This window comes from Pseudomonas sp. ok266, assembly GCF_900110195.1.
Classification (GTDB): Bacteria; Pseudomonadota; Gammaproteobacteria; order Pseudomonadales; family Pseudomonadaceae; genus Aquipseudomonas; species Aquipseudomonas neuropathica.
In genome coordinates, this window is sequence record NZ_FOCU01000001.1 from 1 (window position 1) to 55,100 (window position 55,100).

Here is a 55,100-nt window from a genome sequence, read left to right on the forward strand (position 1 = left end):
CATAACTCATTGAATCTCAAGGAGTTTTCCGTTTCGACTGCGCCGGAAGTGGGGCGAATTATAGACATCCTGAATCTGCCGTCAACCGTTAATTTCACTTTTCTTTCAATCACTTGCAGATTGGTTGAAAAACAGTCAACCGCTTCTCTATATAGGAAGCAAACGCCGCGCTTCTATATAGAAGGAATGTCTACAGCACTCCAGCGGCTTTCAAATCAGCCACCGCACCCGACCCCATCCCAAGCACCCGCTGCAAAACATCCAGCGTATGCTCACCCAACAAGGGAGGCGCCCGACGATACTCAACCGGCGTCTGCGACAAACGAATGGGGCTGGCTACCTGAGGCACCATACCCGCCAACGCATGCGGCATCTCTATCGCCAAACCACGCGCCTTGACCTGAGGGTCCTCAAACACTTGCGACAAATCATTGATTGGCCCGCACGGCACGCCCGCCTGCTCCAGCTGAGCAACCCACTCGGCAGTCGTCTTGAACACGGTTGCCTGACGAATCAAAGGAATCAGCTCCACGCGATTCGCCACCCGCAACTTATTGGTCGCGAAACGCGGATCATCCGCCCACTGCGGCTGCCCCGCCACTTCGGCAAACTTGCGGAACTGCCCGTCATTACCCACGGTGAGGATGAAATCACCATCGGCCGTAGGAAAATCCTGATAAGGCACGATGTTCGGATGCGCATTGCCCAAGCGCTTCGGTGCGTTGCCCGTTGTCAGGTAGTTCATCGCCTGGTTAGCCAGACACGCCACCTGGACATCCAGCAATGCCATGTCGATGTGCTGCCCGCCACCGTCGTGATCGCGATGAGCCAGCGCAGCCAGAATGGCTACCGTCGAATACAGACCGGTGAGAATATCCGTCAGCGCCACACCAACTTTCACCGGACCGGCACCCTCATCCCCCTCAGGACGTCCGGTCAGGCTCATCAGCCCACCCAGCCCCTGAATCATGAAGTCATAGCCGGCGCGCTTGGCATACGGCCCGGTCTGGCCGAATCCGGTAATCGAGCAATAGATCAGGTCCGGATTGATCGCTTTCAGCGATTCGTAGTCCAGCCCATACGCCGCCAGACCACCGACCTTGAAATTCTCAATGAGGATGTCCGACTTCGCCGCTAGCTCGCGCACCAGCTTCTGACCCTCGGGCCGCGTGAAATCGATGGTTACCGATTGCTTGTTGCGGTTGGCCGACAGGTAATAAGCCGCCTCCGACGTATTCTCGCCATAAGCGTCTTTAAGGAAGGGTGGCCCCCAGGCGCGCGTATCATCACCATTGCCCGGGCGCTCGACCTTGATCACTTCAGCGCCAAGGTCGGCGAGGATCTGCCCGGCCCACGGTCCGGCCAATACTCGCGATAAATCCAGTACCCGCAGATGCGACAGCGCGCCCATGGTCGCTCTCCTGTTAATAGAACGCCTGCAGACCGGTTTGCGCACGCCCGAGGATCAGCGCGTGAACGTCGTGAGTCCCTTCATAGGTATTCACCACTTCTAGGTTGACCAGATGACGGGCCACGCCGAATTCGTCGGAGATGCCGTTACCACCCAACATGTCGCGCGCCATACGGGCAATGTCCAGCGACTTGCCGCAGGAGTTGCGCTTCATGATCGAAGTGATTTCGACCGCAGCAGTGCCTTCATCTTTCATACGCCCCAACCGCAGGCAGCCTTGCAGGGCCAAGGTGATTTCGGTCTGCATGTCTGCCAGTTTTTTCTGGATCAACTGAGTGGCAGCCAATGGGCGACCAAACTGCTGGCGATCGAGGGTGTACTGACGAGCGGTGTGCCAGCAGAACTCGGCAGCGCCCAGTGCGCCCCAAGAAATGCCGTAACGCGCCGAGTTGAGGCAGGTGAACGGACCTTTCAGGCCACGCACGTCCGGGAAGATGTTCTCTTCCGGCACAAACACGTTATCCATAACGATTTCACCAGTGATCGACGCACGCAGGCCGACCTTGCCGTGAATCGCCGGAGCACTAAGGCCTTTCCAGCCTTTTTCCAGGACGAAGCCACGAATGTCACCGGCATCGTCTTTGGCCCAGACCACGAACACATCGGCGATCGGGCTGTTGGTGATCCACATTTTCGCGCCGGTCAGGCTGTAGCCGCCGTCGACCTTACGTGCACGAGTGATCATCGCGCCAGGGTCGGAACCGTGGTTGGGTTCGGTCAGACCGAAGCAGCCGATCCATTCGCCGGAAGCCAGCTTCGGCAGGTACTTCTGCTTTTGCGCTTCAGTACCGAATTCGTTGATCGGCACCATCACCAGCGACGACTGCACGCTCATCATCGAGCGGTAGCCTGAGTCGACACGCTCGACTTCACGAGCAATCAGACCGTAGCTGACATAGTTCAGACCGCTGCCGCCGTACTGTTCAGGGATGGTCGCGCCCAACAGACCGACTTCGCCCATCTCGCGGAAGATCGCCGGGTCGGTTTTCTCATGACGGAAGGCTTCAAGAACACGCGGCGCGAGGCTCTGTTGAGCAAACTGCTCGGCGGTGTCGCGGATCATGCGCTCTTCTTCAGTGAGCTGTTGATCCAGCAGCAGGGGATCAATCCAGTTGAAGCTAGCTTTACCGCCCATGAGTCTGTCCTCGCAAATCGGTGAATTAACGTGGCATTGATCCTAGGCGCGGTTCGCCGTCGCGGCAAACGAGGATTTCGCATTCTGTTGTGCTAATTTCTCACTCCGAAACGTCGCGGAATGCCTTTTATGCGGCGCATTAGTGAGGTTGACGTACATGCGCAGGAAGATCCCCAGCACCACCGCCCTGATCAGTTTCGAAGCTGCCGCGCGCCACGAGAGCTTTACCCGCGCTGCCGAAGAACTTTCCCTGACTCAAGGCGCCATTTGCCGACAAATAGCCAGCCTTGAGGAGTTCCTCAGTGTGGAACTATTCCGACGCTCGCGGCGCGGGGTGAAGCTGACCGAGGCGGGGCTTTCCTACAGCCGCCGAGTCGCGACGCAACTAGATGCAGTCGAACGCGACACGCTGTCCGTGATGGGCCAGCAAGGCACCAACGTAATCGAACTGGCGGTGGTGCCGACCTTCGGCACGCAATGGCTGCTGCCACGTCTGAAAGATTTCCAGCTCAAGCATCCGGAAGTCACGGTCAACCTGACCAACCGCACCCGGCCCTTTCTGTTTGCCGATACCGAATTCGATGCGGCGATCTACTTCGGTGATGCCGATTGGTCCGGTACCGAATCCCACAGGCTGATGGGCGAGAATCCGATGCCGGTGTGCAGCCCGGCCCTACTCGGCAACAAGACGCTTCTGACAGCCGCAGCCATCGCCGAACTGCCGCTGCTGCAGCAGACTACCCGACCTTACGCCTGGCGCCAGTGGTTCAACTCGCAACAGCTGAATATCCCCCGCGACATGACAGGCCCGCGCTACGAGCTATTCTCCATGCTCGCCCAAGCGGCCATGCACGACATGGGCATCGCGCTGATTCCACCGTTCTTGATTCAGCGTGAGCTGGCCGAGAAACGCCTGGTAATTGCAAACCCGCAGGCGCTTTCCAGTATCAAGGCCTACTACCTGATGATTCCTGAGCGAAAGGTCGAATCAGCGTCATTAAAGGCATTTCGTGACTGGCTGGTAACTCAGGCACAGAGCTACAGCCTAGAAGGGTAAAGGCTTACAACGTTACCTAACCCCGTAGTCAGGAAAACAAAAGCCCTACAGATATAAGTATTTGTCGCAATTCAACAGACTGTATCCGAAAGTCGTACAGACGTCCCACAAGCGGCTGAAGACGTGGCTTTGAGCCTTCATCAGCGACGCATTAGTGCCTATTCACGTCACCGATGAGAAATTTTTCCATATTCGGCCAGAATCCTTACAAGGCACGGCCTGCAAGGGATTCGGCTGGCCATCTGCGACATTCGGTCACGGGATGACTTGTAGTTAATTTTCCGTCACCCGTCATAATCCCTTGAAGGGCATAAAGTTCGCCTGCAAAATGCCGCGCCCCGCCCTGATTTGGCGGGATCGTGCTGATCGGCCGCCCCAGTCGCACCATCCGTAGTGCATGGGTTTACTCAATAAGATCACGCAGGAGATTTGACGTGCACATTGGTGTTCCTCTCGAAACCCAGACCGGTGAAACACGGGTTGCTGCAACCCCGGAAACCATTAAAAAGCTGATCAGCCAAGGTCATAAGGTCACTGTGCAAACCGGCGCCGGCGTTAAAGCCAGCGTTGTCGACAGTGCCTATGAAGCGGCAGGCGCAACCATTGGCAGTGCCAATGACGCGTTTGGCGCCGAGCTGATTCTCAAAGTGGTCGCGCCAAGCGATGCCGAACTGACGCTGATCAAGCGCGGTACGGTGTTGGTCGGCATGCTCAATCCGTTCAACAACGAAACCATCGCAAAGATGGCCGAGTGCGGCATTACCGCGTTCGCCCTCGAAGCGGCGCCGCGCACCTCGCGCGCGCAGAGTCTCGATGTGTTGTCGTCGCAGGCGAACATTGCCGGCTATAAGGCTGTGTTGCTGGCCGCTCATTACTATCCGCGCTTCATGCCGATGCTGATGACCGCTGCGGGCACCGTGAAAGCGGCGCGCGTGCTGATTCTCGGCGCCGGTGTGGCCGGGTTGCAGGCGATTGCTACGGCGAAGCGTCTGGGTGCGGTGATCGAAGCGTCCGACGTGCGTCCGGCGGTAAAAGAGCAGATCGAATCCCTCGGCGCGAAGTTCGTCGACGTACCTTACGAGACCGATGAAGAGCGTGAATGCGCCGTCGGTGTCGGCGGTTACGCGCGACCAATGCCGGCGAGCTGGATGCAGCGTCAGGCCCAGGCTGTGCACGAACGCGCCAAGCAGGCTGACATCGTCATTACCACCGCGCTGATTCCGGGCCGCAAGGCACCGACGCTATTGAGCGCGGAAACCGTAGCGCAGATGAAACCGGGTTCGGTGGTCATCGATCTCGCGGCAGCTCAGGGCGGCAACTGCCCATTGACCGTGGCCGATCAGGTCGTGGTCGAAAATGGCGTGACCATTTGCGGCCCGACCAATCTGGCCGGTGAAGTCGCTGCAGACGCCTCGGCACTGTATGCGCGCAACCTGCTGGACTTCCTCAAGCTGGTCTTCACCAAAGAAGGCCAGTTCGACGTCAACCTCGAAGACGACATCGTCGCCGCGTGCCTGATGTGCCGCGACGGCCAAGTTATCCGCAAAAACGCCTAAGCAGGGATTCAGACGATGGAAGAGCTTATCTCCCCCGGTATCTACAACCTGATCATCTTCGTGCTGGCGATTTATGTCGGTTACCACGTGGTCTGGAACGTTACACCTGCGCTGCACACACCTTTGATGGCGGTAACCAACGCCATCTCGGCGATCGTGATCGTCGGCGCCATGCTTGCCGCTGCGCTGACCGTCACGCCGCTGGGCAAAACCATGGGTACCCTTGCTGTGGCGCTGGCTGCGGTCAACGTGTTCGGTGGCTTCCTGGTGACCCGCCGCATGCTTGAGATGTTCAAGAAGAAAGCCCCGAAAGTAAAAGAAGAGGCGCCGAAGTAATGAGCATGAATCTCGTCACGACGCTCTACCTGATCGCGTCGATCTGCTTTATCCAGGCCCTCAAAGGCCTGTCGCACCCGACTACCTCGCGGCGCGGCAACCTGTTCGGCATGCTCGGCATGGCGTTGGCCATCCTGACCACCGTCGGCCTTATCTATAAGTTGGGTGCTGAGCTGGCCACGGCTGGCATCGGTTACGTGATCGTCGGCCTGCTGGTCGGCGGCACCGCCGGTTCGATCATGGCCAAGCGCGTTGAAATGACCAAGATGCCGGAACTGGTCGCCTTCATGCACAGCATGATCGGCCTCGCGGCAGTGTTCATTGCCATCGCCGCTGTGGTGGAGCCGCAATCGCTGGGCATCGTCAAGCAACTGGGCGACTCGATTCCGGCGGGCAACCGTCTGGAGCTGTTCCTCGGCGCTGCGATCGGTGCGATCACCTTCTCCGGTTCGGTGATTGCGTTCGGCAAGCTGTCGGGCAAATACAAGTTCCGTCTGTTCCAGGGCGCCCCGGTACAGTTCGTTGGTCAGCACAAGCTGAACGCCGTGCTGGGCCTGGCGACGCTGGCACTGGGCCTGACCTTCATGTTCACCGGCAACCTCACTGCGTTCGCGCTGATGCTAGCGCTGGCGTTTGTGATGGGCGTGCTGATCATCATCCCGATTGGCGGCGCCGACATGCCGGTCGTGGTGTCGATGCTCAACAGCTACTCGGGCTGGGCGGCGGCGGGTATCGGCTTCTCGCTGAACAACTCGATGCTGATCATTGCCGGTTCCCTGGTGGGTTCGAGCGGTGCGATCCTGTCGTACATCATGTGCAAGGCGATGAACCGTTCCTTCTTTAATGTACTGCTCGGCGGTTTCGGCAACACGGCAGACGCAGGTCCTGCCGGTGCGAAAGAAGCACGTCCGGTGAAATCCGGTTCGGCTGACGACGCGACCTTCCTGCTGACCAACGCCGACACCGTGATCATCGTCCCGGGCTACGGTCTGGCAGTGGCACGTGCGCAACATGCGCTGAAAGAGCTGACCGAGAAGCTGACCCACCGTGGCGTGACTGTGAAGTACGCGATCCACCCCGTGGCGGGCCGTATGCCGGGGCACATGAACGTTCTGCTCGCCGAGGCCGAAGTGCCTTACGACCAGGTGTTCGAGATGGAGGACATCAACTCCGAGTTCGGTCAGGCCGACGTGGTGCTGGTGCTCGGCGCGAACGACGTGGTTAACCCGGCCGCAAAGAACGATCCGAAATCGCCGATTGCCGGCATGCCGATTCTCGAAGCGTTCAAAGCCAAGACCATCATCGTCAACAAGCGCTCGATGGCCAGCGGCTATGCCGGTCTGGACAACGAGCTGTTCTATCTGGACAAAACCATGATGGTCTTCGGCGACGCGAAGAAAGTCATCGAAGACATGGTCAAAGCGGTCGAGTAATTCCCCGCTGCAATACCGAACGCCCCGACTTGTCGGGGCGTTTTTGTTTGCGCAAACAGTCGGACAATTTGCCGCGTTGTTGCAGATCCAGTAACGGTGTTTTACTTCAAACCCGCTAAATAGACGCCTCGTTTGCGACCTTGGTAGCGGGACAGGCGCTCGTCAAATTCACTAGACTGCGCATCCTGCTACTCGCTTCCCGAGATAATAATCCATGTACCGTGACCGTATTCGCCTGCCTTCGTTGTTGGATAAAGTGATGAGCGCCGCCGACGCAGCCGCTCTGATTGAGGACGGCATGACCGTCGGCATGAGCGGTTTCACCCGCGCCGGCGAAGCCAAAGCCGTCCCTCACGCACTGGCCGAGCGCGCCAAGGTCACGCCGCTGAAGATCAGCCTGATGACTGGCGCCAGCCTGGGCAACGACCTCGACAAGCAATTGACCGAAGCCGGCGTACTGTCGCGACGCATGCCGTTCCAGGTCGACAGCACCTTGCGCAAGGCAATCAATGCCGGCCAGGTGATGTTCATCGACCAGCATCTGTCGGAAACCGTCGAGCAACTGCGCAACCAGCAATTGAAGCTGCCGGACATCGCGGTCATCGAAGCCGTCGCCATCACCGAGCAAGGCCATATCGTGCCGACCACGTCGGTGGGCAACTCGGCGAGCTTCGCGATTTTCGCTAAACAGGTGATCGTCGAGATCAACCTGGCGCACAACGCCAACCTCGAAGGCCTGCACGACATCTATATCCCGACCTACCGCCCGACGCGCACGCCGATCCCGCTGGTAAAAGTCGACGACCGCATTGGCAGCACAGCAATTCCGATTCCGCCGGAGAAAATTGTCGCCATCGTCATCACCCAACAGTCGGATTCGCCGTCCACCGTGTCAACGCCGGACGTGGATACCAACGCCATCGCCGAGCACCTGATCACCTTCTTCAAGCAGGAGGTCGATGCCGGGCGCATGACCAACAAGCTCGGCCCTTTGCAGGCCGGGATCGGCAACATTGCCAACGCAGTGATGTGCGGCCTGATCGACTCGCCGTTCGAAGACCTGACCATGTACTCCGAAGTGCTGCAGGATTCGACCTTCGACCTGATCGATGCCGGCAAGCTGAGCTTCGCTTCGGGCAGCTCGATCACCCTGTCGGAGCGGCGCAACAGCGACGTGTTCGGTAACCTGGAGAAGTACAAGGACAAACTGGTACTGCGTCCGCAGGAGATCTCCAACCACCCTGAAGTGGTGCGCCGCCTAGGCATCATCGGGATCAACACGGCGCTGGAGTTCGACATCTACGGCAACGTCAACTCCACCCACGTTTGCGGCACGCGGATGATGAACGGCATCGGCGGTTCCGGCGACTTCGCGCGTAACGCGCATCTGGCGGTGTTCGTGACCAAGTCGATCGCCAAGGGCGGGGCGATTTCCAGCGTGGTGCCGATGGTCAGCCACGTTGACCACACCGAGCACGATGTCGACATTCTGGTGACCGAAGTGGGTCTGGCCGATTTACGCGGCTTGGCGCCGCGGGAACGTGCACGTGTGATCATCGATAACTGTGTGCACCCGGACTTCCGTCAAGCGCTGGATGATTACTTCACGAAGGCCTGTGCAATCGGTGGCCATACCCCACACATTCTGCGTGAAGCGTTGAGCTGGCATATCAACCTGGAAGAAACCGGGCGCATGCTTGCGGTGTAATTCACTCAGATAACCGTTGGCGCAAACACAGTTTGCGTCAGCGGATTGTTGCAATCTTCAAAGCTGACAAAAACTGTACTGCTGTACCGGTCCTTTCCTACAGCTTTTGCCTACCTTTTTCCTCGAATCGAGCAAAAACGCACCACTTAAGTGCGGACAGGTACAGTTTGCTCGTTTTTGACCCGTACACCCCCTATAAACAGTTAACTGGTCACTCACAATACAGTTGAACTGTATCTAGAGAGACTTGGCAAACGAGAGGATCATGGGCACCAGTCAAACCACTACCTGATCCCGCCACAAGCGGAAGGATGTCAACCATGGAACGTACACTCAGTTCCGAACTGTTCTTCGAAGACAAAGCTGTAAACACCCAGGCTTCCCTGCCTCTGCGCGTTATCGCCAACCTGATGTTGTGGCAGCGCCGCATCTCCAGCCGCCATCAACTGGCTCGCCTGGATTCGCGTTTGCTGGCTGACGCCGGTATCAGCGAAGCACAACGCTACGAAGAGCTGAGCAAGCCGTTCTGGCGCTAAGTAGCGTCGCTGGCTCTGGTCATTAGACCCACCGCCAGCAACCCGAATTGAACTAACGAAACCCGTCGTGGGAAACCACGACGGGTTTCGTCGTTTTGGGAGTTTTAAATCCCTATACAGCTAGCTTTATCGCCGGCAGGTACAGTTTATTGGAATCACCACCTGAACCAGTACAATTTACTTCTGCTGTATCTGCCTCTTCCTCTGTCACAGGCTCAACATGACCTTCCGCCTTCACCGGTAATAAGGAATACGTCATGAATGACTTACAGGATGTTTCAAGAAACTTCAGCCATTCCTACCCTCGCCCAAATGCTCTGCGTCGCCTGATTCGCGGGCTTCTGGACAGCCTGGAGCGCGCCAGAACAAGGCGCCTGCTCTCTCAACTCGACGGTCGGGATCTCGCCGATCTTGGCCTCAGCCATGCCGATCGACTGAGTGAACTGGATAAACCGTTCTGGCGCTAGCATTTTGCCCACTGTGCGAACCTCGCAAAGCAGGCCTAATATCCACGCAGAACGTGGCGAATGCTGTGTCACTGGCGTCTGACTCCTCAGATTCCGAGCCACCTCTCAATACGGTTTATCCACAGGAGTTACCCATGTCCCGTCTTCGTTTGCTCAGTGCTGCCGCCCTGCTGGCCGTGGCTGCCAACGCCAGCGCCACCAGCTTCATCGTGACCACCGACGCTGTTGTCGGTGCACTGAAATCCTCGTCCGACGCCACCTCCGACGTTTCCTCGTCGTTCCGTGATGACAAAATCGTCCTCGCCGCCCGTGACGACGCTGCCAGCTTCGTGGCCAGCGAAGGCGAAATCCGTGGGGTGAAACTGGAAAGCGCGCTGGATCACATCCGTCATCAGGCCCCACAGCTACAAGCTACCGACGCGCAGTTGGCTCAAGCCATCCTGACGATCTAAGCGCCTTACACCGTTCGGGACACGCCGGTCGTGTCCCGATGTTTCGGCACTGGCTCTGGCCCGGGCATTGCGCTAGCCTTTGGGCTCACCAAAAATTACCGAGTCCGATGCGCTTTCTTCCAAATCTACTGATTCCCTCCGTATTGTTCACCGCCTGCTGGGCGACGTCGGTCGATGCCTTTGATGCTTTCAATGCGTCGACGCAAGGCACCGTCGTCAGTGGTTACGCCACCAGCATGGTGTCTTCCGCCCCGTTCGACCGTAAACTGCTGCTCGCGGCCCACGATGATGCCGCAGCTTTTGTTGCCAGTGACGGTGAATGGCGTGGTGCTCGACTGGAATCCGCGCTGCATTACCTGCGCAAAACCCGGCCGAAACTTCATGTCAGCGACCTTGAACTGGCAGAGGCAATTCTCGTCCAATAGTTATCCTGTACCCCTGTTATCCTTGCCCTTCCGGAGTCGTTCCATGCGTAGCCCGCTGATTGCTGCCGCCCTTGGCCTGTTTTTGTTGGCCGACGTGGCCCAGGCGCACACCCTGGTAGCCACCAGTAACATCATCGTTCGTGCCTCCCAGCGCACTATCGATTTCACTTCCGACACCACCACGTCGATCCGCGATTCGAAAATCATCCGCGAAGCACACGATGATGCCGCCAGTTTCGTCGCCACTAACGGTGATATCCGTGGCGCGCATCTGGAAGCCGCGCTCAACACCCTGCGCACCCGTGTGCCGGAAGCGCGCGACGCCAGCGATCAGGTTCTCGCCGAAGCCATCCTCGCACTGTGAAGTCACTCGGCACCTGGCTGCTGGCCGGGGCGTTGTTGCTGCTTGGCAACAGCGCCCACGCCGGCCTGCAATTGCGGCTCAAGACCGACGGTCTGAGCCCCGCCCAACAACAGGCCAGCCAGGCGCTGATCGATGAGGCGATGCAGAAGCTGCCGCCGAGCTTTATCGAGCGGCTGGATCGGCGCATCGATGTCGGCTGGACCGACGACATGCCCGCCAACGCTTACGGCCAGGCCACGCTCGTTGCCGAACTCGATCTGAATCGCAAACTGCTGGCCAGCCTCACTGACGGCAGTGCAGCCAAAGAAAAAACCAATCGCCCCCACGGCACTGTGCGCCAGGAATTGCTCGCCACGGTGTTGCACGAAATTACCCACATTTACGATCGCGCGCGCTTGTGGCCGGACGCCGAGCGCACGCTAATCCAGCGCTGCACCCGCCGCTTCAACAGCGCCGGGCTGATCGGCATTCCCGATGAGTGTCGCGGGCAGAACGGGCGGCGTTTCACCCTCAGTGATGACCCACGCCTGCTCGATCTCGCCGGTTGGCAGCAATACGTCGGCCGTCGGGGTGAGCGCGAACAACACAACCGCCAGATCGCGCGCAGCCCAGACCTGTACGAAATCTCCAGCCCGAAGGAGTTTGTCGCGGTCAACATGGAGTATTTCCTCCTCGACCCGAGCTATGCCTGCCGTCGCCCGGCGTTGTATCGCTATTACCAGCAGCACTTCGGCTGGACACCGTCGGCCAAGGACACCTGCAGCAAGACCTTCTCCTTCCTCAATGCCGGCAACGACTTCGCCAAGCAACCCTTGGGGCAGGTCGATCCCGAGCGGGTCTACGCCGTCGACTATCTACTGGCCGAGGCCAATCAGAACTGGGTCAGCCGCTGGGGCCACAGCATGTTGCGTCTGGTGATCTGTGCACCGGGTCGCCCGCGCGGGCCGGATTGCCGGCTCGACCTCGATCAGCATCTGGTGTTGTCCTACCGCGCCTTTGTCGGCGATGTACAGCTGTCGAGCTGGGACGGACTGGTCGGCAAGTACCCGTCGCGCCTGTTCGTGCTGCCGCTCGCGCAGGTCATCGACGAATACACCAAGACCGAACTGCGTAGCCTCGCTTCCGTGCCGCTGAACCTGTCACGGGGCGAGATCGAAGGCGTGGTCGAACACGCCGCCGAAATGCACTGGAGCTACGACGGCAACTACTTCTTCCTCTCCAACAACTGTGCGGTGGAAGGTCTGAAACTGTTGCGCAGCGGCAGTGACAACAGCCAGTTCGTGGGTCTGGACAGCATCATGCCCAACGGCTTGCTGGAAGTGATGAAGGGCCGTGGTCTGGCGGACACCAGTGTGCTGGATGATCCGAAAGAAGCGTTGCGTCTTGGCTACCGCTTCGACTCGTTCCGCGATCGCTATCAGGCCATGTTCGATGTGCTTAAGAAGCAATTGCCGATCAAACAGAACACCGTCGAGGAATGGCTTTCGCTGACAGCCGAAGAACGCCGTGAGTGGTTCGAACGCGCCGACTTGCGTACCAGCGCCGCCCTGCTGCTGTTGGAGCAGGCGAGTTATCGACGCCAGTTGTTGCTGGCTCAGGATGAGGTCAAGCAACGCTACCTCGGCGCGCGGGAGCTGGAAAACGGCGGCATGGACAAGGCCAACGCGACCTTGCAGGAAATCCTCGCCAACAGCGGGTTCCTCAGTCGTCCGGCGGAATTGCTCGATTCCAAGGGTTACGGATTGCCGCAGCCGACCGAGTTCAGTCGACTCGAAGCGGAGAGCAGTCAGCGGCAGAAGAAGCTGTTGGCACTGTCCGGAGATCTGGATGCAGAAGTGCGTAAGTTGCTGGAGCCGAAGCGGGCCGCCGAAATTGCGGCCAGTGAGGAGAACGTGAAGCAGATCGGCGCGCATCTGCGCAAACTGCACAAGGCCTCCGGCGGACTGGAGCTGCCCTGAAAAAAAGACCGCAGCCAATGGCTGCGGTCTTTTTTATTGCCTGCAGATCAATACAAAACGCCATCGAGAATTTCGTAGACGATCCCGGTGCCCACCGCGATCAGCACGATATCACCCCCCGCCCGGCGCCATTCGTAACCCGGGTACACCGGCAGACGACCTAACGCCCGATTATCCAGACGCTCGCCGTAATAGCCGTGCGGCAACGGCCGGCCACGCTCCAGATGAATCCCCGGAGGCGGCGGCGCACCGCGTACAAAGTAGCCATGGTTATCGCGAATGGTCTGGCGCACCGGGCCGAAGTCGTGCGGCGGCGGGCCGCCACGGTGATCGTTCTGCGGGCCACGGTGATCATTACCATGGTTGTTGTATTGGCCCTGCTGTGGGCCGCCGTGGTCATGATCATCGCGCGGATCGGCGCTGGCCAGCAGCGGTGTCACGCTGATCATCAGCACGCCCAGTCCGGCCATCAGACGTTTCGGCATTTTCATCGGATCTTTCCTCACGGCACAAACAGCAAAAAGGGATTCAGAACGTGGTTCTGAATCCCTCGGTCTTGCTGGATTAGTCTGTGCCGCGAGGCGCTAATTCCTCTGTATCAGGAACTTTACCTTCAGCTGACGCGGGCCTTACGCACGCCTTCGGAGAGAGCCGAGCACAGGCTCAGCACGCCGTCGATGGCCTGGTCGGGTGTGGTCGCGTTGGCGATGTGATCGATCAACGCCGAACCCACCACCACACCGTCGGCCAGACGCGCGATGGACGCCGCTTGCTCCGGCGTGCGGATGCCGAAACCGATGCTGATCGGCAGATCGGTATGGCGACGCAGACGGGTCACCGCCTCTTCAACGTGCTCCAGCGTCGCCGCGCCGGCACCGGTCACACCGGCGACCGACACGTAGTAAACGAAACCGGAACTGCCATTAAGCACCTTCGGCAGACGCGCATCGTCGGTGGTCGGCGTGGTCAGGCGGATGAAGTCCAGACCCGCAGCCTGCGCCGGGTCGCACAGCTCGGCGTTGTGCTCAGGTGGCATGTCGACCACGATCAGGCCATCGACGCCAGCCTCTTTCGCATCGACGATGAAGCGCTCAACGCCATACATGTGGATCGGGTTGAAGTAGCCCATCAGCACCAGCGGCGTATCACTGTTGCCTTCACGGAACTCGCGAACCATTTGCAGGGTTTTCATCAGGTTCTGCTTGGCGCCCAAGGCACGGATGTTCGCCAGTTGAATCGCCGGGCCGTCGGCCATCGGGTCGGTGAACGGCATGCCCAGCTCGATCACGTCGGCGCCAGCACCCGGCAAGCCTTTGAGGATCGCCAGCGAGGTGTCGTAGTCCGGATCACCGGCGGTGACGAAGGTCACCAGCGCGGCGCGGTTCTGTTCTTTGAGGTCGGCAAAACGGGTTTGCAGGCGGCTCATCAGTGTTTCTCCTGCTGGGACTGTTCCATGTGATGCATGACGGTCTGCATGTCTTTGTCGCCACGGCCGGACAGGTTGACCACCATCAGGTGATCCTTCGGCAAGTTCGGTGCGCGCTTGAACACTTCAGCCAAGGCGTGGGCGCTTTCCAGGGCAGGAATGATCCCTTCCAGGCGGCAGCATTTGTGGAATGCATCCAGCGCTTCGTCGTCGGTCACCGAGGTGTACTGAACGCGGCCGATGTCATGCAACCACGCGTGTTCAGGACCAATGCCTGGGTAATCGAGGCCGGCGGAAATCGAGTGAGCGTCGATGATCTGGCCGTCGTCGTCCTGCAGCAGGAAGGTACGGTTGCCGTGCAACACACCCGGAACGCCGCCATTCAGGCTCGCCGCATGCTTGCCGGTTTCAATGCCGTAACCGGCGGCTTCAACACCGATGATTTCAACGCTCTTGTCGTCGAGGAACGGGTGGAACAGGCCCATGGCGTTTGAACCGCCGCCGATGCACGCCACCAGGCTGTCCGGCAGACGACCTTCCTGAGCCTGCAACTGATCGCGGGTTTCCTTGCCGATGACGGCCTGGAAGTCGCGAACCATTGCTGGGTATGGATGTGGGCCGGCCACGGTGCCGATCAGGTAGAACGTGTTGTCGACGTTGGTCACCCAGTCACGCAGGGCTTCGTTCATCGCGTCTTTAAGGGTGCCGGTGCCGGCCACCACCGGAATTACTTCAGCGCCCAACAGCTTCATGCGGAAGACGTTGGCCTGCTGACGTTCGATGTCAGTGGTGCCCATGTAGATCACGCAGTCCAGACCGAAACGTGCGGCGACGGTGGCAGTGGCCACGCCGTGCATGCCGGCGCCGGTCTCGGCGATGATGCGTTTCTTGCCCATGCGCCGTGCCAGCAGGATCTGGCCGATGCAGTTGTTGATCTTGTGCGCGCCGGTGTGGTTCAGCTCTTCGCGCTTGAGATAAATCTTCGCGCCGCCGCAGAACTCGGTCAGGCGTTCGGCGAAATACAGCGGGCTAGGACGTCCGACGTAGTCGCGCTGGAAGTAGGCCAATTCTTCTTTGAACGCCGGATCTTCCTTGGCCGCTTCGTATTCGCGGGCCAGGTCGAGGATCAACGGCATCAGGGTTTCCGCCACGTAGCGGCCACCGAACGAACCGAACAGGCCGTTGGCGTCAGGGCCGTTACGCAGATCAGAGGTGTTCGAAGTCTGGGTCATGAGTCGCTCCAGGTGAATTCGGGTGAGAAGACAATGACGACCACTCTACCCCTGACCTTCTATGCTGAAAACCGATAAGATCGCCACAACCTGTCAGGAAAACTCACAGATACCATGAGCCACGACCTTCCCCCGCTGAACGCCTTGCGTGCGTTCGAAGCCACCGCCCGGCTGAACAGCGTCAGTCAGGCTGCCGAACAGCTGCACGTCACCCATGGCGCGGTCAGTCGTCAGCTCAAGGTGCTGGAAGAGCACCTTGGCGTCAGTCTGTTCGTCAAAGATGGGCGCGGCTTGAAACTCACAGATGCCGGTATACGTTTACGCGATGCCAGTGGCGAGGCGTTTGACCGCTTGCGCAGTGTTTGCGCTGAATTGACGCAAAGCACGGCGGATGCGCCGTTTGTACTCGGCTGCTCTGGAAGCCTGCTGGCGCGCTGGTTTATTCCGCGCCTGGGGCGATTGAATGCCGATCTGCCGGATTTGCGGCTGCACCTGTCGGCGGGCGAAGGCGATCTCGATCCACGACGCCCGGGGCTGGATGCTTTGCTGCTGTTCGCCGAACCACCGTGGCCGGCGGACATGCAGGTCTATGAACTGGCCGCAGAACGCATCGGCCCGGTCATGAGTCCGCTGTTCAGTGGTTATCAACGTCTGCAAACCGCGCCAGCCTCGGCACTGCTAAACGAACCGTTGCTGCACACAACTTCACGCCCACAAGCTTGGCCAAGCTGGGCACAGCAAAGCGACCTCGACGCAAAAGCGTTGAAGCTCGGGCAAGGTTTTGAGCATTTGTATTATTTGCTGGAAGCAGCGGTCGCTGGTCTCGGCGTAGCCATCGCGCCAGAGCCGCTGGTGACGGAAGATTTGAAGGCCGGTCGCCTGGTTGCGCCATGGGGTTTCTGTGAAACCCCGGCGCAACTGGCGTTGTGGCTACCCAAGCGCGCCGCAGACGGGCGCGCCCGGCAACTGGCGCAATGGCTCAAGAACGAGCTGCGCCAGACGGATCACTCGCCGCGCTTGAACAGCAAGTAAGCCGCCAGCAGACCGATCGCACCGACGGCCACACCGGCCGTCGTCCATGGATGTTCCTGAGCGTAATCACGGGTGGCGATCCCGGTTTCGCGGGTTTTCACTTTGACTTCTTCGTAGGCATCGCTAAGCAAGTGGCGCGAGTGCTTCAGCGCACTTTCGGCATTGCTTTTCAGCGCCTTGAGGGTCTTGCGCGACTCGTCCGAAGCGTCGTCCTTCAAGCTTTCCAACGATTTGAGCAGACTCTCGATCTCGGCTTCCATGCTTTGCAACGAGGCTTTACGTAAAGAGGTGTTGGCCATGGTGGCTCTCCTGCATTGGTGATGAGTGGCGTGTGTTGGTTGGGACTTCAGCGGTTTGAGAAAGTGCAGAAAATCTGAACTTCGCCTGCGCAGTGCCGCCGAAATCAACAGTGCAGATTCACTGCTAGTCTCAATTCCACACGCCAAGGAGATCGCCATGAGTGACCATCACACGTACAAGAAAGTCGAGTTGGTCGGTTCGTCCGCCAGCAGCATCGAAGACGCCATCAACAACGCGCTGGCCGAAGCCAACAAAAGCATCAAGCATCTTGAGTGGTTTGAAGTGGTCGATACCCGTGGCCACATCAAGGACGGCAAGGCAGCGCACTTTCAGGTGACGCTGAAAGTCGGCTTCCGCATTGCCAGCAGCTGAGTTTGGTCTAGTCTTCTGAACTTGCGCGCTGGCCGAGTGCCATAGGAATGGCAAAGCGCTACAGGGTGGCTGCATCGGGTGAACGCTCGATGCCCGCCTCTTTTAATCCGACCAGGGAGTGCGACCGATGAAGAAGTTCATGTTGGCAGTAGGTTTGTTGAGCCTTGCGGGTGGTGCGTTTGCTGCCGGCAAGCCATGTGAAGAGCTGAAAAGCGAGATTGCGGCGAAGCTGGATGCCAAGGGCGTTTCCGGGTATTCGCTGGAGATTGTCGATAAGGGCGCGGCGGCTGGTGGCGACGTCGTGGGCACCTGCGAAGGTGGCACCAAGGAAATCGTCTACAAGCGCGGTTGATCGTGACTGAAATGCAAAAAGCCGACGTGAAGGCGTCGGCTTTTTTGTGTCTGAAAGATTTGTGGTGTGTTTGAGATTGATCCCCCTCACCCCAGCCCTCTCCCCCAGGGGGGCGAGGGGGAAAGGGAGCCAATCGGGGGTTGTTCAGATCCTGAGTTCGACTCGATTTTTCAGGTCGATGTATCTCGAACATTCAACCCGGTCAGTCCCCTCTCCCTCCGGGAGAGGGTTAGGGTGAGGGTGGTTTTTGGCCTTTTAGCCCTTCATGACCTGCGCCAACAACTCGTAGGAATGCACCCGATCAGCATGCTCATACAAATCACTGGTAAAAATCAGCTCATCCGCCTGCGTCTGCTCAACCAGCACTTCCAGCTTGGCGCGGATCTTCTGCGGACTCCCCACCATCGCCAGCCCGAGGAAATCCCCCACCGCCTCACGCTCATGCGGTAGCCACAGCCCATCCATGGTTTTCACCGGCGGACGCTGCACCAGGCTCTGCCCGCGCATCAACGCGAGAATGCGCTGGTACACCGACGTCGCCAGGTAATCGGCTTGTTCATCGGTATCCGCCGCCACCAGCGGCACGCCGAGCATCACGTACGGTTTGTCGAGCACCGCCGAAGGCTTGAAGTGATTGCGATAAACGCGGATCGCCTCGTGCATGAAGCGCGGGGCGAAATGCGAGGCGAAGGCGTAAGGCAAGCCGCGTTCACCAGCCAATTGCGCACTGAACAGGCTGGAACCGAGCAGCCAGATCGGCACATTGGTGCCGGTGCCCGGCATCGCGATCACGCGCTGATCCGGCGTGCGCGGGCCGAGGTAGCGCACCAGTTCGGCGACGTCTTCGGGGAAATCATCGGCGCTGCCGGAGCGTTCACGGCGCAAAGCCCGAGCAGTCATCTGATCGGAGCCGGGCGCGCGGCCCAGGCCGAGATCGATCCGGCCCGGATACAGGCTTTCGAGGGTGCCGAACTGCTCGGCGATCACCAGCGGCGCATGGTTGGGCAGCATCACGCCGCCGGAGCCAACGCGGATGGTCGACGTCCCGCCCGCCAGATAACCCAGCAGCACCGAAGTGGCGGAACTGGCAATGCCGTCCATGTTGTGGTGTTCGGCCACCCAGAACCGCGTGTAGCCGAATTTCTCGACGTGCTGCGCCAGATCCAGCGAGTTGCGCAGCGATTGCGCCGGGCTGCCGTTTTCGCGCACCGGTACCAGATCGAGGGTGGAAAATTTTACGTCGGACAGTTGCTTCATAAACCTGCGTCTCCGAGTGAGGAGGCAGGTTCTTCTTGCAAACGAAAACCTGCCGAATCCATAAGCGTGTTTTGTGCAATGAGGGCATATACCCGAGTTTCAATAGCAGTGATGAAATTTCCTACTAAAAAAGTCAACGATTCAGCCGGGCTGAACTTTGCTGCGGCGTCTATCCTCAGAAGCCTTGCAAGCAAAAACCACGACGACGCGGCGTTTCCGCGTCAGATCTTGAGGAGGCAGACATGGCTATCGTGAAGAAAGCATCCGCACATTGGGCAGGCGATCTGAAAACCGGCATCGGCTCGATCTCCACCGAAACCGGTGTCCTCAGAGAAGCCCCTTACGGCTTCAAGGCGCGCTTTGAGGGCGGTAAGGGCACTAACCCGGAAGAGCTGATCGGCGCCGCGCATGCCGGCTGCTTCTCCATGGCGTTTTCGATGATTCTCGGCGATGCGGGCCTGAAGGCCGACAGCATTGATACTCAGGCTGAAGTGACCCTGGATCAGGTGGATGGCGGGTTCGCGATCACTGCGGTGAAGCTGATCCTCAAGGCGAAAATCCCTGGAGCGACGCAGGAGCAGTTTGAAGAGCTGAGCAACAAAGCCAAGGAAGGGTGCCCGGTCTCGAAAGTGCTGAATGCGAAGATTACGCTTGAGGCTTCGCTGATTTCTTAAGCTTCGAAACAGGCGCTGGCTTTGCCGACGCCTTCGCGAGCAAGCTCGCTCCCACATTGGTTCTGACTAAACCGGAACATTGTGGGAGCGAGCTTGCTCGCGAAGGCGATCTCGAGATCGACACAGGTTTGAAACCAAAAACACAAGTTGTGAGCGAAGTCAGAACCCTCGCTGTAAAAATATGGTCGAATAAATGACAGCAGCTTCAGCGCACACCCGTGCGCGCTGCCTCAGGGAGCTTCACTCATGAAACGTATTGGCTTGGCGATTCTCTGCAGTGCACTGGCCACTTCTGTCATTGCGGCACCCAAAGACTGCGAAGAACTCAAGAAAGAAATCGAAGTGAAGATTCAGGCCAAAGCCGTGCCCTCCTACACGCTGGAAATCGTCAGCAAGAAAGAGGCTGCAAAACACGATATCGCCATGGTTGTCGGCACTTGCGACTATGGCCGCAAGAAAATCATCTACCAGAAGAACGACAGCTGAGTCACCTCAGATAATGCAGTTGTAGTCGTAATCCTCGGCGACGATTTCTCGCTTGGCGTTATACAGCCGGGCGCTCGGTGTGAACCCCAGCGAACGCCCTTCCAGCACATAACGCTGCCCGGCCTCGAAATGGTCGTAGCGGATGTACAGGTAACACAACCGCTCTACCGGGCCGTTCATCAAACTGCCGCCACCACCAAACACTTCGAAATCAAACCGCACGCGCAATTCGTGGCTGCCCGGCGTGACCTGAAAGTAGCGCCCGTCATTCAGTCGCTGTTTGTCGAGGCGCTCGGCCATGAGCACTTTACCGCCGGGTGTCGGCGTCGAAAAATCGACCCAGGCCATCTGCGGATCGACCGGGGGCAATGGCGTCTGACAACCGGCCACAAGACTGGCAACGAGCAACAACAGCAACTGGCGCATGACGAATATCCACTGATCTGAATACTCAGCATAGCGCCGTTCAGGTGCGCTGACAGCCTGCCGGCGTGCCTTGGCCTACCACTTTGCGCTGCTCGTCATAGAGCTTGGCCCAAGGCCGGAAACCAATACTGCCGGCCTGCAACTGATAACGCTGGCCGGCGTTGAAGTCCTTGAATTTCACGCTCAACTGGCAATCGCGCCACAGCGGCTCAGCGTCGGGACCGATGTTGGTCGCCTCGACCGGAAATTGATAACGCACCTTCAACTCATGGCTGCCGGGCTGTACTTCGAAGTAGCGTTTGTCGGCAGTCGCTTGGGTATCGACCTGCAGCGCTTGCAGCGCCGTGTCCTGCTGCCGGGCATCCAGATCGATCCAGGCTTGCGAAGGGTCAGGATCGGGCATTCCGAATCCGGCACAACCGGCCAGCGTCAGCAGGCCTCCTGACAGCATCAACATGCGCATAGCGGTGCTCCTTAAGGCGGGATAGTCTTGCGGGCAGACTCTCCGGGGGATTTCTTATTTTGAGCAGGCCGTTTCCAAGCCTTGGGTTACTTGATCGCGTTTTTCGGATTTTGTTTCCGGGTGTGATGTTTTTGTTGCTCAACGGTTGCGCCAGCGTCAGCTATTACACGCAGTTGGCCAGCGGCCAACTGCAATTGCTGCGGGCGCGCGAGCCTGTGGAAAAGGTGATCAACGATCCGAGCCGCGAGGCGACACTGCGCGAACACCTGGCGCAAGCGCAAAAGGCCCGCGCCTTTGCGAGTGAACATCTGCATTTGCCGGATAACCAGAGCTATCGCCTGTACGCCGACATCCATCGCCCGTACGTGGTGTGGAATGTGTTCGCCACTCAAGAGTTCTCCCTGACACCGCAGAACCATTGTTTCCCGATTGCCGGCTGCGTGGCCTATCGCGGTTATTACAGCCAGAGCGCCGCGCGCGGCGAGGCAGCGATCCAGCGCTTGCAGGGTATGGACGTGTCGATTGGCGGTGTCGAGGCCTACTCGACGCTCGGCTGGTTCAACGACCCGATCCTCAATTCAATGATGGGCTGGGGTGATGAGCGCCTGGCCACGCTGATCTTTCATGAGCTGGCGCACCAGCGTTTCTATGTGAAGGACGACACCGAGTTCAACGAGTCCTTTGCCACGTTTGTCGAGCAGGAAGGCACGCGGCAGTGGCGGGCGTTTCGTGGGTTGGCGGCGGACACCGATTCACGGCTGAAGCAGCGCGATCAGTTTATTGAATTGGTCCTCGATACCCGTTCACGGCTGGAGAAGCTTTACGTGCAGTCAATGCCGGTTGAGCAAATGCGCGAGCGAAAAGCGGCCGAGTTCGAGCAGTTTCGCCGGGATTATCGGCTGATGAGGGACAGTCAGTGGGCCGGAGACAAACGTTATGACGCTTGGGTGAATGCGCCGCTGAACAATGCGCGGTTGTTGCCGTTTGGGCTTTATGACCAGTGGGTCCCCGCGTTTTCGACACTATTCAAAAAGGTCGGGGGAGATTGGCTGAAGTTTTATGCTGAGGTAGAGCGGTTGGGTGGGCTGCCGGCCGCTGAGCGCAAGGCGGCACTGAAAGCGTTGGCATATCCGGAAGTCTGAGGTGGCTGAAAGGGCGTCATCGCGAGCAGGCTCACTCCTACAGGGGAATGCGTTCCACATGCAGGAGTGAGCCTGCTCGCGATAGCAATCTAATCAGCGCTGCAGAAACGCCTGATGCAACTCGTCCAGCGTTTCAAAGTGATAAGCCGGCGCCTCGGCACTCAACTCTTCAAAACTGCCAAACCCATAACCGACCGCCGCCGCATCCAGCCCATTGCTGCGCGCCCCGATCAAGTCATGCTTACGGTCACCGATCATCAGCGTATCCGCAGGATCCAGCCCTTCTTCCTCGATCAGATGCGCAATCAACTCAACCTTGTTGGTCCGCGTGCCATCCAGCTCACTGCCGTAGATCACCTTGAAGTGCCGGGCAAAATCAAAATGCCGGGCGATCTCGCGGGCAAATTCCCACGGCTTCGAGGTGGCGATATACAGCTGCCGGCCTTGGCCACTGAGGGTTTCCAGCAACGGCGTGACGCCATCGAACACACGGTTCTCGTACAGGCCCGTCACTTTGAAGCGCTCGCGATAGAAATTCACCGCCTGCCATGCCTTGGCCTCATCGAATCCGTAAAACTGCATAAACGCCTGCAATAACGGCGGGCCGATGAAGTGTTCCAGCTTGGTCAGATCCGGCTCATCGATGCCGAGCTTGGCGAGGGCGAACTGGATGGAACGGGTGATGCCCTCACGCGGGTCGGTCAGGGTGCCATCAAGGTCGAACAGTACGGTCTGGTAATGCATGAGAAATCCTGAGCAGGTGTAAGGCGATTCAGAGCTGGTCGTAGCCTTCGGCCAGATGCAGGTCCTTGAGTTTCACGTAGTTTGCCGCGCTGTAGGTGAAGAAAGCTTTTTCCTTGTCGGTGAGTTCTCGCACCTGTTTCACCGGGCTACCCACATAGAGGAAGCCACTTTGCAGACGCTTGCCCGGAGGCACCAGGCTGCCGGCGCCGATGATCACGTCGTCCTCGACCACCGCGCCGTCCATGACGATGCTGCCCATGCCGATCAACACGCGGCTGCCGACGGTACAGCCGTGCAGCATGACTTTGTGGGCGATGGTGACGTCATCGCCGATCAGCAGCGGGAAGCCGTCGGGGTTGAACGGGCCGGCGTGGGTGATGTGCAACACGCAGCCGTCCTGCACGCTGGTGCGCGCACCGATACGGATACGGTGCATGTCGCCACGGATCACGGTCAGCGGCCAGACAGAGCTGTCTTCGCCGATTTCGACGTCGCCGATAACCACCGCCGAGCCGTCGACAAACGCGCCTTTGTTCAAGTGCGGGGTGTGATTCTGGTACTTGCGAACGGACACGATAATTTCTCTCTCTGTCGCCGATAGCTGCGGTGAATGCCGATTGTAATTAAGATGGGGCAATGTTTCCCCAGCCAAGGTGCCAACCGTGAGCGTGAACAACCCTCTTCTGCAGTCCTACGACCTGCCGCCGTTCTCCACGATCCGTGCCGAACACGTCCTGCCCGCCATCGAAACGATCCTGGCCGACAACCGCGCCGCCATTGCCGAAATCCTCAAGACTCAGGTTCAGAACCCGACTTGGGCCGGCCTGGTACTGGCGATGGACGAACTCAATGACCGCCTCGGCGCTGCCTGGAGCCCGGTCAGCCACCTCAATGCCGTGTGCAACAGCGCCGAATTGCGTGAAGCCTACGAGTCATGCCTGCCGGCCTTGAGCGCCTACTCCACCGAGATGGGCCAGAACCGCGAGCTGTTCCAGGCTTATGAAGCGCTGGCCAACAGCCCGGAAGCCGCCGGTTTCGACGTGGCGCAAAAGACTATTCTGGATCACGCCCTGCGTGATTTCCGTCTGTCGGGTATCGACCTGCCGGAAGCCGAACAGAAACGCTACGCCGAAGTGCAGAGCAAACTGTCCGAGCTGGGCAGCCGTTTCTCCAATCAACTGCTCGACGCCACTCAGGCGTGGACCAAGCACGTCACCGACGAAGCCGCCCTCGCCGGCCTGACCGATTCAGCCAAGGCGCAAATGGCTGCTGCCGCACAGGCCAAAGGCCTCGACGGCTGGCTGATCACCCTGGAATTTCCGAGCTACTACGCGGTGATGACCTACGCGCAAGACCGCGCCCTGCGTGAAGAAGTCTATGCCGCTTACTGCACCCGCGCCTCGGACCAAGGTCCGAACGCCGGTCAGAACGACAACGGCCCGGTGATGGAAGAGATCCTCGACCTGCGTCAGGAACTGGCCAAACTGTTGGGCTTCGCCAGTTTCTCCGAGCTGAGCCTGGCCACCAAAATGGCTGAATCCAGCGATCAGGTGCTGAGCTTCCTGCGCGATCTGGCCAAGCGCAGCAAGCCGTTCGCTGCGCAGGATCTGCAGCAGCTGCGCGCCTACGCCGCCGAACAGGGCTGCGCCGACCTGCAAAGCTGGGACAGCGGTTTCTACGGCGAGAAGCTGCGTGAACAACGCTACAGCGTTGCTCAGGAAACCCTGCGCGCTTACTTCCCGATCGACAAAGTGCTGGGCGGTCTGTTCGCCATCGTGCAGCGTCTGTACGGCATCGAAATCGCTGAACAGAAAGGTTTCGACACCTGGCATCCGGACGTGCGCCTGTTCGAAATCAAGGAAAACGGCCAGCACGTCGGCCGCTTCTTCTTCGACCTCTACGCCCGCGCCAACAAGCGTGGCGGTGCCTGGATGGATGGCGCCCGCGACCGTCGCCGCACCGTCGACGGCGTGCTGCAAAGCCCGGTGGCCAATCTGGTGTGCAACTTCACCCCGGCCGACAGCGGCAAGCCTGCGCTGCTGACCCACGATGAAGTGACCACGCTGTTCCACGAATTCGGTCATGGCCTGCATCACTTGCTGACCCGCGTTGATCACGCCGGCGTTTCCGGGATCAACGGTGTGGCATGGGACGCGGTCGAGCTGCCGAGCCAATTCATGGAAAACTGGTGCTGGGAGCCGGAAGGCCTCGCACTGATTTCCGGTCACTACGAAAGCGGCGAGCCGCTGCCCCAGGACCTGCTGGAAAAAATGCTCGCGGCGAAGAATTTCCAGTCCGGCCTGATGATGGTCCGCCAACTCGAGTTCTCGCTGTTCGACTTCGAACTGCATGCCACCCACGGCGACGGCCGTAGCGTGCTGCAAGTGCTCGAAGGCGTGCGTGACGAGGTATCGGTGATGCGTCCGCCGGCCTACAACCGTTTCCCGAACAGCTTCGCGCACATCTTTGCCGGCGGTTACGCGGCGGGTTACTACAGCTACAAGTGGGCTGAAGTACTGTCGGCGGATGCCTTCTCCAAGTTTGAAGAGGACGGCGTGCTCAACGCTGAAACCGGTCGCGCTTTCCGCGAAGCGATTCTGGCGCGCGGCGGTTCGCAGGCACCGATGGTGCTGTTCGTCGACTTCCGTGGCCGTGAGCCATCGATTGACGCACTCTTGCGCCACAGCGGCCTGAGTGAGGACGCGGCAGCATGAGTGAGGCACCTGTGATTACCAAGAAACGCTTTATCGCCGGGGCGGTCTGCCCGGCGTGCAGCGAACCGGACAAGCTGATGATGTGGAACGAGGACGGCGTGCCGCACCGCGAATGTGTGGCCTGCGGTTACTCGGATACGCTAAACGAGCAAGGGCTGTCGGTGCCGAAAGAACTGGGCACGCGGGTCAACACCAGCGCGCTGAACAAACCTGCGCCGGACAAGACGGTGCAGGCAGTACAGTTCTTCCCGAATCCGAAGCTCAAGAAGAAATCCGAAGACTGAGCTGCAGCTTGAAAACCTTCCACGATGCAACGTCGTGGAAGGTTGCGGATTACTTCAGATTGACTGACTGAAACCAGCTCTTCATCGAGCAGGTGGCAAACGCACTGGTGCTGCAATCACCATTGGCCAGAGCGGTGCGCAGCTTGTCGACATCGGCCTGCATCACATAACGCACGCCATCCTTGAAATGGCCGCTTTCTCCAAATCCGCCCTGAGTCATTTCATTCAGCGCATCTTCCTTGCTCCAGCCTTGCACCACGATCCGGTACATCGCCGCCATCAGGCCGGTGCGGTCAGAGCCGTGTTTGCAATGCATCAACACCGGACCGTTGGCTTCGGCGGACTGAATCGCGCGCAGAGTCTTGAGCACATCGGCGTCATCGACATGATTGGTGCGGTAAGGCAATTGCACCTGGTTGATGCCCGGCTCGGACAACCAGTTATTGTCCGCTTCCGGAAGGAAGTTGATCACCGTGGCGACTTTCAGATTCTTCAGCAACGGCACCGCACCGCCATCGGGCAAGGCGCTGCGATAGAGCGTCGGCGACATCTGGAACAGGTTGTATTGCACTTCGACCGGTTGCGCCCAATCAGCAGGACGAACTGTCGCAGTTGCCGCAGCCTGGGCAGGCATCCAGGGCAACAGCACCAATAGCGATAAGCACAAAGCGGAAAAAAAACGCACTCGGGACATGCTGGGGTAACCGTGTCGGGGTTCATCGGTGAGAGGAACTGCAGCTTCGATGTTGAGCGGTCAAAGCCCTGTGAGGCGCTTGTCAAAGAATCGTGAATCCGCACGGTTTCATGCACTGGCATGCGGAAAACCGCTGTTTTTTTCCACTGAATCGATTCATCCCGAAGCTTAGCCTGCTACCATTTGTCACACGATGTTGCAGACGCGTCCCCATTTTCCGGGTCATACCGTCACGTCGCGACGAAAATTCCTCAAGCCGTTCGCAGAAGCGGCTGTCCCCTAATGCCTGATGAGGTGCACCCCATGTCTGATGAAAGTCGAGACAACCCGCGGCGTGAGTTCTTACGCAAATCCCTGACCCTGATACCGGTGGTCACCCTGGCTGGCACCGGTCTGGGCAGCAGCGTCTTGCAAGCAGCGCCTGAAGCCAAACCTGCTGCGCCCGCGCCGCAACCGGTTCGCGCTGATGCCAGCGTGTATCAGCCGAGCTATTTCACCGCCGAAGAATGGGCGTTCGTCAATGCCGCCGTCGCACAGCTGATCCCCAACGATGCCCAAGGTCCGGGGGCGCTAGAAGCCGGTGTCCCGGAATACATCGACCGGCAGATGAACACGCCGTACGCCGCCGGTGCACTTTGGTACATGCAAGGCCCGTTCAATGCCGACGCCGCTCCGGAAATGGGTTGGCAGAGCAAACTGGTGCCCAAAGAGATCTATCGACTCGGCATCGCCGCCACGGATCAGTGGGCAAAATCCCTCAACGGTAAAGTATTTGCTGAGCAAGACAGCGCTACCCGAGACGATTTGCTCAAGCAACTCGAAGCTGGCAAGCCGCAATTCGATGCGGTTCCGGCAAAGATTTTCTTCAATCTGCTGCTGCAAAACACCAAGGAAGGGTTCTTCTGCGACCCGATCCACGGTGGCAACAAAGGCATGGTCGGCTGGACCATGATCGGCTTCCCCGGCGCCCGCGCCGATTTCATGGATTGGGTGGAACGTAACGAGCAATACCCCTTCCCGGCAGTGTCGATTCGCGGCGAGAGGGCGTAAGCATGGCAACGGTAATGAAGAAGGTTGACGCAGTGATCGTCGGTTTCGGCTGGACCGGCGCGATCATGGCCAAGGAGCTGACCGAGGCGGGTCTCAACGTGCTGGCGCTGGAGCGCGGGCCGATGCAGGACACCTACCCGGACGGCAACTATCCGCAGGTGATCGACGAACTCACCTACAGCGTGCGGAAAAAACTCTTTCAGGACATCTCCAAGGAAACCGTCACCATTCGCCACAGCGTCAACGACATCGCCCTGCCGAACCGCCAGTTGGGCGCGTTTCTGCCGGGCAATGGTGTTGGCGGCGCCGGACTGCACTGGTCGGGCGTGCACTTCCGGGTCGATCCGATCGAGTTGCGCATGCGTAGCCACTACGAAGAGCGCTACGGCAAAAGCTTTATCCCCAAGGACATGACCATCCAGGACTTCGGCGTCAGCTATGAAGAACTGGAGCCGTTCTTCGATTTCGCCGAAAAAGTCTTCGGCACCTCGGGCCAGGCCTGGACGGTGAAAGGCCAATTGGTCGGTCAGGGCAAGGGCGGCAACCCGTACGCGCCGGATCGCTCCAACCCGTTCCCGCTGGAAGCGCAGAAGAACACGGTGTCTGCACAGCTGTTCGGCAAAGCGGCTACAGAGGTCGGTTACAAACCCTATAACCTGCCGTCCGCGAACACCTCCGGACCGTACACCAACCCTTACGGCGCGCAAATGGGCCCGTGCAACTTCTGCGGTTTCTGCAGCGGCTATGTCTGCTACATGTATTCCAAAGCTTCGCCGAACGTGAACATTCTGCCGGCGCTGAAACCGCTGCCGAATTTCGAACTGCGCGCCAACGCCCACGTGCTGCGCATCAACCTCGACAGCACCAAGAGCAAAGCCACCGGCGTGACCTACATCGACGCTCAGGGTCGCGAGATCGAGCAACCGGCGGATCTGGTGATCCTCGGCGCATTCCAGTTGCACAACGTGCGTCTGATGCTGCTGTCCGGCATCGGCAAGCCATACGACCCGATCAGCGGCGAAGGCGTGGTCGGGCGTAACTTTGCCTACCAGAACATGGCGACCATCAAGGCGTTCTTCGACAAGGACACCCACACCAACAACTTCATTGGCGCCGGCGGTAACGGCGTGGCGCTGGACGATTTCAACGCCGACAACTTCGACCACGGCCCGCACGGCTTCGTCGGTGGCTCGCCGATGTGGGTCAACCAGGCCGGCAGCCGGCCGATTGCCGGCACTTCGAACCCACCGGGCACACCTGCGTGGGGCAGTGCCTGGAAACGCGCGACCGCCGATTACTACACCCACCAGGTGTCGATGGACGCCCACGGCGCGCATCAGTCCTACCGTGGCAATTACCTCGATCTCGATCCGGTGTACCGCGATGCCTATGGTTTGCCGCTGCTGCGGATGACCTTCGACTGGCAGGAAAACGACATCAAGATGAACCGCTTCATGGTCGAGAAAATGGGCAAGGTCGCCGAAGCGATGGGGCCGAAAGCCATTGCGGTGATCGGTAAGAAAGTCGGCGACCACTTCAATACGGCGTCGTACCAGACCACCCACCTCAACGGCGGCGCGATCATGGGCACCGATCCGAAGAAGAGCGCGTTGAACCGCTACCTGCAGAGCTGGGATGTGCACAACGTCTTCGTTCCGGGCGCCTCGGCGTTCCCGCAGGGCCTGGGTTACAACCCGACCGGGCTGGTTGCGGCACTGACCTACTGGTCGGCGAAGGCGATCCGCGAGCAGTACCTGAAAAACCCCGGCCCGCTGGTTCAGGCTTAAGGAGCGATGACCATGAAAAATCTCGTTATCGCGACCCTGGCGCTGCTCGGCAGCGCTTCCATTCATGCGGCTGAAGTTGATCAAAGTCTGATCAAACAGGGCGAATACCTCGCCCGCGCCGGTGACTGCGTAGCCTGCCACACTGCCAAGGGCGGCAAACCGTTCGCCGGTGGCCTGCCGATGGAAACCCCGATCGGCACGATCTACTCGACCAACATCACCCCGGACAAGACCGGCGTCGGCGAATACAGCTTCGAAGACTTCGATCAGGCGGTCCGCCATGGCGTCGCCAAAAACGGCAGTACGTTGTACCCGGCGATGCCGTATCCGTCCTACGCGCGTGTCAGCGAAACCGACATGCAAGCGTTGTACGCGTACTTCATGCACGGCGTAGAACCGGTGGCGCAGGAAAACAAGGCCAGCGACATTCCGTGGCCGTTGAGCATGCGTTGGCCGTTGATGGGCTGGCGCTGGATGTTTGCGCCGAAGGTCGAGGACTACAAGGCAGTCGGTGACGACGCCGTCATCAGCCGTGGCGCGTATCTGGTCGAAGGCCTCGGCCATTGCGGTGCCTGCCATACGCCACGCGCGCTGACCATGCAGGAAAAATCCCTGAGTGCGGCTGACGGCACAACCTTTCTCGCCGGCAGTGCGCCGCTGGAAGGCTGGATCGCCAAGAGTCTGCGCGGCGATCACAAGGATGGCCTCGGCAGCTGGAACGAGGAACAACTGGTGCAGTTCCTCAAGACCGGGCGCAGCGACCGCAGCGCGGTGTTCGGCGGCATGAGCGATGTGGTCACCCACAGCATGCAATACATGACCGATGCCGACCTGACGGCGATTGCCCGCTACCTCAAGTCGTTGCCGGCCAGCGATCCGAATGATCAACCGCATCAGTACGATGAAAAAGCCGCCAAAGCCTTGTGGAACGGTGACGACAGTCAGCGCGGAGCTGCGGTGTACATCGACAACTGCGCGGCGTGCCACCGCACCGATGGTCACGGCTACACCCGGGTGTTCCCGGCGCTGGCGGGCAATCCGGTGCTGCAATCGGAAGACCCGACTTCGTTGATTCACATCGTGCTCAAGGGCGGTACGTTGCCGGCGACGCACACGGCACCGTCGACGTTCACCATGCCGGGCTTTGCCTGGCGCCTGTCGGACCAGGAAGTGGCGGATGTGGTGAGTTTCATTCGTGGCAGTTGGGGCAACAAAGGCGCGCCGGTTGACGCTGAAGATGTAGCCAATCTACGCAAGAACGATATGCAAACGACTTCCGGGGATGATTTGGGGCAAGTCACCACGCATAACTGACGGACCTGATTGATACTCCGCTGGCACGGTTCGACTTTTCGTGCGGTGCCAGCGGACGGTCAACGCTTGGACTGAAAGCCTTTGAACTGCGCAAATGCATCGGCCAGTTGCAGATAGAGCTTCTCGTCATATTTGTCGATGTCGCCATCACCGTCAGCATCGACGGCGTCTTCGCAGATCACGTCATAACGACCATTGGCCTGCGACGACGAAGCAAAAAGCGCATAGTCGTAATCCATCATTTCGGTCGCGTCTTCGCTGTAGTGGTAAAACGCGATTTCCGGAGTTCCATCTCGATCCATATCCGCAATTTCCAGCAGTATTCTGATAGCCATGGATGAAACCCTGCAGATTGATTACGTGCTTGAGATTAGGGTTGGCGAAAATTCCGGTCTACTGTCAGAGTTGACAGGGTGTATACCCAGCCAGTCTTTTACTGGCCACCTGTCATTTACCGTCTTTTCTTCTAAAACAATAAAGTCCTGCATGAGTCGTCATGCAGGACTTTATTTTCATTTGCTGTGAGACTCTTGAATTTTCAATTACGGATTAACGATACTTACATAAGCCTTGGCCAGTGCAATCAACTTCGTTTTGTCGTCGTTATCAATATCGCCATCACCGTCCACATCTTTCTTGTTGGTGCGAACAGTGAACGTTTTGCCACGGTCGCTGGACACCGCCACCACGTAGATCGAGTCGACCAGTGCCTCGGTGGGCAGTTCCTGTTCGGCGTTCCAGCCCAGTTCCTTTCGTGCCAGTTGCATCGAAACAATCGTGTTGGGTTCCGATGCATTGGGTTGCATCATTTGCACAAAGACACCGCGCTGATTGAGGTAAGACATGAATTAAATCCTTTTAATTTAGTTATCGGACAAGAACCACTCGAAGTAGCCAAGACTATCTTTGATAACTTGTCACGACAATCGAACATATGTATCTCGGGTTGTACTTCGGCTCTGCACCTATATATAAATTTTGGAACTCAGCAAGTATCCCATCGCTGAACGGTACTGGATCAACGTGGGCTCGCTCATGTACTGTATGCATATACAGATCAGGAGCCTGCCCAATGATCAACCCTCTTCCCCAGCGCGGTCGCGGCACCGCCAGCAACCCGCACAATCGCTTCGCGCCGAACCGTTCGGTGGCCGAGGATGACGGCTGGTATCAAGAGGTGCCGCTGACCCAAGGCACCGAGGTGATGATCGAAACCGCGAAAACCATCATTACCCGCAATACCTCTCCGGATCTGCCCTTCGACCGCTCGATCAATCCCTACCGTGGCTGCGAGCATGGCTGCATCTATTGCTACGCACGGCCCAGCCACGCTTACTGGGACATGTCGCCAGGGCTGGACTTCGAAACCAGACTGATCGCCAAGACCAACGCCGCCCAAGTGCTGGAAGAACAGCTCGGGAAAAAAGGCTATCAATGTGCGCCGATCAATCTGGGCTCCAACACCGATCCGTATCAGCCGATCGAGCGCGAACACAAAATCACCCGGCAGACCCTCGAAGTGCTGCTGCGTTACCGGCACCCGGTGACCATCGTCACCAAAGGCTCGCTGATTCTGCGCGATCTCGACCTGCTGACTGAGTTGGCCGAGCAACGCCTGGTCGCGGTGATGATCAGCCTGACCACGCTCGATGACGAGCTCAAACGCATCCTCGAACCGCGCGCTGCTGCACCCAAAGCGCGATTGCGCGCCATTCGGGTCATGCGCGAAGCAGGCATACCGGTCGGCGTGCTGTGTTCGCCGATGATTCCGATGATCAACGACAGCGAGATCGAAAACCTGCTTAACGAAGCCCACGCGGCCGGAGCACAAAGCGCTGCCTATATGATGCTGCGTCTGCCGCTGGAAGTGGCGCCGCTGTTCGAAGAATGGCTTCAGGCGCACTATCCGCAACGCGCCGCGCATGTGCTGAGCCTGATCCGCCAGAGCCGTGGTGGCGAGCTCTACGACAGCCGTTTCGGCGCGCGCATGCGCGGCGAAGGAGTGTTCGCCGACCTGCTCGCGCAACGATTTGCCAAAGCCATCAAGCGTCTGGGCATTAATCACCGCGAAAGCTACAACCTCGATTGCACTGCCTTCTGTCCGCCGGGTCGCCAGATGTCGTTGATTTAGCGACAATTAGCCTATGGTTGAGGGGTTGGAATCCTTCCGCCGAAATCACTCAGTCACGTTTTTTGTGACCTGGAACACACGTGCTAGAGCGTTTGATTCAGTTTGAGTTAAGTTTCGGCGGCTACCTTGTTCATCGAGTGACTGACGGGTCGGGATGACCCGGATGTTTTAAACAGCCACTGGCTTCATACCGGAATACATGGGAACGACTCCCCTAATCCGCCAAAGAGGATGAATCATGAGTGACAAGGATAAACAGCCGTTGGCTGCGTCGGCGCAAACCCCTGAAGCGGAATCCGCCGATGCAGCGCTGCGACAGATCGTAGACGGCTTTTTGCATTTTCATCATGAGGTCTTTCCCCAGCAGGAAGAACTCTTCAAGAAACTCGCCACGGCCCAGGCGCCAAAGGCGATGTTCATCACCTGCGCCGACTCGCGCATCGTCCCTGAACTGATCACCCAGAGCTCGCCGGGCGATCTGTTCGTGACCCGTAACGTCGGCAACGTTGTCCCGCCTTACGGCCAGATGAACGGCGGCGTATCCACCGCGATCGAATACGCGGTGCTGGCGCTGGGCGTGCAGCACATCATCATCTGCGGCCACTCCGATTGCGGCGCCATGCGTGCGGTGCTCAATCCGGACAGCCTGGAAAAGATGCCGACAGTCAAAGCCTGGCTGCGTCACGCTGAAGTCGCGAAAACCATGGTGCACGACAACTGTCACTGCGCCGACGAAAAAGAAAGCATGCCGATCCTCACCGAGGAAAACGTCATCGCCCAATTGCAGCACTTGCGTACCCATCCTTCGGTAGCCTCGCGCATGGCGAACGGTCATCTGTTCATCCATGGCTGGGTCTACAACATCGAAACCAGCGAAATAAAAGCTTACGACGCGGATCAGGGACGTTTCCTGCCGCTCGATGGTAGCCATCCGATTCCGGTGGCGACGCCCAAAGCGCGCTTCTAAATCTTCCTAAACATCTGTGTGGTTTGACGCCGGCCGCTGTTTCAGCGGTTCGGCGAAGCCATGCCTGAAGAAAACTTCGGGAGAATCGCCATGCGTGCGGCTCAATTGAAAGCGGTGTTGCCACGGGAGTTGCTCGCTTCAGTGGTTGTGTTTCTGGTCGCGTTGCCGCTGTGCATGGGTATCGCGATTGCGTCAGGGTTGCCACCGGCCAAAGGTCTGATCACCGGGATCATCGGCGGTCTGGTGGTTGGCTGGCTGGCGGGTTCGCCGTTGCAGGTCAGCGGGCCGGCGGCGGGTCTGGCGGTGTTGGTGTTTGAACTGGTGCGCCAGCACGGCATTGAAATGCTGGGGCCGATTCTGCTGCTCGCCGGTTTCCTGCAACTGGTGGCCGGGCGCTTGAAGCTCGGTTGCTGGTTTCGGGTCACGGCGCCAGCGGTGGTGTACGGGATGCTGGCGGGGATTGGCGTGTTGATCGTGCTGTCGCAGGTGCATGTGATGCTTGATGCGTCACCGAAGCCCTCTGGCCTGGATAACCTCACGGCGTTCCCGGCGGCTGTGGCGCAGGCCTTGCCGTCGTTCGGCTGGCAGGCCGGACTCCTCGGGCTGTCGACGATTGCGGTGATGTGGCTATGGGAAAAATTTCGCCCGCATTCGCTACGTTTCGTGCCCGGTGCATTGCTCGGCGTGGGCCTGGCGACAGCTGCCAGTCTGCTGCTGGCGTTGCAGGTCAAACGCGTTGAAGTACCGGCGAATCTGGCCGAAGCCATTGATTGGCTGAAACCGGCGGACCTGCTAAATCTGGCCGACCCGACGCTGCTGATCGCCGCGTTCGCCGTGGCGTTTATCGCCAGCGCCGAAACCTTGTTGTCCGCCGCTGCAGTGGATCGCATGCACAGCGGCGTGCGTTCGGACTTCGACCGTGAGCTTTCGGCGCAAGGTGTCGGCAACATGCTCTGCGGTCTGCTCGGCGCGCTGCCGATGACCGGGGTGATCGTGCGCAGTTCGGCCAACGTCCAGGCCGGCGCAACCACGCGTTACTCGACGATCTTCCATGGTCTGTGGCTGCTGGCGTTCGTGCTGTTGCTGTCGAGTGTGCTGCAAAGCATTCCGGTGGCGAGTCTGGCGGGTGTGCTGGTGTACACCGGGTTCAAACTGGTCGATCTCAAAGCGTTTCGAGGTCTGGGTCGTTATGGGCGGATGCCGATGTTCACCTATGCGGCGACGGCGCTGGCGATCATCTTCACTGACCTGCTGACCGGGGTGTTGATCGGTTTCGGTCTGACGATGTTGAAACTGGCGTTCAAGGCTTCGCGATTGAAGATCAGCCTGATCGATCTGCCGCAGGACGGCGAGATGGAGTTGCGTCTGGTCGGCGCGGCGACATTCCTCAAAGTGCCGGCGTTGACGCAAGTGCTGGGCAGTATTCCGCAAGGCACCACGGTGCATGTGCCGCTCAATAACCTGAGCTACATCGACCATTCGTGTCTGGAGTTGCTGGAGGAGTGGGGCCGGGCGAATGCGGCGAAGGGCTCGAAGCTGTTGATTGAGTCGCGCGGGTTGAAGCGCAGGCTTGAAGGCAGGGTGCGGACCAATACCGGAATCGGTGCGGCCGGCTAAAAAGGCCATGTTGCGATAAACCTTGTGGGAGCGAGCCTACTCGCGAAAGCGATGTATCAGCCAACAGAGATGTTGAATGATCGACCGCATTCGCGAGCAGGCTCGCTCCCACATTGGATCTATGGCGTATGAGGATTACGCGGCAGGCTGGTCCAGTTCCAGGCCCACACCCAGTCGGCGGCCCATGCACGGCCAGCGTTTCCACGCGGCGCCGGTGTCCGGGCTGCTGAGTTTGCCGCGGTAGGCTTCTACCGATTCCAGGGCAAAACTCTCGTCGTTGAGCATCTCGTCGATGGCGTGATGCACCGCTTCGTCCAGTTGGTTGGCAAATTCCTCACCGATCAATTGGTGAGCAATCAAGTTAGCGACCGTCATGTCCAAGGGGATCAGTGGCTGGCCGAAATGCTTGATGTACAGGTCGTTGACCTCTTCGACAAAACGGTGCGCCAGATAGGCTTCGTCGAGCAGGCTGTCCAGGCCAACGTGCCCGGCCATGATGGCTGGCGGCTGGAGGAAATACTGCTCGGCGATTTTCAGCACCGGTTTGATCTGCGATTCGATTCCCGCTTCCCTGGCAACTTCATTGGCTGCATCCAGCAGGTCTGGCACTTCATCAATGTAGGCGGCGACAAAACGCGTCAGCACACCGTTGGCGTCGGCTTCCGGCAATTGGATCGCCGGGTGTAAATGAGGCAGCTTGCTTTCCAGCTGACGGGTCAGCAGGCCGGTTTCTTTTTCGTGTTGTTGGGCTTTTTGGATCTGCTCGCGCAATGCGGCGGTGTTCATGAAAACTCCAGGAAACAAGGCAATGAAATAGGGAAAACATAACTTAGCTGGCTTACGAAAAATGCTAAGACGCATTTGTCATAATTATTTCATCCTTGATGCACCCGCGTTATATCGGTTTGCCACCACTCGTCTGCATCCTTCTCCATTCGTGCCCTTGAACGCAAGTGCCAGCTGTTTCAGTTCATTTACGTGCGCACATTGCAATTTCCCGTCGCTGTCTATACTCGCCATTGAATGGAGTTAGCTGATGACGCCCGACTGCACCCGCAGCAAGGCCCGGCGATTCAAGTTCGTAGTCTGATGCAGCCGCTCCCTTGCCGCAGGCGAAAGCCGGCGGGATAACAAGAACGATAAGGGGAACCCGCAATGATGCGACATCCACACGTCTGGATGGGCCTCCTGTTGTGGTCGATTTTCAGTCCGGCACACGCTGCCTGGACTGTAAATATGGCGCCTGGAGCGACTGAAATCAGTCACGCAGTATTCGACCTGCACATGACCATTTTCTGGATCTGTGTGGTGATCGGGATCATCGTCTTCGGCGCCATGTTCTGGTCGATGATGGTGCACCGCCGTTCTACCGGGCAGGTCGCCGCAAAATTCCACGAAAGCACTACCGTCGAAATTCTCTGGACCGTCGTACCGTTCCTGATTCTGGTGGCGATGGCCGTGCCGGCGACCGCCACCCTGATCAAGATGTACGACACCAGTGAGCCGGATATCGATATCCAGATCACCGGTTATCAGTGGAAGTGGCACTACAAATACCTGGGCCAGGACGTCGAGTTTTTCAGCAACCTGGCCACTCCCGCCGAACAGATCCACAACAAGGAAACCAAGGGCGAGCATTACTTGCTCGAGGTCGACAAGCCGTTGGTGCTGCCGACCGGCGCCAAAGTGCGCTTCCTCGTGACTTCCGCCGACGTCATTCACTCCTGGTGGGTGCCGGCCTTCGCGGTGAAACGCGATGCGATCCCGGGATTCGTCAACGAGGCGTGGACGCGCATCGACAAGCCCGGCATCTACCGTGGCCAGTGCGCCGAATTGTGCGGCAAGGATCACGGCTTCATGCCGATCGTGGTCGAGGTCAAAGAGAAGGCCGACTACGACAAATGGCTCGCCGACCGCAAAGCCGAGGCTGCGCAGCTCAAAGAGCTGACCAGCAAGGAATGGACCCTCGACGAACTCAAGGAACGCGGCGACAAGATCTATCACACCACCTGCGTCGCCTGTCACCAGGCCGAAGGTCAGGGCCTGCCGCCGATGTTCCCGGCGCTCAAAGGCTCGAAAATCGCCACCGGACCGAAAGAAGGCCACTTGAGCATTGTCTTCCACGGCAAGCCCGGCACCGCCATGGCGGCGTTCGGCAAGCAGTTGTCGGAAGTCGATATCGCAGCGGTCGTGACCTACGAACGTAACGCCTGGGGCAACAACAAGGGCGACATGGTCACGCCAAAAGAAGTGCTGGAGCTGAAACAGGCGGAAAGCAAATGAGCCGGTCTATCGCGTACCTCGTGAACCGGTCGGGGCAGAGCGCCCCGGCCTGCCTCATCCACTCACGTAAAGGAGACCGGCCATGAGCGCTGTCATTGATGACCACGGTCATGCCGACCACGCCCACGGCCCCGCCAAAGGCCTGATGCGCTGGGTGCTGACCACCAACCACAAGGACATCGGCACGCTGTACCTGTGGTTTGCGTTCTCCATGTTTCTGCTCGGCGGCACGTTCGCGATGGTGATTCGTGCTGAACTGTTCCAGCCCGGCTTGCAGATCGTCGAGCCGGCGTTCTTCAACCAGATGACCACCATGCACGGTCTGGTGATGGTCTTCGGTGCGGTGATGCCGGCGTTTGTCGGCCTCGCCAACTGGATGATCCCGTTGATGATCGGCGCGCCGGACATGGCCTTGCCCCGGATGAACAACTTCAGCTTCTGGCTGTTGCCGGCGGCGTTCCTGATCCTGGTGTCGACCCTGTTTACCCCCGGCGGCGGGCCGAACTTCGGCTGGACGTTCTATGCGCCGCTGTCGACGACGTATGCACCGGAAAGCGTGACCTTCTTCATCTTCGCCATCCACTTGATGGGCATCAGTTCGATCATGGGCGCGATCAACGTGATCGCCACCATCCTCAATCTGCGGGCGCCCGGCATGACGCTGATGAAAATGCCGCTGTTCGTCTGGACCTGGCTGATCACCGCGTTCCTGCTGATCGCGGTGATGCCGGTGCTGGCCGGGTGCGTGACGATGATGCTGATGGACATCCACTTCGGCACCAGTTTCTTCAGTGCTGCCGGTGGCGGTGACCCGGTGTTGTTCCAGCATGTGTTCTGGTTCTTCGGCCATCCCGAGGTGTACATCATGATCCTGCCGGCCTTCGGCGCCGTCAGCTCGATCATCCCGACCTTCTCGCGCAAGCCGCTGTTCGGCTACACCTCGATGGTCTACGCGACGGCGAGCATCGCCTTCCTGTCGTTCATCGTCTGGGCGCACCACATGTTCGTGGTCGGCATTCCATTGGTGGGCGAGCTGTTCTTCATGTACGCCACGCTGTTGATCGCGGTGCCGACCGGGGTGAAGGTGTTCAACTGGGCCAGCACCATGTGGCAAGGCTCGCTGACCTTCGAAACGCCGATGCTGTTTGCCGTGGCGTTCGTGATCCTGTTCTCCATCGGCGGTTTCTCCGGGTTGATGCTGGCCATCGCGCCGGCGGACTTCCAGTATCAGGACACCTACTTTGTGGTCGCGCACTTCCATTACGTGCTGGTGCCGGGGGCGATCTTCGGGATCTTCGCCTCGACCTACTACTGGCTGCCGAAATGGACCGGCCACATGTACGACGAAACCCTCGGCAAGCTGCATTTCTGGCTGTCATTCGTCGGCATGAACCTGACCTTCTTCCCGATGCACTTCGTCGGGCTTGCGGGAATGCCTCGACGGATTCCGGACTACAACCTGCAATTCGCCGACTTCAACATGGTCTCCTCGATTGGCGCGTTCATGTTCGGTGCGACGCAGATCTTCTTCCTGTTCATCGTCATCAAGACCATTCGCGGCGGCCCGCCAGCACCGGCCAAACCGTGGGATGGTGCGGAAGGTCTGGAGTGGAGCGTGCCGTCCCCGGCGCCGTATCACACCTTCACCACACCACCGGAAGTGAAATGAACACAGATCTCCCTGTGGGAGCGAGCCTGCTCGCGAAGAACGATGACGCGGTTCATCTGATGCACCGAGTTGTCTGCTTCGCGAGCAGGCTCGCTCCCACAAGGGATCTGATGAGAGGCATGAACCATGGCTGATTCGATCTCGATGAAAAAACTCGTCACCCGCCTGCTCGGCGTGGTGGTGGCGATGTTTGTCTTCGGTTTTGCCTTGGTGCCGATCTACGACGTGATGTGCAAAGCCTTCGGCATCAACGGCAAGACCGCCGGGCAGTACGAGGGTGAGCAGGTGGTCGACACTTCGCGCCAGGTGCGTGTGCAGTTTCTGTCGACCAACAACGTCGACATGCCGTGGGACTTTTACCCCAAGCATGACGAACTCACCGCCAACCCCGGCGCGGTCAACGAGATGATCTTCATCGCGCGCAACCCCACCGACAAACCGATGAGTGCGCAAGCCGTGCCGAGCATCGCGCCGAGCAACGCCGCGGCATATTTCCACAAGACCGAATGCTTTTGCTTTACCCAGCAGGTGCTGCAGCCCGGTCAACAGATCGAGATGCCGGTGCGCTTCATTGTTGACCGCGACATGCCCAAGGATGTGAAGCACCTGACGCTGTCCTACACGCTGTTCGATATCACCGCCCGACATCCGCCGGTGGCTGTAAACACTGGCGGTTGAGCGTGCCCGATAAGGAGAACAATAAATGGCAACTCATGAGCATTATTACGTTCCGCCGCAAAGCAAATGGCCGATCATTGCGACCTTCGGCATGGCCATCACTGTGTACGGCCTCGCCACCTGGTTTAACGATCTGAAGGCAGCGCGCCCGGAATCCCACGGCCCGTACATCTTTTTCGTCGGTGGCCTGTTGCTGGCGTACATGCTGTTCGGCTGGTTCGGGGCGGTGATCAAGGAAAGCCGCGCGGGGCTTTATAGCCCGCAGCTCGATCGCTCGTTCCGCTGGGGCATGAGTTGGTTCATCTTCTCCGAAGTGATGTTCTTCGTCGCCTTCTTCGGTGCGCTGTTTTACGTGCGGCACGTCTCCGGACCGGCGCTCGGCGGTGAGGGCACCAAAGGCATCGCGCACATGCTCTGGCCGAACTTCCAGTTCACCTGGCCGTTGCTGCACACGCCGGATCCGAAACTGTTCCCGCCGCCAAAAGAAGTCATCAGCCCGTGGGGCCTGCCGCTGATCAACACAATTCTGCTGGTCAGCTCCAGCGTGACCATCACCATCGCCCACCATGCGCTGAAAAAGGGCCATCGCGGCGCACTGAAAATCTGGCTGGCGATCACCGTGCTGCTCGGCTGCGCGTTTCTCGGCTTCCAGGCTGAGGAATACATGCACGCCTACCACGAACTGGGCCTGACCCTCGGTTCCGGTATTTATGGCGCGACGTTCTTCATGCTCACCGGTTTCCACGGCGCCCACGTGACCATCGGCACGATCATTCTGTTTGTGATGCTGATGCGCATCATGAAGGGCCACTTCGACAACGAGCACCAGTTCGGCTTCGAAGCGGCGAGCTGGTATTGGCACTTCGTCGACGTGGTCTGGATCGGTCTGTTTATCTTCGTCTACGTACTCTGAGGATCACCACTACCAAGGCGCATGCGACACCAATTGGCCGCTGTAAAAGCCCCAGGCGATCAAGCCGACGGCGGCGGCGGCCAATGCCACCCGAACACTCAAGGCGATGACCAGGCGATTCGAGCTGCTGTCGTCCTTGACCAGGAAAAACAGGCCGCTGAACAGGCTGATCACCGTGGCAATCAGCATCAGGACGATGGCTGTTTTGAGCATGGGAAGAACTCCGGGGGACAGGCGATGCAGTTGAGTATAGCGATCGCAACGACTGACTTTGTGGCGCAGCCATGAAGCGCTTTCGCCCGGGCGTGATACCGACCGTGGTGGTGGCGTTGTTGCTGCCGTTGCTGGTTTCGCTAGGCTTCTGGCAATTGAGCCGGGGTGCCGAGAAAACCGCTCTGCTCACCAGCTACGCCGAACGCCGCGCGGCCGAACCGATGGCCAGCAGCGAACTGCTCAATAGCGCTGATCCGGCTTATCGCCGCGTGCATCTGCACGGCCAGTTCGATGCCGCGCACAGCTTGCTGCTGGATAACCGTCAGCGTAACGGCAAGGTCGGTGTCGAGCTGCTGCAACCGTTTCAGGATCAACGCACAGGCCTGTGGCTGCTGGTTAATCGCGGCTGGCTGCCGTGGCCGGACCGCCGCGTGCCGCCGCAATTCACCACGCCTTCCGAAGCCTTGAATGTCGATGCCTGGGTCTACGTCGCCCCCGGCGCCACTTTTCAACTTCATGCCGATCCGGTCAGCAACACCTGGCCGCAAACCATCACTGCCGTCGAACCCGCCAAGCTGTGGAAAACCCTTGAGCGCGACGGCTTTACCTACGAGTTACGCGCCGAACCCGGCCCGGCCAGCTACGAGGCCGATTGGCCGGTGGTCGCCATGGGCCCGGAAAAACACCTCGGTTACGCCGTGCAGTGGTTCGCCATGGCCACCGCCCTGCTCGGCCTCTACGTCTATTTGGGCTTGCACAACGCAAAGGAGAAACACCATGGGAACGGCCATGAATCCACCCAGCATGTCTGAGGCGAAACCTGCCGCCACCCGTCGTCGCGGGCGCATTCAGTTGCTGCTGATATTGCTCGGCGTGATCGGCCCGATGGTGCTCGCCACCGGCATGTACAAATTGCAGTTCTGGGTGCCGGAGGGTCGCAGCTATCACGGCGAACTGATCGGCAACGGCCAGACCCGCGCCGACCTCGGCGTGCAGGCCGACGAGGAGCGCTGGCAGATGCTGGTCACCGCGCCGAAGGATTGCGCGGTGGATTGCCAGCAACTGGTGTATCTGGCGCGGCAGATCCAGATCGGCCTCGGTCGCGATGCCGGCCGCGCCAGCCACGCTCTCGCCATGGCGCAACCGGTGAGCGCCGATTACGAGGCCAAGCTCAACCGCGAATATCCACAGCTGCAACGCTATCCGCTGGACGCTACATCGTTCAGTAAAACCACGGGCGACAAAGCCACGCCGCAGCTGTGGATCATCGACCCGCACGGCAACCTCGTGCTGCGTTACGAGCCGAATGTGAAGGGCAAGGATCTGCTCAACGACCTGCGTCATCTGCTGAAACTGTCGAACATCGGATAAGGGCATCGTCATGGCCAAACCTGGATTTTGCCTCGCGCTGTTTGCCACCCTGCTGGCGCTGATTGTGGTGCTGCTCGGCGCCTATACGCGCTTGACCCACGCCGGCCTCGGCTGTCCGGACTGGCCGGGCTGCTACGGTTTTATCAGCGTGCCGAAAAGCGAAGCGCAACTGGCCCATGCCGAACTGCATTACCCCGACTCGCCGGTGGAGGCGCACAAGGGCTGGAACGAGATGATCCACCGCTACTTCGCCGGCACCCTCGGCCTGCTGATTTCAATTCTCGCCGGGCGCGCGTGGGTCAATCGACGCCATCCGGGACAGCCGTTGAAGCTGCCGCTGTTTCTGCTGGCGGTGGTGTTTGCGCAAGCGGCGTTCGGCATGTGGACGGTGACGCTCAAGCTCTGGCCGCAAGTGGTCACCGGGCATTTGCTCGGCGGTTTTGCGACGTTGAGTTTGCTGTTTTTGCTGACCTTGCGACTGTCCGGCGTGCTGCCGGCGCTGACCGTGCCCAAGCGTTTGCAGTATTGGGCGACAGCGGGATTGTTGTTGGTGATTGGCCAGATCGCGCTGGGTGGCTGGGTCAGTTCCAACTACGCGGCGGTGGCCTGCATCGATTTCCCGACCTGCCACGGGCAATGGCTGCCACCGGCAGATTTCGCCAATGGCTTTCACCTGACTCAACACATCGGCCCGAATTATCTCGGCGGACAACTCGACAGCGATGCACGCACGGCGATTCACCTGACTCATCGTATCGGCGCGCTGCTGGTGACGCTGGTGCTGCTCGGCCTCGCCTGGCAATTGAAAGTGGTTGGCATGACGCGGCTGGCCGGGCTGGTGCTTATTGCCCTCGCAGCGCAGATCACCCTCGGCATCAGCAACGTGCTGTTCCATCTGCCGCTGCCGGTGGCGGTCGCGCATAACGCTGGCGGCGCGGCGCTGTTGCTGACCATGGTGCTGGTCAATTACCACGCGCGCACCAGCCTGGTCCGGGTCAAACAACCGGTGCTCGCGCGCTGGCGCCTGAGCCCGCGCAAACACGCGGCCGCGCCCATCACCATAAAAGGAGAAACGCCGTGGCGATTCTGATTGGCGAGCGCCCGCATCAGGCGATCTGGCGTGATTATCTGGAGCTGACCAAACCGAAAGTCGTGGTGCTGATGCTGATCACCTCGCTGGTTGGCATGTTCCTCGCGACCCGTGCCGGGGTGCCGTGGACGGTGCTGGTGTTCGGCAATCTGGGGATTGCCCTGTGTGCCGGTGGTGCGGCGGCGGTCAACCATGTGGTGGATCGGCGCATCGATGCGGTGATGGCGCGTACGCATAAACGGCCGCTAGCCGAGGGCCGGGTTTCACCGGCGGCGGCACTGACGTTTGCCTTGGTGCTGGCGTTGCTCGGTCAGGCGTTGTTGCTGACTTTCACCAATCCGCTGACCGCTTGGCTGACCTTGGCTTCGCTTCTTGGTTATGCAGTGATTTACACCGGCTTCCTCAAACGCGCGACGCCGCAGAACATCGTCATCGGTGGCCTCGCCGGTGCTGCCCCGCCATTACTGGGCTGGACCGCAGCCACCGGCCACGTCAGCGCCGAACCGTTGTTGCTGGTGCTGATCATCTTCGCCTGGACCCCACCGCACTTCTGGGCGCTGGCGATTCATCGCAAGGAGGAATACGCCAAGGCCGACATCCCGATGCTGCCAGTCACCCACGGCGAGCACTACACCAAGGTGCACATTCTGCTCTACACCTTCGCGCTGCTGGCGGTGAGTCTGCTGCCGTACGTGATTCACATGAGCGGCATGCTCTACCTGATTTGCGCGCTCTGCTTGGGCGCGAGGTTTCTGCAATGGGCCGTGGTGCTGTACCGTGGCACTCGGCCGCACGCGGCGATCAACACCTTCAAGTACTCTATTTGGTACTTGTTCCTGTTGTTCATCGCCCTGCTCGTAGACCACTACTTACTGTTGAACCTATGACTCGAACCCAGAAAACCGTCTTCATCCTCGTCGCCGTGATCGCGCTGATCCTGGGACTTACCGTCAACAAAGTGCTGAGCGGCAAGGGCCAGGGCGACCCGACTGCGCTGATCGACGCCGGCATTATCCTGCTGCCGCAGAGCCGCAATCTGCCGGATGTGACGATGACCGATCAGGACGGTAAACCGGTGGCGATCAACGAGTTGAAAGGCAAGTGGAGCCTGCTGTTCTTCGGCTACACCTTCTGCCCGGACATCTGCCCGACTACGTTGGCGCAGCTGCGGCAGATCAAGAGTGAACTGCCGAAAGACGCTGTGGACAAGTTGCAGATCGTGCTGGTCAGCGTTGACCCGAACCGCGATAACCCGAAGCAGTTGAAGCAGTACCTGGGCTATTTTGATCCGCAGTTCATTGGCCTGACACCGACTTCGATTGAAGAGCTGCAGAAGGTGGCGAACGCGGTGAGTATTCCTTTTATTCCGGCGGATACGAGCAAGCCAAATTACACCGTCGACCATAGCGGCAATCTGGCGGTGATCGGGCCGGACGGGACGCAGCGTGGGTTTATTCGGGCGCCGTTGAACAATGCCAAACTGGTTGCGCAGCTGCCGGTCATGCTTAACCGCAAGTAATCGCCTAAAGGCAAAAGCCCCTCACCCTAGCCCTCTCCCAGAGGGAGAGGGGACTGATTGGGGGATGCTGACGAAATACGCCGACCTGTAAGCGCTGTGCTGAATCCATAATCGCCAAGATCGTTCAGATCGATGTAGAACGCAAGACACCTCGGTCGGCCCCCTCTCCCTCTGGGAGAGGGCTGGGGTGAGGGGAAGCTTCACAGCAGGTCCAAAGCCAAGCACAAGACACAAAAAAGGGGACGCACATGGCGTCCCCTTTTTCGTTGCAACAACCCAATCAGAACGCCGGCAATACTGCGCCTTTGTACTTCTCGGTAATGAATTTCTTCACTTCCGGGCTGTGCAGCGCAGCAGCGAGTTTCTGCATCGCGTCGCTGTCTTTGTTGTCCGCGCGGGACACGAGGATGTTCACGTACGGCGAGTCGTTGCCTTCGATTACCAGCGCATCCTTGGACGGATCGAGCTTGGCTTCCAGCGCGTAGTTGGTGTTGATCAGCGCCAGATCGACCTGGGTGAGCACGCGCGGGATGGTCGCGGCTTCCAGTTCACGGATTTTCAGGTCTTTCGGGTTTGTCGCGATGTCTTTGACGGTCGACAGGATGTTGGTCGGATCCTTCAGAGTGATCACGCCCGCCTTGGCCAGCAGCAACAGGGCACGGCCGCCGTTGGTGGCGTCGTTCGGAATCACTACGTTGGCACCGCTTGGCAGATCCTTCAGATCCTTGAGCTTGCTCGAGTAGGCGCCCAGCGGCTCCAGGTGCACACCGGTCACGGCAACCAGACTAGTGCCCTTGGCCTTGTTGAACTCATCGAGGTACGGCTGGTGCTGGAAGAAGTTGGCGTCCAGACGCTTTTCCGCGACCTGTACGTTCGGCTGAATGTAGTCGGTGAAGACCTTGACCTTCAGTTCCACGCCTTCTTTGGCCAGAGCTGGCTTCACGAACTCGAGGATTTCCGCGTGCGGCACCGGGGTGGCGGCAACGGTCAGGGTTTCGGCGTGGGCCGAGAATGCTGCAACGGCAGCGAAAGCAGCGATCAGTTTTTTCATTCAGCTAACTCCTTATGAGGCGCCCGTCTGGCGCCTGCCAGCGAATGGCCGGCTCATCTCTTGATTACAAAACCGGTTATTTGCGCGAGAAATGCACAACCAGTCGATCACCGACCATCTGCAGCACTTGCACCAGAATCAACAGCAACACCACGGTGACGATCATTACGTCAGTCTGGAAACGCTGGTAACCGAAACGGATCGCCAGGTCACCCAGACCACCGGCGCCGACCACACCGGCCATCGCCGTGTAGGACACCAGTGTAATCGCCGTCACCGTAATCGCCGCGAAGATGCCCGGACGGGCTTCCGGCAGCAAAGCGTTCATGATGATCTGCCGCGTGGTCGCGCCCATCGACTGGGTCGCTTCGATGATGCCGCGATCGACTTCACGCAGCGCGGTTTCCACCAAACGCGCGAAGAACGGTGTCGCACCGACTACCAATGGCGGAATCGCACCGGCCACGCCCAGCGACGTGCCGGTGATCAGCACGGTGAACGGGATCATCACGATCAACAGAATGATGAACGGCAGCGAACGCAGGATGTTCACCGCCAGCGACATGAATGCGTAGAGGCCACGGTTTTCCAGCAATTGACGCGGGCTGCACAGAAACAGCAACACGCCCAGCGGTAGGCCGAGTAATACGGTGAACAGCAGCGAACCACCGAGCATCAGCATCGTGTCGCCGGTGGCCAGCCAGATTTCGTACCAGTCGATATTGGTGAAGAAACTGATCAGGTCTTCCATTAGCGCAATACCTCCATGTGAACGTCAGCGGCGGTGAAGCGGGCAAACGCCGCTTCCATGTCGCCACCGGTGACGGCGAGGGTCAATTGCCCGTACGGAATGTCTTTGATGCGGTCGATGCGACCGGCGAGGATGCTGTAGTCGACGCCGGTTTCCCGGGCGACGGTACCGAGCAGCGGCGCGTAGGTCGCTTCGCCCTGGAAGGTCAGACGCACAATGCGGCCCGGCACGTGAGCGAAGTCATCACGCTGTTCGCTTTCGTCGATCTGCTCGCTTTCCTGCACAAAACGCTTGGTGGTCGGGTGTTTTGGATGCAGGAACACATCGGCGACCGAACCTTGCTCGACGATCACACCAGCGTCCATTACGGCCACTTGATCGCAAACGCGACGGATCACATCCATCTCGTGGGTGATCAGGACGATGGTCAGTTTCAGTTCGCGGTTGATCTCGGCCAGCAATTGCAGGACCGACGCGGTGGTCTGCGGGTCGAGGGCACTGGTGGCCTCGTCGCACAGCAGAATCTTCGGCTTGGTTGCCAGGGCGCGGGCGATGCCGACGCGCTGCTTCTGGCCACCGGACAATTGCGCCGGGTACTTCTTGGCGTGGTCGGACAGACCGACCCGAGCCAGCAATTCGGCAACACGCTTGTCAATCTCGCCGCCCGACAGTTCGCCGGCCAGGGTCAGCGGCAACGCAACGTTGTCGGCCACGGTCTTGGAGGCAAGCAGGTTGAAGTGCTGAAAGATCATCCCGACTTGCTGACGGAAATGGCGCAGGCCGTTTGCGTCCAGTGCGGTGACTTCTTCGCCGTCGACGATGATCTTGCCGCCACTGGAGTCTTCCAGGCGATTGATCAGGCGCAGCAGGGTACTTTTGCCCGCGCCGGAATGGCCGATCAGGCCGAACACCTGCCCGTTCTCGATGGAGAGACTGGTCGGATGCAGCGCGGGAATGTCCTTACCGGCGACGCGGTAAGTCTTGTGGACGTTTTGAAACTCGATCACGTAGCGAACCTTGTGGGGCGCGTTAGAAAAGGATCAGCGGTTAGCCGGGCGCGCATTTTAGCCTGTCCGTATAGAGGTTCTTAGCATTTATTTCGCAATTAACCTTCGATTTGGCAATAACAAGATCAAAGGTCATAAAAAAGGAACGCCCCCAACGCCTCATCAGTCACTAAGTAAGCGACTTGAAAACCCTGGGTGCCGTGCCCGGGAACCACTCAAGAGTCCCCGGCAAACCACGGGGTCAACCGAGGAGTTTACGACTGATGAGCAAGAAGCCTACGTCCGACAAAAGCCAAATGGCCGGAACCGATACCCCGGATCGTGCCAACACCAACGCCAAACTCGACAGCCTGGAGAAATTCCGCTCCGACGCCACTGGCCAGGCGCTGCGTACCAACCAAGGTGTGAAGATTGCCGACAACCAGAACACCCTCAAGGCCGGCCCGCGCGGGCCGTCGCTGCTTGAAGATTTCATCATGCGGGAAAAGATCACGCATTTTGACCATGAGCGGATCCCGGAACGCATCGTCCACGCACGCGGCACCGGGGCGCATGGTTTTTTTCAGGCCTACGAGAACCATTCGACGCTGACCAAAGCGGGTTTCCTGCAGGATCCGGGGAAAAAGACACCGGTGTTCGTGCGCTTTTCCACGGTGCAGGGGCCGCGTGGCTCCGGCGACACCGTGCGCGACGTGCGCGGCTTCGCGGTGAAGTTCTTCACCGATGAAGGCAACTTCGATCTGGTCGGCAACAACATGCCGGTGTTTTTCATCCAGGACGCGATCAAGTTTCCCGACTTCGTCCACGCGGTGAAACCCGAGCCGCACAATGAAATCCCCACTGGCGGTTCGGCGCACGATACCTTCTGGGACTTCGTTTCGCTGGTCCCGGAATCAGCGCACATGGTCATCTGGGCGATGTCCGATCGGGCGATCCCGAAAAGCCTGCGCAGCATGCAGGGCTTCGGCGTGCACACGTTCCGCCTGATCAATGCCGAGGGCAAATCGCGCTTCGTCAAATTCCACTGGCGCCCTACCGCCGGCACTTGTTCGCTGGTGTGGGACGAGGCGCAGAAGCTTGCCGGTAAGGACACTGACTACCACCGTCGCGATCTGTGGGAAGCGATCGAGATGGGCGATTACCCGGAATGGGAACTCGGCGTACAGATCATCGAGGAGGAAAACGAGCACGACTTCGATTTCGACATCCTCGACCCGACCAAGCTGATCCCCGAAGAAATCGTGCCGATCACGCCGCTCGGCAAAATGACCCTGAACCGCAACCCCGACAACTTCTTTGCCGAGACCGAGCAGGTCGCGTTCTGCCCTGGCCACATCGTGCCCGGTATCGACTTCTCCAATGACCCGCTGCTGCAAGGTCGGCTGTTTTCCTACACCGACACGCAAATCAGCCGACTCGGCGGGCCGAACTTTCATGAGTTGCCGATCAACCGGCCGGTGGCACCGTTCCACAATGGCCAGCGTGATGCGCAGCACCGCACGGTGATCGACAAGGGTCGCGCCTCGTATGAGCCGAACTCGATTGATGGCGGCTGGCCGAAAGAAACCCCGCCGGCCGCACAGGACGGTGGCTTCGAGAGCTATCCGGAACGCATCGACGCGAACAAGATCCGCCAGCGCAGTGAGTCGTTCAGCGATCACTTCTCCCAGGCGACGTTGTTCTTCAACAGCATGAGCGATCACGAGAAGGAGCACATCATTGCCGCTTACAGCTTCGAGCTGGGCAAGGTTGAGCGTGAGTTCATCCGCGCGCGGGAGGTGAACGAGATTCTCGCCAACATCGATCTGGAACTGGCCAAGCGTGTGGCGGCTAATCTGGGCTTGCCGGCGCCTACCAAAGGCACAGTGGATGCGCGCAAGGTGTCTTTCGATCACTCGCCGTCATTGAGTCAGGCTAATTTGCTGCCAGAAAACATCAAAACCCGAAAAGTGGCGATTCTTGCTGCCAACGGCGTCGATGGTGCGGCGATTGATGCAATGAAGAAGGCATTGGCCGCTGAGGGTGCGCATGCCAAGTTGCTCGGCCCAACTTCAGCGCCGGTGAAGACCGCTGACGGCAAAACGTTGCCAGTGGATGCCTCGATGGAAGGCATGCCGTCAGTGATTTTCGATGCGGTGTTCGTACCGGGTGGCGCGGCGTCGGTGAAGGCGTTGAGCGGCGATGGCGTGGCGTTGCATTACCTGCTGGAGGCGTACAAGCATCTGAAGGCGATTGCGTTGCAGGGTGATGCGAAGCAGTTGCAGGATTTGCTGAAGCTGGAGGCTGATGCTGGATTGCTGCAGGGCAAGGATGTGCCGGCGTTGACCAAGCCGTTCTTTGCGGCGATCGGGCAGCATCGGGTTTGGGCGCGGGAGCCTAAGGCGAAGGCCATTCCGGCTTAAAAGCTTCGTTGGCTGAAAGGACGCTTTCGCGAGCAAGCTCGCTCCCACAAGGGATCTCTGGTGAACACAGATTTTGTGTCAGGCCCGAGATCAAATGTGGGAGCGAGCTTGCTCCGGGCGGCGTTCCGACGAAGCTTTTAAGGTTTACGCGGACTCAAGACCATCTGCGCCGGTACTGTGCGCAGAGTTTGCTTCACAATCTTCAGATCAAAATCCGGATTCAATTTCTTGACCCGCTTGGTCAGCAACGTCGCCAACCAAGGATAATCATTGGTCCGTGGCGCCTGAATCGTCACCCCACACTCATAATTCACCACATCAGCGGCGATCGCGTCGAGTTGCCGACGAAGTTTGCGGCTATCGGTGATGTTCAGCGCAACCGTGGTGCTCTCGGCAGTCGGATCAATCACTTTGGCTTTCGGCTTGGCCTCGGCGGCCAGCAATGCAGCCTCAGCCTTTTCCAGCTCAGCCTTGCGCGCTTCAGTAATGGCACCGTTGACGCCACCGGTCAGCGCCGGCGCTTTCGGCATCAACGCGCGGGCACGGCTTAACGCCGTAGCGGCAGCATTCACATCGCCCTTCTGCAGCACAATCTGGCTGCGACGCAGATACGCTTCGGCCAATTGCCGCTGGTATTGCTCAAGGGATTGATCGTTGGGGGTTTCTTTCTGCAAAGCGGCCAACTGATCTTCGGCAGTGGCCAGCTCGCTGCTGGCCAGGCTTTGCTCCAGCTGTGCGATGGCCGCAGCTCGCGCATCGGGGACTTCGGCCACCGGCGGCGTGCTTTGGCAGGCGCCCAGTAGCACTGAAAATGCGACAAGGAGCAGATAACGGGAGGCGAACGGCTTCATTCCTGCGACTCTCTATTTGCGCAAAAAGCGGCCAAGTCTACACCCCACGACGGGGCAGAACAAAACTCAACAGAAACAGTGCGGCCGCCGTCACAACGATAGACGGCCCCGCCGGGGTGTCTTTGAACCACGACAGCGCCAGCCCGCCACACACGGCGAGCATGCCCAGCAGGCTTGCGCCCAGTGCCATCTGCTCCGGCGAGCGGGCGTGACGCTGTGCCGCAGCCGCCGGGATGATCAACAGTGAAGTAATCAGCAACACTCCGACGATTTTCATCGCCACCGCAATCACCACCGCGATCAACAGCATCAGCGCCATGCGCAGGCCCGCCACCGGCAGACCTTCAACTTTGGCCAGCTCTTCGTGCACGGTGATCGCCAGCAATGGCCGCCACAGTGTCACCAGCAATGCCAGTACCGCCGCGCTGCCACCGAGGATCCACGCCAGATCGGTCGGGCTGATCGCCAGCAGGTCGCCAAACAGATAGGCCATCAGGTCGATCCGCACTTCATGCATGAAGCTTAGTACCACCAGGCCGAGAGAGAGCGTGCTCGGTGCGAGAATTCCCAACAACGTGTCGGACGCCAGCGGTTGACGCTGTTGCAATGTGACCAGCAGCACCGCCAGCAACAGACAGCCTACGGTCACCGCAACGGTCGGGCTGACATCCAGCAGAAAGCCCAGCGCCACACCCAGCAACGCGGCGTGGGACAAGGTGTCGCCGAAATACGCCATGCGCCGCCAGACCACAAACGAACCCAGCGGACCTGCAACGATCGCCAGCGCCAGACCTGCAAGCAGGGCATACAACAGAAAATCAGCCATGCTTGCAGTTGTCTCCGTGAACGTGAGGTTGGCCAATAACCGGCCCTTTGACCACCGAACCGTGCAGGTCGTGAGCGTGGTCGTGATGGTGGTGATAAACCGCCAGGCTCTGCGCGTTCTTGCCGAACAGCTCGACGAACGCAGGATCGCCGCTGACCTGCTCGGGATGCCCGGAACAGCAGACATGACGGTTGAGGCAGACCACTTGGTCGGTGGTGCTCATCACCAGATGCAAATCGTGGGACACCATCAACACGCCGCAACCATGACGATCGCGCAGACGGGTGATCAGGCTGTACAACTCCGCTTGGCCGGCGACGTCGACACCCTGCACCGGTTCATCGAGCACCAGCAATTCCGGCTCGCGCAACAACGCGCGAGCGAGCAGCACGCGCTGCATTTCACCGCCGGAAACGCTTTGCACCGGGCTGTCGATGACGTGTTCGGCGCCAACTTCTTTCAGCGCAGCCAGCGCGCGCGGCCGATCAACGCCCGGAACCAGGCGCAGAAAGCGCAGCACCGACAACGGCAAGGTCGGATCGACGTGGAGTTTTTGCGGCATGTAACCGACGCGCAGCTTCGGCTTGCGCCAGACACTGCCGCTGTCCGGCTTGAGCAAGCCGAGCACGGCGCGCACCAGCGTGGTCTTGCCGGCGCCGTTGGGGCCGATCAGGGTGACGATCTGCCCCGGCTCGACGCTCAGCTCGATGTTGTCCAGCACAGCCTGCCCGGCAAACGTGACGGCGACCTGCTCCAGACGGATCAGCGCATTGCTCATCAAGCCCCCTGGCAACCGGAACACAGGCCGACGACTTCGACGGTCTGCGCTTCGACGATGAAACCAACGTCTTTGGCGCTGTTGATGATCGCGTCGCTGATCACTTTTTGCTCAAGTTCGATGGCGGCGTGGCAATCGCGACAGATCAGGAACTGACCCTGATGCGCGTGCTCCGGGTGCACGCAGCCAACGAAGGCGTTGAGCGAGGAGATGCGGTGCACCAGGCCGTTTTCCAGAAGGAAATCCAGCGCGCGATACACGGTCGGCGGCGCGGCGCGGCGGCCGTCCTGCTCGCTGAGCACGGCGAGAATGTCATAGGCGCCCAGCGGTTTGTGGCTCTGCCACACCAACTCCAGCACCCGGCGGCGCAACGCGGTCAGGCGCAAGCCTTTCTGGGCGCACAAGGTATCGGCCTCGGACAAAGCGCTGTGCACGCAATGAGAGTGGTCGTGGGGACGGCTGGCAATCGGTGTAATAGGCATGGGCGGCGACGAGTTTTGATAGAGACGTTATTATGTTACCCGTTCTCGCCTCCTTGAGTGGTCATCGTGTCCCGACTTTTTTCTGTTTTTGTGGCTTTTGTCGCCAGTTTCCTGCTGATCGGTTCGGCTCAGGCCGAGGTCAAAGTCCTCACCAGCATCAAACCGTTGCAGCTGATTGCAGCAGCCGTGCAGGACGGCGTGGCGATTCCCGAAGTGCTGCTGCCGCCGGGTGCTTCGCCACACAATTACGCCCTGCGGCCATCCGACGTACGGAGGGTGCAATCGGTGGATCTGCTCTACTGGATCGGCCCGGACATGGAAGGCTTTCTGCCGCGCGTGTTGAACGGTCGGACGCTGCCGAGCGTCGCCGTGCAGGATTTGCCGGGGATGAAACTACGGCGTTTTGCTGAGGACAGCCACTCCCACGCCGAAGAGGCTGACGAGCATGATCACGATCACCGTCCGGGCACACTCGATGCGCATTTGTGGTTATCACCGGTCAATGCGCGGGTAATTGCCGACAAAATGGCCGCTGACTTGAGCACTGCGGACCCGGAGAACGCCGAGCGTTATCAGAGCAATGCCAAGGCGTTTGATGAGCGTCTGGATGCGCTGGATCAGCGTTTGAAGAAGCGTCTGGCCAGCGTTGAAGGCAAGCCGTACTTCGTCTTTCACGAGGCGTTTGATTACTTTGAAGAGGCTTACGGCCTGAAGCATGCCGGCGTGTTCAGCGTGGCCGCCGAAGTGCAGCCGGGCGCGCAACATGTCGCGGCGATGCGCAAGCGCTTGCAGGAAGTCGGCAAGACGTGTGTGTTCAGTGAGCCGCCGTTGCGGCCGCGTCTGGCGGAGACGCTGGTGGCGGGTTTGCCAGTGAAACTGGCGGAGCTGGATGCGCTGGGCGGGTACACCCCGGCTACGGCTCAGGGCTATGAGCAAGTGCTGGAGAAGTTGGGTAACGATATGGCGGGCTGCCTGGAATCGCTTTAAGGCTGATTCGGCTTCGCCTCAATCGCGAGCAGGCTCACTCCTACAAGAGATCACCTAACCCCTGTAGGAGTGAGCCTGCTCGCGATGCTTTTAAAGGGCGAAAGGTAACGGTGTGTGAACCTGCTGCCGCTGCGCCAAGCGCTGCTCAAACTCCTTGGGATCGTGAATCAACACATCCTGCCCGGCAAACTGCTCCGCCGCGATCAACCGCGACAGCCAGAACCGCACGCAGGCCACGCGCAGCATGGTCGGCCACAACTCGGCCTCCGCCGCCGTAAACGGTCGCAGCGCCGCATAGGCACCAAGGAATGCGCGGGCTCGCGGCCCATCGATCAGACCGTCCTCGTCCGAACACCAGTCGTTCAACGCAATCGCCACGTCATACAGCATCGGCCCCGAGCAGGCGTTGTAGAAGTCGATCAGCCCGGTCAGGTGCGTACCTTCGAACATCGCGTTATCGCGAAACAGGTCGGCATGAATGTTGGCCCGAGGCAGCGCGAGAATCTTCTCTTTGCGCTCGGTGATTTCATCCAGCGCCTTTTGCAGCAACGCGCGCGGTTCATCGCTCAGGTGCGAGAGCAACTCGTTGCCCTCCTCCAGCATCCAGTCGAGGCCACGATCAGTCTTGCGCTTGATCATGCGCTCGCCCTGGGTCGCCAGATGCAGATGAGCCTGCAACTCGCCGACCTGCGCGCAATGCTGGGCATTGGCGACTTTGATGTGCTTGCCGGACAGTCGCGGTTGCAGCAGTGCCGGTTTGCCTTTCAGATCACGCAACGCCACGCCGTCGGTGGTGCGCAGTGCGTACGGCACCGGCAAGTCGGCTTCGTGCAGCACGTCGAGCAGGTCGATGAAAAACGGCATCTC

The 55,100-nt window shown here is 59.4% G+C and carries 60 protein-coding genes (1 of these 60 running past the window's edge); 36 read left to right on the forward strand and 24 right to left on the reverse strand.

Features of this window, described 5'->3' with window-relative positions:
- Positions 1-190 precede the first annotated feature (190 nt).
- The gene (locus tag BMY54_RS00005; RefSeq protein WP_093429465.1) at positions 191-1,411 is read right to left on the reverse strand and encodes a CaiB/BaiF CoA transferase family protein; all 1,221 of its coding nucleotides are present in this window, start codon (positions 1,409-1,411) and stop codon (positions 191-193) included.
- 13 nt (positions 1,412-1,424) lie between these two features.
- On the reverse strand, positions 1,425-2,606 hold the full coding sequence (locus BMY54_RS00010) for an acyl-CoA dehydrogenase (RefSeq protein ID WP_007953903.1): 1,182 nt from the start codon (positions 2,604-2,606) through the stop codon (positions 1,425-1,427).
- Positions 2,607-2,763: 157 nt separating this feature from the next.
- Between BMY54_RS00010 and BMY54_RS00015 the strand changes: the two genes are divergently transcribed.
- The 11 genes from BMY54_RS00015 to BMY54_RS00065 all read left to right on the forward strand — a co-directional run bounded on the left by BMY54_RS00015 (position 2,764) and on the right by BMY54_RS00065 (position 12,898).
- The gene (locus BMY54_RS00015) at positions 2,764-3,663 is read left to right on the forward strand and encodes a LysR family transcriptional regulator (protein WP_093429466.1); all 900 of its coding nucleotides are present in this window, start codon (positions 2,764-2,766) and stop codon (positions 3,661-3,663) included.
- A 434-nt stretch (positions 3,664-4,097) separates the two neighbouring features.
- Positions 4,098-5,219: a Re/Si-specific NAD(P)(+) transhydrogenase subunit alpha gene (locus BMY54_RS00020; protein ID WP_093429467.1), complete on the forward strand. Its 1,122-nt coding sequence runs from the start codon at positions 4,098-4,100 to the stop codon at positions 5,217-5,219.
- A gap of 15 nt (positions 5,220-5,234) precedes the next feature.
- A complete protein-coding gene (locus tag BMY54_RS00025) occupies positions 5,235-5,555 on the forward strand; it encodes an NAD(P) transhydrogenase subunit alpha part 2 (RefSeq protein WP_003187417.1) in 321 nt (106 codons plus the stop codon).
- A complete protein-coding gene (locus BMY54_RS00030) occupies positions 5,555-6,988 on the forward strand; it encodes an NAD(P)(+) transhydrogenase (Re/Si-specific) subunit beta (protein WP_093429468.1) in 1,434 nt (477 codons plus the stop codon). The genes BMY54_RS00025 and BMY54_RS00030 overlap by 1 nt, the downstream gene beginning before the upstream one ends.
- Positions 6,989-7,202: 214 nt before the next feature.
- Positions 7,203-8,696, forward strand: a complete 1,494-nt coding sequence (locus BMY54_RS00035) for an acetyl-CoA hydrolase/transferase family protein (protein WP_093429469.1) — start codon at positions 7,203-7,205, stop codon at positions 8,694-8,696.
- Positions 8,697-9,016: 320 nt separating this feature from the next.
- Positions 9,017-9,232, forward strand: coding sequence for a DUF1127 domain-containing protein (locus BMY54_RS00040; protein ID WP_007911656.1), 216 nt, complete (start codon positions 9,017-9,019; stop codon positions 9,230-9,232).
- A gap of 257 nt (positions 9,233-9,489) precedes the next feature.
- Entirely contained in the window at positions 9,490-9,699 is a 210-nt protein-coding gene (locus BMY54_RS00045) for a DUF1127 domain-containing protein (protein WP_093429470.1), read from the forward strand.
- A 134-nt stretch (positions 9,700-9,833) separates the two neighbouring features.
- Positions 9,834-10,151, forward strand: coding sequence for a DUF2388 domain-containing protein (locus BMY54_RS00050; protein ID WP_093429471.1), 318 nt, complete (start codon positions 9,834-9,836; stop codon positions 10,149-10,151).
- 107 nt (positions 10,152-10,258) lie between these two features.
- Positions 10,259-10,576, forward strand: a complete 318-nt coding sequence (locus BMY54_RS00055) for a DUF2388 domain-containing protein (protein WP_093429472.1) — start codon at positions 10,259-10,261, stop codon at positions 10,574-10,576.
- 43 nt (positions 10,577-10,619) lie between these two features.
- Positions 10,620-10,940: a DUF2388 domain-containing protein gene (locus tag BMY54_RS00060; protein ID WP_007911662.1), complete on the forward strand. Its 321-nt coding sequence runs from the start codon at positions 10,620-10,622 to the stop codon at positions 10,938-10,940.
- Entirely contained in the window at positions 10,937-12,898 is a 1,962-nt protein-coding gene (locus BMY54_RS00065) for a DUF7844 domain-containing protein (RefSeq protein ID WP_093429473.1), read from the forward strand. Before BMY54_RS00060 ends, BMY54_RS00065 begins: the two co-directional genes overlap by 4 nt.
- Before the next feature lie 47 nt (positions 12,899-12,945).
- On the opposite strand, the gene BMY54_RS00070 is transcribed toward BMY54_RS00065, so the two are convergent.
- The 3 genes from BMY54_RS00070 to trpB form a co-directional block, all read right to left on the reverse strand.
- A complete protein-coding gene (locus BMY54_RS00070; protein WP_093429474.1) occupies positions 12,946-13,389 on the reverse strand; it encodes an anti-virulence regulator CigR family protein in 444 nt (147 codons plus the stop codon).
- Positions 13,390-13,511: 122 nt separating this feature from the next.
- Positions 13,512-14,324 (reverse strand): tryptophan synthase subunit alpha, encoded by an 813-nt coding sequence (gene trpA, locus BMY54_RS00075; RefSeq protein ID WP_093429475.1) that lies wholly within the window; start codon positions 14,322-14,324, stop codon positions 13,512-13,514.
- The gene (gene trpB, locus BMY54_RS00080; RefSeq protein ID WP_093429476.1) at positions 14,324-15,556 is read right to left on the reverse strand and encodes a tryptophan synthase subunit beta; all 1,233 of its coding nucleotides are present in this window, start codon (positions 15,554-15,556) and stop codon (positions 14,324-14,326) included. Before trpB ends, trpA begins: the two co-directional genes overlap by 1 nt.
- A 114-nt stretch (positions 15,557-15,670) precedes the next feature.
- Here trpB and BMY54_RS00085 point away from each other — a divergent pair, with 114 nt between their 5' ends.
- Entirely contained in the window at positions 15,671-16,588 is a 918-nt protein-coding gene (locus tag BMY54_RS00085; RefSeq protein WP_093429477.1) for a LysR family transcriptional regulator, read from the forward strand.
- On the opposite strand, the gene BMY54_RS00090 is transcribed toward BMY54_RS00085, so the two are convergent.
- Positions 16,561-16,887: an ElaB/YgaM/YqjD family protein gene (locus BMY54_RS00090; protein ID WP_007911686.1), complete on the reverse strand. Its 327-nt coding sequence runs from the start codon at positions 16,885-16,887 to the stop codon at positions 16,561-16,563. The two genes, BMY54_RS00085 and BMY54_RS00090, sit on opposite strands and share 28 nt — an antisense overlap.
- Positions 16,888-17,044: 157 nt before the next feature.
- Between BMY54_RS00090 and BMY54_RS00095 the strand changes: the two genes are divergently transcribed.
- Together BMY54_RS00095 and BMY54_RS00100 are read left to right on the forward strand one after the other, a co-directional pair.
- Positions 17,045-17,260 carry a dodecin gene (locus BMY54_RS00095; protein WP_007911688.1) on the forward strand — a complete coding sequence of 72 codons (216 nt, stop codon included), beginning with the start codon at positions 17,045-17,047 and terminating at the stop codon, positions 17,258-17,260.
- Between the two features lie 127 nt (positions 17,261-17,387).
- Positions 17,388-17,612 (forward strand): DUF1161 domain-containing protein, encoded by a 225-nt coding sequence (locus tag BMY54_RS00100; RefSeq protein ID WP_007911690.1) that lies wholly within the window; start codon positions 17,388-17,390, stop codon positions 17,610-17,612.
- A 255-nt stretch (positions 17,613-17,867) separates the two neighbouring features.
- On the opposite strand, the gene BMY54_RS00105 is transcribed toward BMY54_RS00100, so the two are convergent.
- Positions 17,868-18,869, reverse strand: a complete 1,002-nt coding sequence (locus tag BMY54_RS00105; RefSeq protein WP_034152274.1) for an LLM class flavin-dependent oxidoreductase — start codon at positions 18,867-18,869, stop codon at positions 17,868-17,870.
- 242 nt (positions 18,870-19,111) lie between these two features.
- Between BMY54_RS00105 and BMY54_RS00110 the strand changes: the two genes are divergently transcribed.
- Positions 19,112-19,543, forward strand: a complete 432-nt coding sequence (locus tag BMY54_RS00110) for an OsmC family protein (protein ID WP_093429478.1) — start codon at positions 19,112-19,114, stop codon at positions 19,541-19,543.
- A gap of 246 nt (positions 19,544-19,789) precedes the next feature.
- Positions 19,790-20,029, forward strand: a complete 240-nt coding sequence (locus BMY54_RS00115) for a DUF1161 domain-containing protein (RefSeq protein WP_093429479.1) — start codon at positions 19,790-19,792, stop codon at positions 20,027-20,029.
- 6 nt (positions 20,030-20,035) lie between these two features.
- Here the strand turns inward: BMY54_RS00115 and BMY54_RS00120 are convergent, their stop codons facing one another.
- The gene (locus BMY54_RS00120; RefSeq protein ID WP_093429480.1) at positions 20,036-20,455 is read right to left on the reverse strand and encodes a PA0061/PA0062 family lipoprotein; all 420 of its coding nucleotides are present in this window, start codon (positions 20,453-20,455) and stop codon (positions 20,036-20,038) included.
- 40 nt (positions 20,456-20,495) lie between these two features.
- The gene (locus BMY54_RS00125) at positions 20,496-20,918 is read right to left on the reverse strand and encodes a PA0061/PA0062 family lipoprotein (protein WP_034152270.1); all 423 of its coding nucleotides are present in this window, start codon (positions 20,916-20,918) and stop codon (positions 20,496-20,498) included.
- Between the two features lie 59 nt (positions 20,919-20,977).
- Between BMY54_RS00125 and BMY54_RS00130 the strand changes: the two genes are divergently transcribed.
- Positions 20,978-22,060 carry an aminopeptidase gene (locus BMY54_RS00130; RefSeq protein ID WP_093429481.1) on the forward strand — a complete coding sequence of 361 codons (1,083 nt, stop codon included), beginning with the start codon at positions 20,978-20,980 and terminating at the stop codon, positions 22,058-22,060.
- 93 nt (positions 22,061-22,153) lie between these two features.
- On the opposite strand, the gene BMY54_RS00135 is transcribed toward BMY54_RS00130, so the two are convergent.
- Positions 22,154-22,804, reverse strand: a complete 651-nt coding sequence (locus BMY54_RS00135) for an HAD family hydrolase (RefSeq protein ID WP_093429482.1) — start codon at positions 22,802-22,804, stop codon at positions 22,154-22,156.
- Positions 22,805-22,832: 28 nt separating this feature from the next.
- A complete protein-coding gene (locus tag BMY54_RS00140; protein WP_093429483.1) occupies positions 22,833-23,378 on the reverse strand; it encodes a gamma carbonic anhydrase family protein in 546 nt (181 codons plus the stop codon).
- A gap of 88 nt (positions 23,379-23,466) precedes the next feature.
- On the opposite strand from BMY54_RS00140, the gene prlC reads away from it, so the two are divergent.
- Together prlC and BMY54_RS00150 are read left to right on the forward strand one after the other, a co-directional pair.
- Entirely contained in the window at positions 23,467-25,518 is a 2,052-nt protein-coding gene (prlC, locus tag BMY54_RS00145; protein ID WP_093429484.1) for an oligopeptidase A, read from the forward strand.
- Entirely contained in the window at positions 25,515-25,802 is a 288-nt protein-coding gene (locus BMY54_RS00150) for a YheV family putative zinc ribbon protein (protein ID WP_093429485.1), read from the forward strand. The genes prlC and BMY54_RS00150 overlap by 4 nt, the downstream gene beginning before the upstream one ends.
- A gap of 49 nt (positions 25,803-25,851) precedes the next feature.
- Here the strand turns inward: BMY54_RS00150 and BMY54_RS00155 are convergent, their stop codons facing one another.
- Positions 25,852-26,496, reverse strand: coding sequence for a dual specificity protein phosphatase family protein (locus tag BMY54_RS00155; protein ID WP_093429486.1), 645 nt, complete (start codon positions 26,494-26,496; stop codon positions 25,852-25,854).
- Positions 26,497-26,799: 303 nt separating this feature from the next.
- On the opposite strand from BMY54_RS00155, the gene BMY54_RS00160 reads away from it, so the two are divergent.
- From BMY54_RS00160 to BMY54_RS00170, 3 genes are read left to right on the forward strand one after another with little or no spacing between them, the layout of a single operon-like run.
- Entirely contained in the window at positions 26,800-27,546 is a 747-nt protein-coding gene (locus tag BMY54_RS00160; RefSeq protein ID WP_093429487.1) for a gluconate 2-dehydrogenase subunit 3 family protein, read from the forward strand.
- Positions 27,547-27,548: 2 nt separating this feature from the next.
- Positions 27,549-29,333 (forward strand): GMC family oxidoreductase, encoded by a 1,785-nt coding sequence (locus BMY54_RS00165; RefSeq protein WP_034152261.1) that lies wholly within the window; start codon positions 27,549-27,551, stop codon positions 29,331-29,333.
- 12 nt (positions 29,334-29,345) lie between these two features.
- Positions 29,346-30,647: a c-type cytochrome gene (locus BMY54_RS00170; RefSeq protein ID WP_093429488.1), complete on the forward strand. Its 1,302-nt coding sequence runs from the start codon at positions 29,346-29,348 to the stop codon at positions 30,645-30,647.
- Between the two features lie 59 nt (positions 30,648-30,706).
- Here the strand turns inward: BMY54_RS00170 and BMY54_RS00175 are convergent, their stop codons facing one another.
- Both BMY54_RS00175 and BMY54_RS00180 read right to left on the reverse strand, forming a co-directional pair.
- Positions 30,707-30,982 (reverse strand): hypothetical protein, encoded by a 276-nt coding sequence (locus tag BMY54_RS00175; protein WP_093429489.1) that lies wholly within the window; start codon positions 30,980-30,982, stop codon positions 30,707-30,709.
- A 207-nt stretch (positions 30,983-31,189) separates the two neighbouring features.
- Positions 31,190-31,492, reverse strand: a complete 303-nt coding sequence (locus tag BMY54_RS00180) for a hypothetical protein (RefSeq protein ID WP_093429490.1) — start codon at positions 31,490-31,492, stop codon at positions 31,190-31,192.
- A 227-nt stretch (positions 31,493-31,719) separates the two neighbouring features.
- Between BMY54_RS00180 and BMY54_RS00185 the strand changes: the two genes are divergently transcribed.
- The 3 genes from BMY54_RS00185 to BMY54_RS00195 all read left to right on the forward strand — a co-directional run bounded on the left by BMY54_RS00185 (position 31,720) and on the right by BMY54_RS00195 (position 35,362).
- The gene (locus tag BMY54_RS00185) at positions 31,720-32,778 is read left to right on the forward strand and encodes a PA0069 family radical SAM protein (protein ID WP_093429491.1); all 1,059 of its coding nucleotides are present in this window, start codon (positions 31,720-31,722) and stop codon (positions 32,776-32,778) included.
- Between the two features lie 238 nt (positions 32,779-33,016).
- Positions 33,017-33,745: a carbonic anhydrase gene (locus BMY54_RS00190; protein ID WP_064116616.1), complete on the forward strand. Its 729-nt coding sequence runs from the start codon at positions 33,017-33,019 to the stop codon at positions 33,743-33,745.
- A 90-nt stretch (positions 33,746-33,835) separates the two neighbouring features.
- Entirely contained in the window at positions 33,836-35,362 is a 1,527-nt protein-coding gene (locus tag BMY54_RS00195; protein ID WP_093429492.1) for a SulP family inorganic anion transporter, read from the forward strand.
- Positions 35,363-35,497: 135 nt separating this feature from the next.
- Here the strand turns inward: BMY54_RS00195 and BMY54_RS00200 are convergent, their stop codons facing one another.
- Entirely contained in the window at positions 35,498-36,148 is a 651-nt protein-coding gene (locus BMY54_RS00200; RefSeq protein WP_093429493.1) for a hypothetical protein, read from the reverse strand.
- A gap of 369 nt (positions 36,149-36,517) precedes the next feature.
- Between BMY54_RS00200 and coxB the strand changes: the two genes are divergently transcribed.
- The 4 genes from coxB to BMY54_RS00220 all read left to right on the forward strand — a co-directional run bounded on the left by coxB (position 36,518) and on the right by BMY54_RS00220 (position 40,905).
- Complete coding sequence (gene coxB, locus BMY54_RS00205; protein WP_034152255.1) at positions 36,518-37,645, forward strand: cytochrome c oxidase subunit II; 1,128 nt, start codon at positions 36,518-36,520, stop codon at positions 37,643-37,645.
- Between the two features lie 82 nt (positions 37,646-37,727).
- Positions 37,728-39,314, forward strand: a complete 1,587-nt coding sequence (gene ctaD, locus BMY54_RS00210; protein WP_034152254.1) for a cytochrome c oxidase subunit I — start codon at positions 37,728-37,730, stop codon at positions 39,312-39,314.
- Between the two features lie 126 nt (positions 39,315-39,440).
- Complete coding sequence (locus BMY54_RS00215; RefSeq protein WP_016986464.1) at positions 39,441-39,992, forward strand: cytochrome c oxidase assembly protein; 552 nt, start codon at positions 39,441-39,443, stop codon at positions 39,990-39,992.
- A 25-nt stretch (positions 39,993-40,017) separates the two neighbouring features.
- Positions 40,018-40,905, forward strand: a complete 888-nt coding sequence (locus tag BMY54_RS00220; RefSeq protein WP_093429494.1) for a cytochrome c oxidase subunit 3 — start codon at positions 40,018-40,020, stop codon at positions 40,903-40,905.
- Between the two features lie 9 nt (positions 40,906-40,914).
- Here the strand turns inward: BMY54_RS00220 and BMY54_RS00225 are convergent, their stop codons facing one another.
- Complete coding sequence (locus BMY54_RS00225; protein ID WP_093429495.1) at positions 40,915-41,118, reverse strand: twin transmembrane helix small protein; 204 nt, start codon at positions 41,116-41,118, stop codon at positions 40,915-40,917.
- A 71-nt stretch (positions 41,119-41,189) separates the two neighbouring features.
- Between BMY54_RS00225 and BMY54_RS00230 the strand changes: the two genes are divergently transcribed.
- The 5 genes from BMY54_RS00230 to BMY54_RS00250 are packed head-to-tail and all read left to right on the forward strand — an operon-like array spanning position 41,190 to position 45,098.
- Positions 41,190-41,930 carry an SURF1 family protein gene (locus BMY54_RS00230; RefSeq protein WP_093429496.1) on the forward strand — a complete coding sequence of 247 codons (741 nt, stop codon included), beginning with the start codon at positions 41,190-41,192 and terminating at the stop codon, positions 41,928-41,930.
- Positions 41,896-42,489 (forward strand): hypothetical protein, encoded by a 594-nt coding sequence (locus tag BMY54_RS00235; protein WP_093429961.1) that lies wholly within the window; start codon positions 41,896-41,898, stop codon positions 42,487-42,489. Before BMY54_RS00230 ends, BMY54_RS00235 begins: the two co-directional genes overlap by 35 nt.
- A 10-nt stretch (positions 42,490-42,499) precedes the next feature.
- The gene (locus tag BMY54_RS00240) at positions 42,500-43,579 is read left to right on the forward strand and encodes a COX15/CtaA family protein (protein ID WP_093429497.1); all 1,080 of its coding nucleotides are present in this window, start codon (positions 42,500-42,502) and stop codon (positions 43,577-43,579) included.
- Complete coding sequence (gene cyoE / locus BMY54_RS00245; RefSeq protein ID WP_093429498.1) at positions 43,567-44,466, forward strand: heme o synthase; 900 nt, start codon at positions 43,567-43,569, stop codon at positions 44,464-44,466. Before BMY54_RS00240 ends, cyoE begins: the two co-directional genes overlap by 13 nt.
- A complete protein-coding gene (locus tag BMY54_RS00250; protein WP_008081211.1) occupies positions 44,463-45,098 on the forward strand; it encodes an SCO family protein in 636 nt (211 codons plus the stop codon). Before cyoE ends, BMY54_RS00250 begins: the two co-directional genes overlap by 4 nt.
- A 280-nt stretch (positions 45,099-45,378) precedes the next feature.
- Here the strand turns inward: BMY54_RS00250 and BMY54_RS00255 are convergent, their stop codons facing one another.
- The 3 genes from BMY54_RS00255 to BMY54_RS00265 all read right to left on the reverse strand — a co-directional run bounded on the left by BMY54_RS00255 (position 45,379) and on the right by BMY54_RS00265 (position 47,907).
- Positions 45,379-46,149: a MetQ/NlpA family ABC transporter substrate-binding protein gene (locus BMY54_RS00255; RefSeq protein WP_093429499.1), complete on the reverse strand. Its 771-nt coding sequence runs from the start codon at positions 46,147-46,149 to the stop codon at positions 45,379-45,381.
- Positions 46,150-46,225: 76 nt separating this feature from the next.
- Positions 46,226-46,900, reverse strand: coding sequence for a methionine ABC transporter permease (locus tag BMY54_RS00260; RefSeq protein ID WP_016986455.1), 675 nt, complete (start codon positions 46,898-46,900; stop codon positions 46,226-46,228).
- Positions 46,900-47,907 (reverse strand): methionine ABC transporter ATP-binding protein, encoded by a 1,008-nt coding sequence (locus tag BMY54_RS00265; RefSeq protein ID WP_093429500.1) that lies wholly within the window; start codon positions 47,905-47,907, stop codon positions 46,900-46,902. Before BMY54_RS00265 ends, BMY54_RS00260 begins: the two co-directional genes overlap by 1 nt.
- Before the next feature lie 260 nt (positions 47,908-48,167).
- On the opposite strand from BMY54_RS00265, the gene katE reads away from it, so the two are divergent.
- Complete coding sequence (gene katE, locus BMY54_RS00270; protein WP_093429962.1) at positions 48,168-50,309, forward strand: catalase HPII; 2,142 nt, start codon at positions 48,168-48,170, stop codon at positions 50,307-50,309.
- A 137-nt stretch (positions 50,310-50,446) separates the two neighbouring features.
- Here the strand turns inward: katE and BMY54_RS00275 are convergent, their stop codons facing one another.
- Genes BMY54_RS00275 through BMY54_RS00290 form a run of 4 tightly spaced genes read right to left on the reverse strand, consistent with a single transcriptional unit; the run spans position 50,447 to position 53,246 of the window.
- Positions 50,447-51,160: a PA5502 family lipoprotein gene (locus BMY54_RS00275; protein ID WP_093429501.1), complete on the reverse strand. Its 714-nt coding sequence runs from the start codon at positions 51,158-51,160 to the stop codon at positions 50,447-50,449.
- Positions 51,161-51,197: 37 nt separating this feature from the next.
- Positions 51,198-51,986 carry a zinc ABC transporter permease subunit ZnuB gene (gene znuB / locus BMY54_RS00280; protein ID WP_093429502.1) on the reverse strand — a complete coding sequence of 263 codons (789 nt, stop codon included), beginning with the start codon at positions 51,984-51,986 and terminating at the stop codon, positions 51,198-51,200.
- A complete protein-coding gene (znuC, locus tag BMY54_RS00285; protein ID WP_007911759.1) occupies positions 51,979-52,764 on the reverse strand; it encodes a zinc ABC transporter ATP-binding protein ZnuC in 786 nt (261 codons plus the stop codon). Before znuC ends, znuB begins: the two co-directional genes overlap by 8 nt.
- Positions 52,764-53,246, reverse strand: a complete 483-nt coding sequence (locus BMY54_RS00290) for a Fur family transcriptional regulator (protein ID WP_007911760.1) — start codon at positions 53,244-53,246, stop codon at positions 52,764-52,766. Before BMY54_RS00290 ends, znuC begins: the two co-directional genes overlap by 1 nt.
- A gap of 66 nt (positions 53,247-53,312) precedes the next feature.
- On the opposite strand from BMY54_RS00290, the gene BMY54_RS00295 reads away from it, so the two are divergent.
- Positions 53,313-54,233, forward strand: a complete 921-nt coding sequence (locus BMY54_RS00295) for a zinc ABC transporter substrate-binding protein ZnuA (RefSeq protein ID WP_093429963.1) — start codon at positions 53,313-53,315, stop codon at positions 54,231-54,233.
- 90 nt (positions 54,234-54,323) lie between these two features.
- Here BMY54_RS00295 and BMY54_RS00300 read toward each other — a convergent pair whose 3' ends face one another.
- Positions 54,324-55,100 carry the 3' portion of a homoserine kinase gene (locus tag BMY54_RS00300; protein WP_093429503.1) on the reverse strand. Its footprint extends 177 nt past the window's final position, so only the last 777 of its 954 coding nucleotides appear in the window; the start codon falls outside the window, past its right edge; the stop codon is at positions 54,324-54,326.

Excerpts from the sequence above, each read along its gene's own strand:
- BMY54_RS00005 (WP_093429465.1), bottom strand. The coding sequence starts at position 1,411 with ATGGGCGCGCTGTCGCATCTGCGGGTACTGGATTTATCGCGAGTATTG.
- BMY54_RS00010 (WP_007953903.1), bottom strand. The coding sequence starts at position 2,606 with ATGGGCGGTAAAGCTAGCTTCAACTGGATTGATCCCCTGCTGCTGGAT.
- BMY54_RS00015 (WP_093429466.1), top strand. The coding sequence starts at position 2,764 with ATGCGCAGGAAGATCCCCAGCACCACCGCCCTGATCAGTTTCGAAGCT.
- BMY54_RS00025 (WP_003187417.1), top strand. The coding sequence starts at position 5,235 with ATGGAAGAGCTTATCTCCCCCGGTATCTACAACCTGATCATCTTCGTG.
- BMY54_RS00030 (WP_093429468.1), top strand. The coding sequence starts at position 5,555 with ATGAGCATGAATCTCGTCACGACGCTCTACCTGATCGCGTCGATCTGC.
- BMY54_RS00035 (WP_093429469.1), top strand. The coding sequence starts at position 7,203 with ATGTACCGTGACCGTATTCGCCTGCCTTCGTTGTTGGATAAAGTGATG.
- BMY54_RS00040 (WP_007911656.1), top strand. The coding sequence starts at position 9,017 with ATGGAACGTACACTCAGTTCCGAACTGTTCTTCGAAGACAAAGCTGTA.
- BMY54_RS00045 (WP_093429470.1), top strand. The coding sequence starts at position 9,490 with ATGAATGACTTACAGGATGTTTCAAGAAACTTCAGCCATTCCTACCCT.
- BMY54_RS00050 (WP_093429471.1), top strand. The coding sequence starts at position 9,834 with ATGTCCCGTCTTCGTTTGCTCAGTGCTGCCGCCCTGCTGGCCGTGGCT.
- BMY54_RS00055 (WP_093429472.1), top strand. The coding sequence starts at position 10,259 with ATGCGCTTTCTTCCAAATCTACTGATTCCCTCCGTATTGTTCACCGCC.
- BMY54_RS00060 (WP_007911662.1), top strand. The coding sequence starts at position 10,620 with ATGCGTAGCCCGCTGATTGCTGCCGCCCTTGGCCTGTTTTTGTTGGCC.
- BMY54_RS00070 (WP_093429474.1), bottom strand. The coding sequence starts at position 13,389 with ATGAAAATGCCGAAACGTCTGATGGCCGGACTGGGCGTGCTGATGATC.
- trpA (WP_093429475.1), bottom strand. The coding sequence starts at position 14,324 with ATGAGCCGCCTGCAAACCCGTTTTGCCGACCTCAAAGAACAGAACCGC.
- trpB (WP_093429476.1), bottom strand. The coding sequence starts at position 15,556 with ATGACCCAGACTTCGAACACCTCTGATCTGCGTAACGGCCCTGACGCC.
- BMY54_RS00085 (WP_093429477.1), top strand. The coding sequence starts at position 15,671 with ATGAGCCACGACCTTCCCCCGCTGAACGCCTTGCGTGCGTTCGAAGCC.
- BMY54_RS00090 (WP_007911686.1), bottom strand. The coding sequence starts at position 16,887 with ATGGCCAACACCTCTTTACGTAAAGCCTCGTTGCAAAGCATGGAAGCC.
- BMY54_RS00095 (WP_007911688.1), top strand. The coding sequence starts at position 17,045 with ATGAGTGACCATCACACGTACAAGAAAGTCGAGTTGGTCGGTTCGTCC.
- BMY54_RS00100 (WP_007911690.1), top strand. The coding sequence starts at position 17,388 with ATGAAGAAGTTCATGTTGGCAGTAGGTTTGTTGAGCCTTGCGGGTGGT.
- BMY54_RS00105 (WP_034152274.1), bottom strand. The coding sequence starts at position 18,869 with ATGAAGCAACTGTCCGACGTAAAATTTTCCACCCTCGATCTGGTACCG.
- BMY54_RS00110 (WP_093429478.1), top strand. The coding sequence starts at position 19,112 with ATGGCTATCGTGAAGAAAGCATCCGCACATTGGGCAGGCGATCTGAAA.
- BMY54_RS00115 (WP_093429479.1), top strand. The coding sequence starts at position 19,790 with ATGAAACGTATTGGCTTGGCGATTCTCTGCAGTGCACTGGCCACTTCT.
- BMY54_RS00120 (WP_093429480.1), bottom strand. The coding sequence starts at position 20,455 with ATGCGCCAGTTGCTGTTGTTGCTCGTTGCCAGTCTTGTGGCCGGTTGT.
- BMY54_RS00125 (WP_034152270.1), bottom strand. The coding sequence starts at position 20,918 with ATGCGCATGTTGATGCTGTCAGGAGGCCTGCTGACGCTGGCCGGTTGT.
- BMY54_RS00135 (WP_093429482.1), bottom strand. The coding sequence starts at position 22,804 with ATGCATTACCAGACCGTACTGTTCGACCTTGATGGCACCCTGACCGAC.
- BMY54_RS00150 (WP_093429485.1), top strand. The coding sequence starts at position 25,515 with ATGAGTGAGGCACCTGTGATTACCAAGAAACGCTTTATCGCCGGGGCG.
- BMY54_RS00155 (WP_093429486.1), bottom strand. The coding sequence starts at position 26,496 with ATGTCCCGAGTGCGTTTTTTTTCCGCTTTGTGCTTATCGCTATTGGTG.
- BMY54_RS00160 (WP_093429487.1), top strand. The coding sequence starts at position 26,800 with ATGTCTGATGAAAGTCGAGACAACCCGCGGCGTGAGTTCTTACGCAAA.
- BMY54_RS00165 (WP_034152261.1), top strand. The coding sequence starts at position 27,549 with ATGGCAACGGTAATGAAGAAGGTTGACGCAGTGATCGTCGGTTTCGGC.
- BMY54_RS00170 (WP_093429488.1), top strand. The coding sequence starts at position 29,346 with ATGAAAAATCTCGTTATCGCGACCCTGGCGCTGCTCGGCAGCGCTTCC.
- BMY54_RS00175 (WP_093429489.1), bottom strand. The coding sequence starts at position 30,982 with ATGGCTATCAGAATACTGCTGGAAATTGCGGATATGGATCGAGATGGA.
- BMY54_RS00180 (WP_093429490.1), bottom strand. The coding sequence starts at position 31,492 with ATGTCTTACCTCAATCAGCGCGGTGTCTTTGTGCAAATGATGCAACCC.
- BMY54_RS00185 (WP_093429491.1), top strand. The coding sequence starts at position 31,720 with ATGATCAACCCTCTTCCCCAGCGCGGTCGCGGCACCGCCAGCAACCCG.
- BMY54_RS00190 (WP_064116616.1), top strand. The coding sequence starts at position 33,017 with ATGAGTGACAAGGATAAACAGCCGTTGGCTGCGTCGGCGCAAACCCCT.
- BMY54_RS00195 (WP_093429492.1), top strand. The coding sequence starts at position 33,836 with ATGCGTGCGGCTCAATTGAAAGCGGTGTTGCCACGGGAGTTGCTCGCT.
- BMY54_RS00200 (WP_093429493.1), bottom strand. The coding sequence starts at position 36,148 with ATGAACACCGCCGCATTGCGCGAGCAGATCCAAAAAGCCCAACAACAC.
- coxB (WP_034152255.1), top strand. The coding sequence starts at position 36,518 with ATGATGCGACATCCACACGTCTGGATGGGCCTCCTGTTGTGGTCGATT.
- ctaD (WP_034152254.1), top strand. The coding sequence starts at position 37,728 with ATGAGCGCTGTCATTGATGACCACGGTCATGCCGACCACGCCCACGGC.
- BMY54_RS00215 (WP_016986464.1), top strand. The coding sequence starts at position 39,441 with ATGGCTGATTCGATCTCGATGAAAAAACTCGTCACCCGCCTGCTCGGC.
- BMY54_RS00220 (WP_093429494.1), top strand. The coding sequence starts at position 40,018 with ATGGCAACTCATGAGCATTATTACGTTCCGCCGCAAAGCAAATGGCCG.
- BMY54_RS00225 (WP_093429495.1), bottom strand. The coding sequence starts at position 41,118 with ATGCTCAAAACAGCCATCGTCCTGATGCTGATTGCCACGGTGATCAGC.
- BMY54_RS00230 (WP_093429496.1), top strand. The coding sequence starts at position 41,190 with ATGAAGCGCTTTCGCCCGGGCGTGATACCGACCGTGGTGGTGGCGTTG.
- BMY54_RS00235 (WP_093429961.1), top strand. The coding sequence starts at position 41,896 with ATGGGAACGGCCATGAATCCACCCAGCATGTCTGAGGCGAAACCTGCC.
- BMY54_RS00240 (WP_093429497.1), top strand. The coding sequence starts at position 42,500 with ATGGCCAAACCTGGATTTTGCCTCGCGCTGTTTGCCACCCTGCTGGCG.
- BMY54_RS00250 (WP_008081211.1), top strand. The coding sequence starts at position 44,463 with ATGACTCGAACCCAGAAAACCGTCTTCATCCTCGTCGCCGTGATCGCG.
- BMY54_RS00255 (WP_093429499.1), bottom strand. The coding sequence starts at position 46,149 with ATGAAAAAACTGATCGCTGCTTTCGCTGCCGTTGCAGCATTCTCGGCC.
- BMY54_RS00260 (WP_016986455.1), bottom strand. The coding sequence starts at position 46,900 with ATGGAAGACCTGATCAGTTTCTTCACCAATATCGACTGGTACGAAATC.
- BMY54_RS00275 (WP_093429501.1), bottom strand. The coding sequence starts at position 51,160 with ATGAAGCCGTTCGCCTCCCGTTATCTGCTCCTTGTCGCATTTTCAGTG.
- znuB (WP_093429502.1), bottom strand. The coding sequence starts at position 51,986 with ATGGCTGATTTTCTGTTGTATGCCCTGCTTGCAGGTCTGGCGCTGGCG.
- znuC (WP_007911759.1), bottom strand. The coding sequence starts at position 52,764 with ATGAGCAATGCGCTGATCCGTCTGGAGCAGGTCGCCGTCACGTTTGCC.
- BMY54_RS00290 (WP_007911760.1), bottom strand. The coding sequence starts at position 53,246 with ATGCCTATTACACCGATTGCCAGCCGTCCCCACGACCACTCTCATTGC.